Below are 50,769 nucleotides of genomic sequence, written 5' to 3'. Positions count from 1 at the left end.
AGGGGCGTCGCCAAGTGGTAAGGCACCGGGTTTTGATCTCGGCATCCGTTGGTTCGAATCCAGCCGCCCCTGCCATCATTTTCATCTGTAGATGTTTGTTTCACCTAAGTAATAGGGGCGTCGCCAAGTGGTAAGGCACCGGGTTTTGATCTCGGCATCCGTTGGTTCGAATCCAGCCGCCCCTGCCATCTATCTTCAAAAAAGACAGAGCAAACTTTTCAATTACATTTCAATTTACCTTGACATGTAGTCGTCAAAATAGTAAAGTTCTGCCGCATTAGGGGCGTCGCCAAGTGGTAAGGCACCGGGTTTTGATCTCGGCATCCGTTGGTTCGAATCCAGCCGCCCCTGCCATCTATCTTCAAAAAAGACAGAGCAAACTTTTCAATTACATTTCAATTTACCTTGACATGTAGTCGTCAAAATAGTAAAGTTCTGCCGCATTAGGGGCGTCGCCAAGTGGTAAGGCACCGGGTTTTGATCTCGGCATCCGTTGGTTCGAATCCAGCCGCCCCTGCCATCTATTTTTAAAATCTGCCAACCGCCAAGGGTGCTTCATGCCCAATCTTGTCGTTTTTAGTGGGTCTGCGCATCCACAATTCGCCCAAAAAGTCGTTAGCCACTTGCACATCCCTTTGGGAGCTGCTGCTGTAGGTAAATTTTCTGATGGTGAAATCACTGTCGAAATTACTGAAAATGTGCGTGGTAAAGACGTATTCATCGTTCAGCCAACTTGTGCCCCTACCAATGACAACCTAATGGAAGTTTTGGTAATGGCTGATGCATTGCGTCGTGCAAGTGCTGGTCGTATTACTGCTGTGATTCCTTACTTCGGTTATGCGCGTCAAGACCGCCGTCCTCGTTCAACTCGTGTACCTATTACCGCTAAAGTTGTTGCAGATATGCTAACAACGGTGGGAATTGACCGTGTTGTGATGATCGACTTGCACGCTGACCAAATCCAAGGTTTCTTCGATATTCCTGTAGATAACATCTACGGTACACCTGCTTTGCTTGCTGACTTACGTCAACAACAACATCACAACTTGATGGTGGTTTCACCTGACGTTGGCGGTGTTGTTCGTGCACGTGCTGTTGCAAAACAAATGGGTGACATCGATCTTGCAATCATCGATAAACGCCGTCAAAAAGCAAATGAATCACAAGTGATGCATTTGATTGGTGATGTACGTGACCGTGATTGTGTGATTGTCGATGATATGGTCGATACCGCAGGTACGTTGTGTAAAGCTGCTGATGCATTGAAAACTTTCGGTGCTCGTAAAGTAGTTGCCTATGCAACTCACCCAGTACTTTCAGGCAAAGCCCTTGAAAATCTGAAAAATTCTGTGATTGATGAATTGGTTGTAACAGACACCATTCCTCTTTCAGAAGAAGCTCTTAAACTTGGTAAGATTCGCCAAGTTTCAGTTGCCAGCATGGTTGCTGAAACAATTCGTCGTATTAACAACGAAGAATCTATTAGCGCAATGTTCGATTCTTATCTATAATTAGCGCGAAATTTTCGAAGCCCTATCTTGAAGATAGGGCTTTCTATCACTGGACTGGTCGAGAGTTCAGTCAATTAACTTAAATTAGGATGTCTATCATGGCAAACTTCGTATTAAATGCAGTAGCACGTGAAGAAGCAGTTCAAGGGAAAGGTTCGAGCCGCCGCCTTCGTCTTCAAGAACAAGTTCCAGCAATCATCTATGGTGGTGCTGCTGAACCTGTAGCTGTGACTCTAACACTTCGTCAACTTGTTAAAGCACTTGAAAGCAAAGAATTTTTTGAAGAAGTAATCGAAATCAACATCGATGGTAAAGTTGAAAGCGTTAAAATCCAAGCTTTACAACGTCACCCTGCTAAAAACACACCTATGCACGCTGACTTTAAACGCGCATAAGTGTTCAATGGTGTAAATGAGTGAGTAAAATTTCACTAATTGTTGGTCTGGGTAATCCGGGTTCGGAATATGCCCAGACTCGCCATAATGCAGGCTTCTGGTTCGTAGAACGCCTTGCAGAACAATATGGCATCAACCTAAAAACTGATTCAAAATATAAAGGAATCAGTGGTCGTGGTAATATCGAAGGTCAAGACGTTCGTCTACTGTTACCTACAACATTTATGAACCTTGTTGGTCAAAGTGTTGTCCCCTTCGCAAAATTCTATCAAATCAAGCCTGAAGAAATTCTCATCGCACATGATGAACTCGATATGAATCCAGGAATCATTCGCCTTAAAACAGGTGGTGGTCATGGCGGTCATAACGGTCTGCGTGACATCGTTCCTCATATTGGTTCTAATTTTCATCGTTTGCGTATTGGAATCGGTCATCCTGGTTCTAAAGAGAAAGTATCTGGGCATGTGCTTGGACGTGCACCATCATCAGAACAAAAACTTATGGATGATGCGATTCATCATACATTGGGTTGTACTAAACTTCTGGTTAATGGTGAGATTCAACAAGCAATGAATAAAATCAATGCATACAAACCATAATTGATTCTATTTAATCATGTTGTTAAACAATTTTTCTTGCAGAGTAACTTTTTTAAGAGCAAAATGCGCTTTCAAATGCACCCCCCTGTTAAAAATTGTTAATTAACTACAAAATAACAATCGTAAGGGCTTATCTGGAGACGCAAATCATGCTATCTCGTTTATTAAAAGCAAAAATCCACCGTTGTGTTGTGACACAAGCTGAATTGCATTATGAAGGTTCTTGTGCAATTGATGGCATTTTGCTTGATTTAGCTGGTATTCGTGAATACGAAGAAATTCACATGTGGAACGTAACCAATGGTAAGCGTTTTACAACTTATGCCATCCGTGGTGAAGAAGGTTCAGGCATTATTTCTGTAAACGGTGGCGCTGCATTGCAAGCTGACGTAGGTGATCTAATGATCATTGCAACTTTTGGTGATTTTACCAATGCAGAAGCTGATGCGCATAAACCACGTCTTGTTTATGCTAATCCAGATAATACTGTAAATCACACAGCGAACTGTATTCCTGTTCAAGTGGCTTAATTCAGTACCCAAGATTTAAAAAACCCGCTTAATGCGGGTTTTTTTACAATTAAGACCTAGCCTTTTCGCCACTCCACCACTTCTTATGATTCTCACAACCTAAAGTATTTAAGTCCCCACCACGTAAAGATGCAAGAATAGCATTACCCTGCTGATCCACTTTAAACTCAGCATATTGAGCTGCCTCATAGCATTCAGCTAAACCTTCAGCAAACAAAAAACTGTTCGATGCAGGATAGAGCCTATCTAGACGGTTATCTGGATTTTTAAGCACAATACGATGGCTAGTTGATGGATACATTTCCAATAATCGTGGATCAAAACTGGTTTTCACCACACGGCGATGTGCATCCAATGCAACATAAGCTACAACCGAAGACTTATTTTTAATCACCGTATCATTCAATGGTATATCTGTCTGATTATTTTGCTCAGGAAGTCCCCAGAAGCCCAAATCATAATTAAGCGCCATATAATCTCCTTGAATCAGAGAACGTGGATCTACAGGTGCAAGTCGTATATAAATACTGTCACTTTGTTTTAAATGCTGCTCATTTTTCAGAATCAGTCCCACAAAAAATGCAACACTCAAAATGGCGATGACTAAAGGAATGATTCTTTTCATTTTTCAATCCCCGCCTGATTTTTAAAAGTCATTAAACACAAGCTGAGCAATAACAGCATGATACCTGAAATAAAAATACTCAAACTTTTCACCAAAAAGGTTACTTCCAGTGAATAATATAAGCACCATAAAATAGCTGTTAAGGTCAATAATGCGCAAGCAGAGATGAATTTATCATTTTTCATTAAAGCCCAAGACAGTACAGCCAGAACAATAAATATTTCAAAATAGCCATAATAAATCAGGACTGCGCCAAAGACCGCTAGAATGCATTGCGCTAAAAGATTGAACTGATTTCGAATATGTAAAAATAAAAAGAATACATACCACAAAATAGGAAGACCAAATGTTAGTATAGAAATAAGCTGAATATCAGCGAATTCACTTTTACCTAAAACAGCATAAAAAACGGCGGCAAAAATAGTGATAGCTAGATTAGTAAGCATCAAACTTCTTTGATATTGTTGCGGTTGAATCTTTTGAATCCACAACAGACTCATATAGAAAACATAATTAAGCAGAATCAAATAAGCAAAATTTTCAATCTGTCCCATCCAGAAATGGGCTGAATTATCCTGCCAGATCATGGCAACACCTACAGCATAGAGCGCAGATAACTGAATGACAATAAAAAACCAGTGGGTTCTGACCCAATATGAAATGATTAATCCAATGATTTGAATCAATAACAGCGGATAGACTTTCTCAGTTAAATCATAAGTATGAAATAGGATAGCGACCTGCCCTGCGATAAATAAACAGTAAGCAAGCTGTCTTAAAAATAAATTTTGCTTTGCTTTAAGCATATAGGCTGCAAACGCCACAAAAACAATGCCCATAATTAAGGAAAAACTTCCCCAAAATGTCAACATCAATGAAGCCAGTACAACCCCAGAAATCCATGCGCCAACAGCCAAAGGAATGTTATTGAAACGGCTGTGTGGAATAAATTTAATCAGTAAAAAAGTAATCAGTGCAAACCATGCGAAAATAATCATAGCAATAATCAACAATCCCATCACTTCTGATTGTCTAAATAAATCACCAAGCCATTCCACAATCATTAAAGTGAATGTAACACCTAAAGCGACAGCAACCAGTACACTACATAATTGATCATTTTTTTTATAAAAATAAATAAATGCGATGCTCAATAAAGCAAATGAACAAATAAAATAGATTAATTCTTTATCCACATATAAGTACATCACCATAGACCACACCGAAAGCATGGCGAACCCAACGATGAATAAATATCTTATTTTTGGGTAATATTTAAGACAGAATAAAAACTGTAACAGAGCTAAAAAATGGATAGACAGTAAAAAAATTTGAGGAGATTCATCACCCCAAAAGGTTTGAATAAAGAATAAGAATAAAGCGATCTGACTCACAATGCACAACAAGAAAAAGATGCCGATATTGGAACGATACAACCAAGGCAATAGCAGCACAGACCAGCTTAAAAACAGCAAATAACTATCTGCACCTGTTTGATAAATCTGTCCAATGACTGCCATACTCAGCCCGATCATCAAGCCACAAATAGCATGTAAACACTGGATTAAAGAATCATTTTTTACCAGAAAAACACTAGTCATCGCACTTAATAGCAATAGAATTTGTGGAACCGCTAACTGCACAAATTGAGGCAACATAAACCAATTTGCAGCCACAAGATATAAAACACTGACCGCGATTAAAATAAAACCAAAGATCTGTAAATGCTGTACAAATTTATGATTTTGCCATGAAAATACACTCTGCTGAGTCCTGATCAATACCGATACCTCGTCTTTATTATTCAATATTTTTATAAACTGCGCTTTAGCACAGTTTGTTCTATCTATATTACTGATCATTCTAAATTAAAAACATTTATAGACTGTAAAACGGTCTATAATGATTGTACATCGCTTCAGGGCGGGGTGTAATTCCCCACCGGTGGTAAGTTATCTGACAGTTTTTTTGTAATAACAAGCCCACGAGCAATAACCTCAATATTGAAGTTATTGCAGATCTGGTTAAACTCCAGAGCCGACGGTATAGTCCGGATGAAAGAAGACGACGTCACATTCAACACATTATACTTGTAGTATAATGCTGTTTCGTAACGCCACTATTTCTCATGTCCTGAAATGTTCAACCGTATCTATTTTTTACGAGAGCGTTTCAATGTCTAGTTTAATTCAACCCGAAATTTTCTTTTCAGCACTACCTCCTGCTGAGCAACGTATTCGACAAGCTTTAGAAGACATGCGCCAAGGCAAACCTGTCTTGGTCATGGATGATTTTGACCGTGAAAATGAAGCTGACCTCATTGTTGCAGCTGAAACAATGAATGTCGAAACCATGGCACGTATGATTCGTGATGGATCAGGTATTGTTTGTTTAACTTTGACTGACGAATTGGCAAATCATCTTGAACTTCCACCTATGGTTGAAGACAACTCAAGTCAATTCAAAACCGCATTTACCATTACTATTGAAGCTGCCCAAGGTGTAACGACAGGTGTGTCTGCCAAAGACCGTACAACAACCATTCGTGCCGCAATTAAAGATGGTGCGATTGCAAGTGATCTCAACCGTCCTGGGCATGTTTTTCCTTTACGTGGGCGTGATGGTGGTGTGCTTACTCGTCGTGGGCATACAGAAGGTTCAATTGACCTTGCACGCTTAGCAGGCTTAAAGCCCGCAGGTGTGTTATGTGAAGTGACCAACCCTGATGGCAGCATGGCTTCAGGTATTCAAGTGTTGTCTTATGCCCAAACACATGATTTAACCCTCATTACCATTGAGGAACTTGTGCAGTATCGCGTACAGCACAATGTTTAAATACTACAATAACTCAAAATAGTCTCTGTATGATTTATACAGAGACCAGCAAAAAGCCACCGAATCATTCAGTGGCTTTTTGTATCAATCATATTTAAGTGATAAAAATTAAATTGACTTAAGATTTGTTGGGAACAACAAAAGATTGAAAAATCGTGAGCAATGGCTGTGGCGGAATAATAAATCCTGAATCATCTGGCTTTTTGAAAATAGAAACCATCAAATTTCCCGATTCTAATTGTGCTGCTAACTCATCTATAAACTGTTGAGTAGTAAATGACTTTGGTGCAAAACCCTCCCATTCACCTACCGCACATTGTTGTGCAAAAACTTCATCTGACCATAGAGGAAATAAAGTATACCCCTGCTCATCATCTTGAAATGTTGGCCAACCTTGTGTTTCATGACAAAGCGCCCACAGGATGCCATTTTCAGATACTTGGTCGAGGAAAAATTCGTAACGATCTTCGGCTGTTAAAAGTAAAACCGTTTCTATTTCTTTAGGATCAATGCTCATTACACACCTTTATTTTATATTGGACTTTTTAATATCCAATCTGTTCTGTTTGTTATTGTTGCAGTTTAAAAAATACGGGGTAGATATTCTATTTTTCAACACTCGAATTTCAAATCATTCTACGTTAAATTATAAACTTATCTTAATTCAAAAATACCGAAAAAACTGTAGATATTCCATATATTGCAATTAAAACTAAAATCAAACCACAACATCCTAAGATTTTAGAATAAATCTTTGAACCTGATAAACGCTTAAATGATAGATATACCAATGAAAGTGTTAAGAAATCAAGGATGATCCAACTTAAGGTTAAAATACTCAAACTTAAATTTAAATTTGATGTAATACCTACAAATTGTGGGAAAAATGCAGCAAAGAAAATAATATCTTTCGGGTTTGATATTCCCACTAAGAAACCTTGTTTAAACCCACCAGTGAGCGATGAGTTTGTATTGAGTGCTACTGGTTGCTCAAGCATCACCTCACGAATAATTTGTATACCTAAATACAAAATATACAAGCACCCTAAAGCTTTTACTAAGGCGAACCATTGCTCCCCAATCTGTAAAAACCCTTTCAAGATCAAAATTGAAAGACCAATCAAAACTAAAGAGGCAAAGTTAGTCCCAAAAATTGTCTGTAAAGCTTTAGAAAAACCACTCTTTAAACCTGCACTTGCCACCAATAACATCACAGGGCCAGGTGTTGCAATCATCACCACAACAGCAAGACAGTACAGTGCATATTCTGAAATATTCATTAACTCAAAACATCCATATCATTCATCATCAATTATTTGCAACAAGTTTTGACTAATTCCATCTGCACGTAACCATGCAAAATCATAACTTGCTGTCGCTAATGCGAGTACACGGCGCTCAAACTCTGTCCAAAGTGGTTTAACTTGATCACTATGGATCCCCAAACCGCTATCATGAGCAAGATTTTTATTTTTTTCACAAAGTTTCAAAGCATGATAAAACTTACGTCCACGACTTGCATTATCAAGTACACGAATGCGCTTACTACGGATAAATCCTTCAATATGCTGTACATTTGCATGTGGTAACATCGGCACTAAAATCTGATCAAGCTGTGCATCTAAACGCTTCCACACCGCTAAGCGCTGTGCTTCGTTGTAAGTATTCCACTGAATCACTTCATGGTTAAAACGTCGGCAACCCCGACAAACAGCATCACCAAATACAGTTGAACAACGTCCTGCACATGGGGTTAAAGAAGGAATCCTTCTATCTTGACTCAAAGTAACATCCTCAATAAAACCATATTTAAGTTATGGAATTCTCGCTTATTTCAAAAATACGCGCTAAAATATGCGCCTGAAATTTTAACTTATCTTAATACATTTGGAGTATCCATGAACGCTACTGTAGAACAGCTTGCACCTGTAGAACAGCAAGCGACCTCTGGTTGGGTTGTTGCAGCACTTTATCAATTCAAAGAAGTTCAAGATCCTGCAGATCTTCAACAACGTCTTTTAGACTTGGTAAAAACCATCAACCTATGCGGTACTCTTATTGTAGCAGGAGAAGGAATTAACGGCACGGTTGCAGGCGACCGTAAAGCAATCGATGAGATTCATCAGTTTTTACTTGATGAAGGCTTCGTTGCAATGGAATATAAAGAATCTGAAAGTGTTGAAAAACCTTTCCGTAAAATGAAAATTAAATTGAAGTCAGAAATTGTAACTTTAGGCGTTGAAGTTAAACCACGCGATCTTGTTGGACATTATCTTGATCCAAAAGAGTGGAATGATCTGATTGCACGTGATGACGTGATTCTAGTCGATACACGTAACGATTATGAGTTTAAAGCAGGTACATTCAAAGGTGCGCTCGATCCTCAAACTGAAACTTTCCGTGAATTTCCTGATTATGTAAAGAACCAACTTGAACAGCATAAAGATAAAAAAATTGCGATGTTCTGTACAGGTGGTATTCGCTGTGAAAAATCTACATCACTACTTCTTCAAGAAGGCTTCAATGAGGTTTACCACCTCAAAGGCGGAATTTTGAAGTACTTAGAAGAAACTCCTGCTGATGAGAGTATGTGGGAAGGTGAATGCTTCGTTTTTGATGGTCGTACTGCAGTCACGCACGGTATGGAAGAAGGCGCAAATATTAAATGTCACGCATGTGGATGGCCTTTACTCCCAGAAGAAGTTGATCAACTAAGCTATGAGCATGGCGTATCTTGCAAATACTGCATCGATAAAACAACTGAAAAACAAAAAGACGGTTTCCGTATGCGCCAATCACAAATTTTAGCGGCAAAACGTAAACGTTTATAATTTTATTTCATTAATCAATATAAAGCCAAACTTAAAGTTTGGCTTTTTTATTCTGCTTTTTTACCACGGATACTGGCTTAGAATGATGTAATATTTTTTGAAACTTTGCACAATTTAATGGATTTTCAAACGAACAATTTACAACATGACGTAATCCCTGCCTGAGTGTTTCTAAATGTTCAATATGCTGATCAATCTCACATGCACGTTGCTCAAGTCTATCTTTATCGATAGGCATAAGCTTATTTTGCAACATTATTTGAATATCAGTTAAACAAAAACCTGCCTGTTTCCCAAGTGAAATTAACAACAATTGATCAATCACTTGCTCATTAAAAATTCGTTGTAACCCGTTTCGACCAATCGAATGTATTAACCCAATTCTTTCATAATAACGAATTGTTGAACTCGGAATTTTCGTCTGCCGTACAACTTGAGAAATACTTAGTTCTTTCATATTGACTTGAAGTTAACTTCAACTATTAAACTCACTCACACTATAATCCAGGTTGATTAAATTATGAAAGAGTATCTTCTTCATGTACTTTTTATCGGAATGAGTGCAACCATTTTTATCGATTTCTATGCTTTTATCTTACAACGCTATTTCAATATAACCTCTTTAAACTATAAATTTATTGGACGTTGGCTAGTCGGTATTTCACATGGACAATTTGTACATCATAAAATCATGCAAAGTCCGAATGTTCGTTTTGAAAAATATATCGGCTGGTTCAGTCATTATGTTATTGGGATGATGTTTAGTGCGCTATTTATCATGATTGTCGGCAAAAATTGGTTGATATCACCTGAACTATTTCCTGCATTATTTTTTGGGACTTCCACAGTCATATTCCCATTTTTTTTAATGCAACCTTGTTTAGGTTTCGGAATAGCAGCAAGCCAAACACCGTTTCCAAGGTCTGCACGGTTAAAAAGTATAAGTACACATTTCATGTTTGGTTTAGGGCTTTATTTCTCAACTATTTTGCTCCATTTATTCGACCTTATATAAAGTTTAAAACATATTGAGTTTGTGCAATATTTTAACTATTTTCTTACTTATCTAAAAGATACAAAATCATACTGTAAGTATCTGTAATTCAAAACTACGATAGTTTAAATATTTGAGAAATAAATTACATGACTCAATGGATAATTGCCATTATGGAACAATTGGGCTATTTCGGTATTGCCCTACTGATGTTTCTCGATAATGTTTTCCCTCCCATTCCATCTGAAATTATTATGCCCTCTGCGGGATTTACAGCATCACAGGGAAAGTTATTACTCAGTGGTGTCATTATTGCTGGTTGTCTAGGTTCCCTGATTGCAGCAGCGGTTTTATATGGTATTGGACGCATAATCCCACATGATCGACTCTTTCATTGGGTTGATCGATATGGTAAATATTTATTTATCAAACGCCAAGATGTACAAACTGCACTCGATTGGTTTGAAAAATATGGACATCGGATTGTTTTTTTTGGACGAATGATTCCAGCTGTACGTTCACTCATCAGTATTCCAGCAGGCATGAGCCGTATGCCCTTTTGGAAATTTATGTTGTATAGCGCATTGGGTACCATTATTTGGACGACTTTTTTAGCATGTGTTGGTTTTTACTTTGGTAATAATCCTGAGTTGATGCATCTTATTTTTAGTCGAGTCGGTCATGTGATTATTATCATTTTGCTTATCATCGCACTTTGGTTTTTCCACAAAAAATGGCAAAAGAAAAATAAATACTGAGCAATAAAATTCACATTTTTTACATAGAAAAGATTCCAATCTTAATAAAATGATGTTTTATATTGAAATAAATAATTCGCATATATTTGGGGAAATGATGCAATGAAATATTATTTACTTGTCTTTACTGGAATTTATATTGTTTCCACTTTTCTCATCGGTTTACTTACCGCTGCGCTTAGTTCAGGAAGCTCTAGTATTGTATCTACACTCATTCTTAGTGGTTTTTTCACTGCATGGCATTTTGTCAATCGTGAAAAACGCCTCCCTTCTGACGATGAAAGAATACAACTCATTTGGGGCTCTATTGCTTGTACTTTTATCGTCTTTGCTGTTTTCTTCTTATTAATGAATATTGAGACAGGAACAACGAAGGTTTTTATTGATATTGCCAAACAAGTTCCAATGTGGATTTGGTTGATTGCGATTGCATTTATTACATTAATTGAATTTGCAGTATTTTATTTTAGTTATGGATGGTTCGCCCGAAAATGCTTAGATGGACTTAATAAAAAACACCTCAAATGAGGTGTTTTTTATTACACAATATTCATATAGACGTGAAAATTTTATCAATCATAAAATTATGCAGGCGTATGGAACATTAAATAAATTTCATTGAGGTTTTCTGGAATTTCTTCAGCAATTTCATCCATCAACTGACCATTACGGCGGAAAGATTCCATTTGTGGATCTTCATCATCCACACCACTGAAAACCATCATTGGTAAAGTTAAATCAACCACTTGTTCTTCATGTTCTGGTGAAAACCAAGCATCTTCATTTAAGAACATGGCATCAACAAAACCAACGCTCCAATCACCAAGGCTTGATTCAACATCAGCTTCTTCAATTTCAAAAGGAAATGCGATGCCTTCTTCATTGGCTAAATTTTGACGAAGTGCTTCTAACCATGCTTTCACTTGTACAATGATTTCTGCTGGAACTTTCTTTTGATTATTGTCAAATAGCTCATCAAGCCATTTTTCAAAATGAGGACCAACAGCAGTAGCACTTAAAAAACCATGTGTCGCTGCGAAATCTAGACCAAACTCATTTTGGTCGCCATCTAAATAGTCGCGTAGTAGGTCTAAATCTAAAGCACTCATTTTGTTTCCAATAAATTTGTATCGAGTTTAAGCATAGCATTTTCCGACACTATGCCCAATGTATTTTTAATCTTCGTCATCGAAATCGTCATCATCATCTAGATCATAGTCATAATCTTTCAGTTCACGATCTAAACGGCGTTGTGTAAGCAAATCGTCTATTAAACGACGCTTTTCAAGAGATTCTTTCGCTGTGATTTTACTTGATGTTTCTTCAAAGCCAGCATCATCATCTCCACCGTAGTTATCATCTAGTTCAAAATCTGTAGAAGACACTAAAACTACCTCATAAGGAAAAAATTTGAATGGGTCTAGGCGCTATTTATCTTTGTTCTGAAAACTTGTCAAGTTTTATTTGTTTTTTTACATTTAAATTGATTTTTTAGGCTTTTAAAAAGCCTTATTTTATGCAATGATATAATCCACCCTGCGTTTTTCTGTTTTGTTGTGAATTCTCACGCTACAGATTAAAAAACACGCATGGGCTGATCTTGAAAATAACAACATCACTCCCCATTATTTATTACAGAATTTGAATATCCTAATTTTATCAAAACAAGTTGCGTACTTTTTGATGAAATGGTGGTTTATTCACATTTGATTCGTCATGCGTACAACAAATGTACGTTTACCGCCATAAATTCAACGAGAAGAGAGCAAAGATGAGCGATATGCAATCCCCTACTTCACAAGTAGCGGCGCTGATTAGCCGAGGCAAAGAACAAGGTTACTTAACCTACGCTGAGGTTAACGATCATCTGCCGGACTCAATCACTGAAAGCGAACAGATTGAAGACATCATTCAGATGATTCAAGACGTGGGTATTCCGGTTCATGAACGTGCACCTGAAACTGACGATACAATGTTTGAAGGTGGCAGCGAAGCAACCGATGAAGTTGCTGAAGAAGAAGCTGCTGCAGTATTGGCTTCAGTAGAAAGTGAACCAGGTCGTACTACTGACCCTGTCCGTATGTATATGCGTGAAATGGGTACAGTTGAACTGTTAACCCGTGAAGGCGAAATTAGCATTGCAAAACGCATTGAAGAAGGAATTCGTGACGTTCTTCATTCAATTTCATATTGGCCAAATGCGGTTGAAGTCGTTTTAAATGAATATAAAGAATATGAAGCGGGTGAACGCCGTCTTGCCGACATTCTTTCAGGTTATTTAGATCCAGAATCAGATGAAGTTATTCCAGAAGTATTGGAAGAAGAGTCTGAAGAAGTCGATGAAGAAGAAGATGCTGCGAAAAAGCCAACTAAAGATGTAAAACTAGATGACGATGAAGAAGAAGAAGAGTCTGAAAGTGATGACGAATCTGAAGGTGAATCTGGTCCTGATCCTGAAATTGCAAAAGCACGTTTTGATGAATTAACGTCTGTTTGGCAAACATCAAAAGAAACGATTGCAAAACACGGTCGTAACAGCGAAGAAGGCAAAGTTGCAATGGAAGCATTGGCAACTGTGTTCATGATGTTTAAATTCACCCCACGTCTTTTTGACATCATTTCAGAAATGATTCGTGGTACACATGAACAAATTCGTACCTCTGAACGTGAAGTAATGCGCTATGCTGTACGTCGTGGTCGTATGGATCGTACGCAATTCCGTACATCATTCCCAGGTCAAGAATCAAATTTTGCATGGTTAGATGAGCAAATTGCGAAAGCACCAACAGAAATGCGTGGTTATTTAGAAAAAGTTCGTCCAGATATCACTGCATTCCAACAGCAAATTGCCGATATTGAAAAAGAGCTTTCTTTAAACGTTCGAGATATCAAAGACATTTCTAAACGTATGGCGATTGGTGAAGCCAAAGCTCGCCGTGCAAAAAAAGAAATGGTTGAAGCTAACTTACGTCTTGTAATTTCGATTGCGAAAAAATACACCAACCGTGGCTTACAATTCCTCGATTTAATTCAGGAAGGCAACATCGGCTTAATGAAAGCTGTAGATAAGTTTGAATACCGTCGTGGTTATAAATTCTCGACTTATGCGACATGGTGGATTCGTCAGGCGATTACACGTTCAATTGCCGATCAAGCACGTACGATTCGTATTCCGGTACACATGATTGAAACAATCAATAAAATCAACCGTGTGTCACGTCAACTTCTTCAAGAAATGGGTCGTGAACCAACACCTGAAGAATTAGGCGAACGTCTAGAAATGGACGAAGTGAAAGTTCGTAAAGTATTAAAAATTGCCAAAGAACCGATTTCGATGGAAACGCCAATTGGTGATGATGAAGATTCGCATCTGGGTGACTTCATTGAAGATGGTAATATTACCTCTCCAATTGATGCAGCAACATCAGAAGGCTTAAAAGAAGCAACACGTGAAGTTTTAGAAAACTTAACTGAACGTGAAGCGAAAGTCTTAAAAATGCGTTTTGGTATTGATATGCCAACGGATCACACATTGGAAGAAGTCGGTAAGCAGTTTGATGTAACACGTGAGCGTATTCGTCAGATCGAAGCGAAAGCCTTACGTAAATTACGCCATCCTTCACGTTCAGAACATTTACGTTCATTCCTTGAGAATGACTAAATCATTCTTAGCACAGTGAAAGCTTGAATATGGAGTGTCATACCCCATATTATAAGCATGTAGCAAATAACTCAAAATACCTGCACTTAGCAGGTATTTTTAATAAAGAGGTTTCCCATGACTGATATGACTAATCGTGCACCGTCTCGTGAACTCCAAGAACATCTTTGGGTGTTCCCTATGGACTATCCAATTAAACTCATTGGTGATGCAGGTGAGCAACTTCGTGTCTCAGTCATCGAAATTTTGGTTAAACACTTCCCTGATTTTGATGCTGAAACTTTGAAAGTTCAGGCATCTCGCACAGGTAAATATGACTCTATTACTGCACAATTACGCTTTATAGAGCTTGAGCAAGTTCATCAACTTTATGCAGACCTTGCAGCATGTGAGCATATTAAAACTGCTTTATAATAATTATTAATCTTGCTGATAGGATTATATTTCTCATCAGCATACTGATGGGGGCTTGAAGTTAAATACTCAGTCCCCATTTTATATGGTATGAAATAATAAACATCAGCCTCTGGGCTCATGTTAAATAGAAAGGCTGTCACTCATGACTATGTTAGACCGTACACCATCTCGTGAACTTCGTGAAGATCTTTGGGTGTTCCCTATGGACTATCCAATTAAACTCATTGGTGATGCAGGCGAGCAACTGCGTGTCTCAGTCATCGAAATTTTGGTTAAACACTTCCCTGATTTTGATGCTGAAACTTTGAAAGTTCAAGCATCTCGCACAGGTAAATATGACTCTATTACTGCACAATTACGCTTTATAGAGCTTGAGCAAGTTCATCAACTTTATGCAGATCTTGCAGCATGTGAGCATATTAAAACTGCTTTATAATTTAGAAATAAAAAACACGCTATATAGCGTGTTTTTTACGTTTATAAATAGATTTGAAAGTTAAGAAAATTAAAACAGCAACTGAATCCCATTCCTATATTTAAGTAATGCATATAGCATCGAAAAAAGACTTATTGGCAAATTTACCAGATCAGCGCAATGCCTAACTGTTACAAATCTGATAAACATATAAAAGATATTTTTCACTGTACTTGCCAATCCCCTATTTGACGTAAATTTATTTATAATAAAAACTATTCTTCCATTTTAGAGATGTCGATCTGTGAATGATGTTGTTATAAAACCACAGTTAATTATTCGTCATTATCACGACTTAACCCCTTATAGCGAACGCTTTCAGGAAATGAAAAGCTATACTGAACAGCGTGATGAAAAATCTCCTGATCAATTATGGATCTTACAACATCACGAGGTACTCACACAGGGGCAAGCAGGAAAGCCTGAACATATTTTGATACCAAGCGATATTCCTGTGGTACAAAGCGATCGTGGTGGGCAAGTCACGTGGCATGGTCCAGGGCAAATGGTCGTATATTTCATGTTTGATTTGAACCGTCTGAAATGGAACGTACGCACACTTGTCAGCTATGCTGAACAATTGATGATTGATTTGCTGAAAAAATATAGCATTGAAGCCTATGCCAAACCCGATGCACCAGGCGTTTATGTCAATGAACGTAAAATTGGTTCACTTGGTTTCAAAATTCGTAAAGGTCGTAGTTATCACGGTTTGGCATTAAATATCGATTGTGATTTGCATGGTTTTCATACCATTAACCCTTGTGGTTATGCAGGACTTGAAATGGTCAGAATACAAGATTTAATTGAGAATCACCCTGACTTCAATGAGTTATGTGCAGATATCATTGAATATTTTCAGCAGAGTGGTTACTTTAATGACGTCCAAGTCATTTCTCATTAAAAGACTTTCTTTTTCAAGAAAAATAAAATAGAGTAATTACTCTAAAAACATAAATACAATTTGCAGAAGGGATACGCGAGTGATTTCAACCAAATCTGTAAAGCCTGCTTTGGAACAAAATTATGTCAAACTCATGATGGACGTGATTGGCAGAGGCTTGGTGATGGCAAGCCAAGTCGATGATGAAATTAAACATGAAGTTTCAAAATTTCCAATCGGCTTAACCTTGTCTATGAAAGTTTATCCAAACGGGTCAAAATTTATTGCCCGTGTCAATGAACAACACCAATTAGAATTGGTTAAAAACTTAGATGAAAAACCTGATTTAACCATCACGTTTAAGCATTTACATCATGCATTTTTGGTGTTTTCATTCCAAGAAAGTACCTCTCAAGCATTTGCCAATGACCGTATGATTGCCGATGGTGATCTCTCTTATGCCATTCGTTTAGTACGTTGCCTCAATAAAATGGAAGCACTAATTTTGCCAAAATTGGTTGCAGAGTTAGCAGTTAAAGAATATCCACGTGAATTATCGTTAAAAGAAAAACTGTCAGGTGCTGCAAATATTTATCTTAAAGTTGCACAGTCATATATTAAAGGGAGTGCTTAACACATGGCTAAACCATATTACGAATTTTTTTGCCCCGTCAAAGTGATTGCAGGCCATGCTGCACTTGAACACATTCCTTTTGAATTATCTTCACTTGGCGCAAAACGCCCAATGATTATTACAGACAAAGGTGTGCGTATAAATAACCTACTAGTGCCACTTGAAGCCGCATTTGAATCAACCGATGTTGAGGTTGGTTTTGTCTTTGATGATGTACCACCTGACTCAAGTTTAGAAACCGTTCGTGCTGCGGCGCAAGCGTACCGTACAAATAACTGCGATGCGATTATAGCTGTGGGTGGTGGTTCAGTCATTGATACGGCCAAAGCAACCAATATTTTGGTGACTGAAGGTGGTGATGATCTGACAAAATATTCAGGTGCACACAACTTACCTCATCCGCTTAAACCATTCTTTGTTATTCCAACTACTTCGGGCACAGGCTCAGAAGTCACCATGGTGGCTGTCGTTTCAGATAATCAGAAACATGTGAAATTGGCATTTGCATCGAACTATTTAATGCCAAATGCAGCCATCTTAGATCCACGTATGACACAAACCTTGCCACCACATTTAACGGCAATGACTGCGATGGATGCAATGACGCATGCTGTTGAAGCCTATACCTGTATGGCAGCCAATCCAATTTCAGATGCTTATGCAACGGCGGCTGTGAAAAAAGTCAGCAATAGCCTATTCAATGTTTTAGACAATCCAACCGATGCACATGGTCGTTTAGAACTTGCTCAAGCATCTACAATGGCAGGTATTGCATTTTCAAACTCAATGGTCGGTATTGTACATTCACTAGGACACGCTTTAGGTTCAGTTGCCCATTTACCCCATGGCCTATGCATGAATCTATTCTTACCTTACGTACTTGAATACAATAAAGATGTGAAAGGCGATAAAATTGCAGAATTATTATTGCCACTTGCTGGTCCCGATATTTACGCACAAACACCTGCGAACCAACGTGCCGATAAAGTGATTGCAACACTCAATACTATGCGTGATCGTTTATATGCACTCACTAAATTGCCACGTACACTCAGTGAAACAGGTAAAATTTCAAAAGAACAACTTGATGAAGTTGCAGATAAAGCCCTCAACGATGGCTCTATTATTTACAATCCAAAAGAAGCAACATTCAAAGATTTAAAATCAATCTTGGAAAAAGCTTGGTAATTGCTTAAAAATAATCCAATATAGTTTTAAAGGAGCCTGATATTTACATAAATATCGGGCTTTTATCATGCAGAATAGTTGGTCACTCACTTTTCAATCAAAGTGGCACAATTTCTGCTAAAAAAACCAACAAAGTTACTGACAAGGGTGGCTTTTTGAAGTAGATTGGCGCACTTTTGTTTTATTCGTAGGGGGGATCGTTCGTCTCAAACGATCCTTAAAAATGACTGATCCTTGATCAACGATTAAGAGGACAACGCCGTTGACAATTAACACTGGGACTCAATCGACAGCTAAATTGCAAAAAACACTTGGCTTCTGGCACATCATTATTATTGGTTTGGCATATATCCAACCAATGACGCTATTTGACACTTTTGGTCTTGTATCAGAAGAGAGTCACTTTCACGTTCCAACGTCTTATATTATTGCTTTAGTGGCAATTTTACTTACATCTATCAGTTATGGACACATGATTCGTCGATATCCATCGTCGGGTTCATCATACACGTATGCACAAAAATCCATCCATCCAAACGTCGGTTTCATGGTGGGTTGGTCTTCGTGGTTAGACTATTTACTGTCTCCAATGGTAAATATCATCTTGGCAGTGATCTATCTAGAAGCACTCTTTCCTGAAGTAAATCATTGGGTTTGGGTTATTGCACTCACTGCAATCATGACTGCTGTAAACTTACGTGGTGCGCGTTTTGTTGCTAACTTTAACAGTTTAATCGTCTTTGTTCAGTTGGCTGTTATCGCCTACTTTGTTTGGATGGTTTATCAACTGCTTTCAAGTGGTGTCAATGCGGATGGTTCATTGGTCGATGCTAAGTATCAATTGTGGAGTCTTGAACCATTTTGGAATGAAATGACATCTATTGGTGCACTCGTTACAGGTGCAACATTATTATGCTTCTCATTTACAGGATTTGACTCACTGAGTTCGCTTGCTGAAGAAACCAAAGATACTGAGAAAACGCTGCCACGTGCCATTTTTATGACGGCATTACTTGCAGGTGTAATCTTCATTATCAGCACATACTTCATGCAGATTTACTTCCCGAATGATCCAAAAACTTACTTTGAAGATATTGCTGCAACACAACCCGATATTCTTCTTGCAGTGGGTGGCGCAGCATTTAAGACAGTCGTTCTGTATTTTGCAATTGTGACGGTGATGGCTTCTGGTATTTCTGCACATGCGGGTGTATCACGTTTAATGTATGTGATGGGTCGTGATGGCGTAATCAATAAAAAGATCTTCGGTCATATCAGTCCTAAAAACTTTACTCCTTCTTACAATATTTTGATTGTGGGTGCCGTTGCTTTAACTGCGGGCTTCATGGATCTTGATATTGTGATTTCAATGATCAGTTTTGGTGCTTTAACTGCGTTTACATTCGTAAACTTGTCGGTGATTTCTCGTTATGCATTGCGTGATGGGCGTACCAAAAATATCAAAGACATCATTAACTTCATTATTATTCCATTACTTGGCTTCTTTAGTATCTTTGCAATGTGGCTTGAGATTGAAGAAACTGCCTTGAAATGGGGTCTATGGTGGGCAATGTTCGGTATTATGTATTTGGGTTATAAAACCAAAGGTTTCCGTTATCCTGCTCCACAACATAATGAACATGAATAAGATTTAAACTGAATCTAATTCATTCAAAAAAGGCGCATAAAGCGCCTTTTTTGATTTTACTAATCCATCAAAAAGCTTATGCCACGTTTTGACGTAAACGGCGCTCATGTAATACGTGTAAATACATTTCTAAAATTTGTATCTCATCTTGATTAAAATCCAAATACAGCTTACTTCGGCGTTTTAAAATATCCTCACTTGTGATCGCCCACTCTTGATCCACTAAATAATCAACTTCTTGTGCAAATAGACCATGCCCAAAGTCTTGTCCTAATTCATGAATTGAATTGCTATGTTGCAAAAAATGCATCGTACGAGTGCCGTAAGCATGTGCCCAACGTTCTGCTGTCGCTTCACCAATACCTTTAATTTGCTGTTGAATTTGATCTTTCAGCTCATCTATAGAATTAAAATGCTCAGCACCAGGTAACAATGCCGTGGCTGTCCATTCCTTTTTCATACTGTTAAAAAATGGTTTGAGCTGATCCATAGCAGCTTCTGCCAATTTACGATAAGTCGTTAATTTCCCACCAAAGACCGACAATAATGGTGCATGCGCAGTACTTTCAGCACTCAATGCCAAAGTATAGTCACGGGTGACCGCAGATGGATTATCCGACTCATCATCACACAATGGACGCACACCAGAGAAAGTACTGACAATATCAGCTTCAGTCAGCTGCTGTTTAAAATGATCATTACAGACATCAAGTAAATAAGCCCGTTCCTCAGCACTGATCTCAACATGATTCGGATCACCTGTATATTCCCAATCTGTCGTGCCAATAAGGGTAAACCGTTGTAAATACGGAATAGTAAAAACAATTCTCTGATCATCATTTTGCAAAATAAAGGCTTTCTCACCCTCATATAATTTCGGTACGATAATATGACTACCTTGAATCAAACGGATACCATAAGGTGATTTCAAATTTAAATTCTTACGGATAAATTGTGCCACCCAAGGCCCAGCAGCATTGACTAGAACTTTGGCTTTAACCTGAAAAATACCATGTTCATTTTCAAGCGTCACATGCCATAAGCCCTCAATTTGCACTACAGAAATACATTGGGTTTGAGTCATGATTTTTGCACCATGCTCTCTTGCTTGTATAGCATTCAGTACGACTAAACGTGCATCATCTACTGCACAATCTGAATATTCAAAACCACGTTGAATATCGGGATGCAATGGACTATCTAAACCATCAAAAGTCACTAAATTTGAGCCTGCTAATTTTTCTCTTTTACCCAAATGATCATAAAAAAATAGCCCTGTTCGAATAAGCCATGCAGGACGTAAATGTGGACGATGAGGCATAATAAAACGTAGAGGACGAATGATGTGCGGTGCTTTATTTAACAGAACTTCTCTTTCTGCTAATGCTTCACGTACCAAACGAAATTCTTTATGTTCCAAATAGCGCAAACCGCCATGAATGAGCTTACTACTTGCCGATGAGGTATGTGAAGCAAGATCATCTTTTTCACAGACAAAAACTGATAATCCTCGCCCCGCAGCATCATTTGCAATACCAATGCCATTGATTCCTCCCCCAATCACGACAAGGTCATAACATTTTGAATATTCGTGAAGTTCTTGCATATTTTATTCCTCACCCGTTTGTTTTAATTTTTCTTGTTCTTTGCCCTTATATTTTGTTTGATATAGATAAATATTTCTGATTTTATCTAATCATTAAACAATTTAAAAACATGACCAACAACCAAATTAAAATATTCATTTTATATATTCAAAGTTTTATCAATACGTTGATAATTTTGAATTCCACCATAAAAACTTTAAATGACTTTTCCACAATACCGATACAGCTTCAAAATATTGATCTTTCGATCAATACTTAATCTAAAAACTATAAACCACTTCTAGCCATTCAACTATAAAAAGATCAAAGCACACATCAAATAATTTATGGCTACTCAAATCAACTTAGCACTTTCCCAACTATTGATGAGAAAATATGCTGTATTCATAACCAAGCCTCTATTGATATTGAAGTAAATGTCTTTATTTTAATCGCACTCAAAAATAGATGTATTTCAAAACTAAATATTATATTTATTCATTTTTTTATTTTTATTACAAATACTTATTTTCTATCAACAGGCATGCTGATATGTTATTAGACTCAAAATAAGATAAAAAAATATTTTTTGCACTTTTTTAATGCATAAAACAATATCAACTTACGACCAAAGTCTAATAAAAGCATACAAAACCCAAGCGTATAAGTACTTTGTAATGTTTTGTTTCTTTCAACTTCCTTTCTTCCACAGCACATGATCTCACATTTTTTCAATAGCATTTATTGAAATGTATGCATGCGTTTTGCCTAAATTATTTGGAGAACTGTGATGTCTAATGCATCTTCTAAAAATATATCCTCCGAAAGCCAAACCCCATCCCTTGATCGTAAAACTCGAGTTAAATCTATTTTGGGAGGTTCTGCAGGAAACCTCGTTGAATGGTACGATTGGTATGTGTATGCCGCATTTACCTTATATTTTGCCCCACGTTTTTTCCCTGATGGCGACAGCACAGTTAAATTATTACAAGCAGCAGCTGTCTTTGCACTAGGTTTTTTAATGCGCCCAATTGGCGCATGGGTAATGGGCATTTATGCTGATCGTAAAGGTCGTAAAGCGGGCTTAACCGTTTCCGTATCATTAATGTGCATCGGTTCATTGATGATCGCCTGCGCACCAACTTATGATTCTGTCGGTATGCTTGCCCCTGCAATTTTATTGTTCGCCCGACTAATTCAAGGTTTAAGTGTTGGCGGTGAATACGGCTCAAGTGCAACATATTTGACAGAAATGGCAGGAAAAAATCATCGTGGGTTCTTCTCAAGCTTCCAATATGTCACCCTCATTGCAGGTCAATTACTTGCGCTTTGCGTACTGATTATTTTACAACGCAACCTTTCCGAACAAGCTTTGGGTGAATGGGGATGGCGTATTCCTTTCTTCATCGGTGCATTATTGGCTATTGTAGTATTTTGGATTCGTCGTGGTTTAGTTGAAACACAATCTTCGAAAAAGGCACAAGAGCAAGCCAAAAATGGGGGTGAAAAATCTGGGGCTTTAGCGTTATTTACCAAATATCCTAAACAGGCATTTACGGTCATTATGCTGACTGCGGGTGGTACTTTAGCATTCAATACATTCACCACGTACTTACAAAAATACTTGGTCAATACCTCAGGTTTTGAAAAAACCACGGCGACTGAAATTACCACAGCCGCAATTTTTGTCTTTATGCTCATTCAACCTGCTGTTGGTGCATTGTCAGATAAGATTGGTCGTAAACCGATTATGATCACTTTTGGTGTCTTAGGTGTGCTATTTACCATTCCTATTTTCAATGGCTTAGGTTCTACAACCAATCCAACCACTGCGTTTATGTTGTGTATGAGTGGTATGGTCATTGTCACTGGTTATACTGCCATCAATGCCGTAGTAAAAGCTGAGTTATTCCCACCACATATTCGTGCATTAGGCGTTGCTTTGCCTTATGCACTTGCCAACACCGTGTTTGGTGGTACTGCAGAGTTGGTTGCTCTAAGCTTTAAAAATGCGGGTCATGAAAATTATTTCTTTTACTACATCACCTTTATGATTGGTCTTTCTTTAATCACCTATGTCTTTATGAAAGATACTAAAAAACATAGTCTTATTACAGATGACTAATCGTTGAACGATATTTTTAGATACAAAAACAGCGCTCAAATTAAGCGCTGTTTTTGTATCACTTTAAACATCAATTATATAAACACATGATTTACCTAATATTTAAAACTTATTTATATACAAAAAAGAACATAACAATGCTCATATCTTCATTTTTTATCTTTATAGCAAGTTTGTTCAACTCTATTTTATGCCATACTGCACATAGTACATTCCCTTAAGAGAACATCACAGATGAAAATAATTAAAGCAACAGCATTTGCAATGACTATTTTAATGCTAACAGCGTGTCAGACCGCACCGCGTTCATTTAATGGAACAACGGGTTATCAAATTGAAAGTAAAACCGAGAATCAAGCAACATTGGTCTATACATTGTCAGGTCGTGCAGATCGTGACTTAGATGTCGATAAATTACAACGTGCTTGTAAAAAAGTTCTTGGTGAAAATAAGACCTATAAACTTGCTGTTTTAAGCAGTACTGAAATTATTAACCCACAGATCAATTCAGATGATAAAACAGGTGTTCAATTGGGTCATAGTCGTACTTCTTTCGGACTTTCAAATACGCCAAGCTTAAACAACAGTGAAGATTATGCGACACGCCAAGCTTTAGAAACTCGTCCAAGTACTCTACATGTCGTTCGGTATACCTGTTCTTAAAATTTAAAAATTGATTATAAAAAATAAGACGCTTTAAAGCGTCTTATAAAAACTCACGTTACGAAATTCTTTTGATTCATCTAAGTCAGGCCAAGTCGTTGCACTACGCTCTTCCAACTTTTGATATTTTGGATGACTAAAATTTTTCACACGACTATCGGCAACCCAAACTTCGGGTGCAAATTTTAAAAATTCATCTAAGAAAAAACGATTACACTGATCATATAAAACATCGGCAGCCAATAACACATCAACTTGCTCTGCTGTTCGCTCTAAATGGTACAAATCATCCAAATATTCAAGCTCAACATCATTCAGCAATGCATTTTCACGACATGCATCTAAACTTACTTTGTCGATATCACAACAAATAACGCGTTTTGCCCCTGCCATTTTCGCTGCAATCGCCACAACACCTGACCCTGCACCAAAGTCCAAAACAACTTTATCTTTCACATGATGAGGTTCAGCAAGCAACCACTGTGCCATTGCTAGACCTGAAGCCCAACAAAAAATCCAATACGGTGTTTCATTCCAAATACGGCGAATCACTTCATCATCTAAGCGATCAGTCGGAAATACAGGCGGAATGAGCCATAAAGAAATTGGCGTTTCAGGCAATTGCTGTGCAAGCAATTCACAGTTTGGAATTACTTCATGCAATGCATTAAGTAGGTTTTTTGGGGCTTTAGGCAGTTGAAAAGTGCAGCTCATAGATTTCTTTTAATTCATAATAAATCATTTAATCTCCCCTAACCCCTCTTTAAAAAGAGGGGAACCCACTGCAAATTGAAAATATGCAACCCCTCCCTTTTCAAAGATGAGAAGTATTGCTTTGCAAGGGGAGGAATTCTATTAACCCAAAGCCTTTTCAGCAGCTTCCACAGTTTGACGAATCAAAGTCGTAATCGTCATTGGTCCCACACCACCTGGAACAGGCGTATAAGCAGAAGCAACTTCCTCAATACCGACAAGTTGAATATCACCTACACCACCACCATCACGTGGATGGAAACCTGCATCGACAACAACAGCGCCTTGTTTAATCCAATTTTTCTGAATGAGTTCAGCTTTACCGACTGCACCGACAATAATGTCTGCTTGTTTTACAAAATCAGCTAAGTTTTGCGTACGTGAATGGCAGATTGTTACGGTTGCATTGGCTTCCAATAACATTGCAGCCATTGGTTTACCTAAAATTGCAGAACGACCGACAACAACTGCATGTTTACCTGCAATTTCAATTTTGTTTTCTTTTAAAATGGTCATGATACCTGCAGGTGTTGCAGAACCATAAGCTGCTTCACCCATCGCCATACGACCAAAACCGAGGCATGTTACACCATCGACATCTTTTGCAAGTGAAATGGCATCAAAACATGCACGTTCATCAATTTGAGCAGGTACAGGATGCTGTAATAAAATACCGTGTACGTCAGGATTAGCATTTAATTTTTCAATTTCAGCCAACAATTGTTCAGTTGTGGTTTCAGCACCTAACTCAACCTTTATAGAATCCATACCAACACGACGGCATGCATTCCCTTTCATACGTACATAAGTGGCAGATGCACCATCATCACCGACTAAAATAGTCGCTAAAATTGGGGTACGACCTGTTTTCTCTTTTATCGCTTCAACACGGGTTAACAAGTCTGCTTCAATTTGTTTCGCTAATGCGCGACCATCTAAAACTAATGCCACGGCACATCTCCAAAGTAGATATGAATCAATTTTGCAAATAATACATGATTATTTGAACAATTTTATTCTATATGTTGGTTTTATGTGCATATGCATGAATTGTAGTATTGTTTTTTTTTCAAAGGTTGCTAATATACGCATCACCAAGAGATGGTGGGATGGCAGAATGGTGATGCAGCGGACTGCAACTCCGTAAATGCCGGTTCGATTCCGGCTCCTACCTCCATATCTTGTAAAGCCCGAGTGGTGAAATCGGTAGACACAGGGGATTTAAAATCCCCCGCCCACAAAGCGTGCCAGTTCGAGTCTGGCCTCGGGCACCATTTTAATACTTCTTAAAATGGTGCAATAAAACAACTAGCTTTATGCTAGTTTTTTTATACCTAAAATTTATAATATGAATAAAAATACAACTATTATCAGCGCTCTTTCCACCCTCAGCACAATAATACTCAGTGCATGTCAAAGCAATATTTCAAATCACCTGCAAAATCCACCACAACCAAACTTATCAGAAACCTCATCCACTTTATCGAGCAGTCAGAGCAGATTTAGCAAAAAACTTTCCAAATATGAATGGAATTACAGACTTAAAACCTTATCTCAACAAAAATCATTGGATCAATCTATTCTCAAGTGAGTCTCCCTCGCCAAATTCTGCCATTAATTTTAATTTCAATATGCAGGGTGAAAATATTCGCTTAAATTTAAATTGCGTAAATCCGAATGAAAAACCGTTCTTTTTAATTAAAGATGTTAATGATGTCGATGCATTTAGCTCAATGACTGACGATGATCAACGCATGGAATTTGTTTTAGACCAACAGGTTTTTACCAATCCCTTTAAAGACACCAAATCAAAAAAAATTGAAAAATTTAAACAAGCCTTTTATCAAGCCAAAAAACTCACCATTAAAAAATACAATTTGAGTAAAAATCCTCCCGAACAAAATACTCAATCCACTCCAGCAATGAAATATTTATTTAATAATCAACACGCAGAAGTATTAAAAGAACCCTCCAATCATTGTGATGCAATTGACTAGATCCATGCTTACCCTCTACATGATTTCAAATTTGCTTTACAATACTCACATTCAAGGAAAAGATACTGAACATTCAGCGTCTGCCGTTTTATTCTGTAAAGAGCCTTATGATCAAGACCCAGCAAGCAACACAATACCTGCAACAACTGGAACAACAGTACCCTCAGGCATTTAAAAGAAATTTTCTATTGTATGGTCAACTCAAAGCCAAAGGTCTACTCGATGAATTAAAAGAGTTTATTCCTTGGATTTTGGCAATGATGATTTTTGTCAGTACTGCTTTTGCATTAGGCAGCTTAGTTGAATCTTCATTTCCGCGTTTTGATCAGACACAAGCTTTTGGCATAGCTATCTTGTGCATTATGTTATTCCTTATGTTTACCGTTCCTCTAATCATTAAACAGATGAAACATAGCTCAACACACCTATACCAGCAACTCAGCAACACCCCAATGAAACTTGCCGTACTGATCGTACTACAAACGCTCAATATTGCTTATTTAGACAGTAGCCTCTTACAAGGTCTATTATTTTTCTTTGCCTTGAGTTTTGGCTTTATCAAATTTTATAAAGAAAATATGTTTCGTGAGTCTGCATCAAATATTGACTATTACAACTTACAACAAATACGCAGAGTCTGTTTTTGGTCATATAAACAAGTCATTAAAACCAAAATTCGCTTAACATTAAGCAAAAAAGATACAGATCAATATGAAGCCTTACAGCAAAAATTAGTCAAAGACTTAGATCTACACCTCGAACTGCTTAAATATGAAAATAAAATGTCGCAGTCTTACAAGTTTGTCGACCTTGATGAATATGTCGACCACATGCTTTAAATAAAGTAATTTTCATTAAAATGCTGATATTTTAAACTTTTAACGCATCATTTGATTGAAAATACAACAAATCGAAGCATTGCACCTTGCCAAGATAAAATCACTCCTTTATTATTGCGCTCATGCCCGAGTGGTGAAATCGGTAGACACAGGGGATTTAAAATCCCCCGCCCACAAAGCGTGCCAGTTCGAGTCTGGCCTCGGGCACCATTTTAATACTTCTTAAAATGGTGCAATAAAATAACTAGCTTTTTGCTAGTTTTTTTATGCCTAAAATTTAATAAAAATAATGAATCACTTAATTACAGGCAAAAAAATACCTTCAATCTTCACATTCAAAATTTTAAAATTAAAAAAATTTTCAGCTTAATCAAAGGCATTTATTTTTGAAACAACCCACATCTACAAAAAGCATTACCACTCTCTATTAGATACAAGTTCTTCCATTTCAATTTCCATATAACCCTGATCTTGTACCACCATCATCATTGCTTCAGCAATATAATCAGCAGCAGTATCATCGAGTGAAGAGTCAAGATCTTCAAACTGTGGTTTCATCTCATTAATTTCAACAACAGCCTGCCCCGCAAGAAGATAAACTTCTGTTTCAGAACATGATTTTTTTGCAAGTCGTTTTGCAAATTGCTCAATATGCTGCCTAACTTCAGCAACTAGAATATCTGGGTAATATTCATCATCAAACATTGGGAGGAGTAAATCACTAAACATAACAGTCCAGATAAAAATATCAGCACATGAATGGTGATTATATAACATAAAGTATACAAAACACCAAGTTCATCTGCACGATCTACATTTATTGGCTCTTATTTATAGTTTTCTGTATTGGCTGATTTGAGCTTAGTTTTTTAGCTTTCTTGATCAAATCAACAAACTCCGCTCGCAAACCAAAAGCATCTTGTTTTTGCGCCGATTGTGCCAAATCAATAATATCATTCCATTGCATTACAGCATTATACTCAGGACTACGTAACTGCTGTCCATAAGCAGCGACTGCAAGCGCAAAACGTGTATCTGCGCTGGCTTGATTCAACGCCTTCGAACCCACAGCAATTGGCTGACTGAGTAAAATACTCTGACTTTGCCCTGGCTGTTTATAACGTAAATTGACGAAAGCATATTCTTTAGCATTTTTACCCAATGCTGTAGCATTAGCATAACGAGAATCAGACAACCAACCTTTTTGCCCAACAGGAATAATTTCATATAGTGCAGTCACCGTATGCCCTGCACCAATATCACCAGCATCAACCTTATCATTATTGAAGTCTTCATTTTTCAACATGCGGTTTTCATATCCAATCAAGCGATATTCCTTCACCGTTGCAGGATTAAATTCCACCTGAATTTTGACATCTTGTGCCACCGTGGCAAGCGTAGAACTCAATTGACGCTGTAAGACTTTCTTAGCTTCTTTTTCACTATCGATATAGCTGTAGTTACCATCACCAGCATCCGCCAATTGCTCCATTAACTGTTCATCATAATTTCCTGAGCCATAACCAAAAGTACTCAAAGAAATTCCCGATTTACGCTTTTCAGCCACCATATTTTTCAAGGTGTCAAAATCGGTAACCCCCACATTAAAATCACCATCTGTTGCCAGTAAAATACGGTTAATGCCATTTTTCACAAATGATTTTTGTGCAGATTTATATGCCATTTGAATGGCTTGCTCACCCGCCGTTGCACCGCCCGCTTCTAAAGTATCAATTGCAGCAAGAATTTTTGATTTATTTGATCCAGATGTTGGCTCAAGAATCATTTTCTCACCATCGGCATAGGTGATAAGTGTGACTTGATCTTGTGAACGTAATTGCTCGGTTAAAAGCTTCAGAGTCTTTTTCACCAATGCCAGTTTATTGTTGTCACTCATACTGCCCGAAACATCAACCAAAAAAACCAAATTGGCAGGTGGTAATTGTTTTGAATCAATATCTTTTGCTTTAATACCAATACGAATGACTTTTGCATTGGCTTGCCAAGGAGAATCTACAGTTTCAATATTGACTGAAAATGGATGTATCCCTATTGGATTTGGATATTGGTAATCAAAATAATTTACCATTTCCTCAATACGCACAGCATCTTTAGGCGGTAAATTTCCTTCATTTAAGAAACGTCGCACATTTGTATAACTTCCAGTATCTACATCAATACTAAAAGTAGAAATAGGTGCTTGCCCTACACTTTTCACCGAATTTGTTTCAGTTTTTTGATACTTTTCAGTATTCCCCTCAGTCCCGTAGATACTCGGTGATGGAGCAGGCGAAACCATTTTAGCTGTCGAATTCACTGTAATAGCTTCTACACTTGCAACATTAGCAGAGCTTTCAGCCATATCACTTGATACCATTAGTTCTTTGCTACATGCAGTCAGCAATACTGCTGTAATTGACAATGCCAGTACCGCTTTACAGGATGGGGTATTTTTTAATTGTTGATTTTTCATTTTGACACCTATAGGTTACTATTAAGACTTTACACAGAAAAATGCATGAAAATTTAAATTATTAGATGCTTCGAGTGTGATTTCTCAGATGTAGATTTCAGATATATCCACGTTGAAGCACATTTTAGCATTTTGTTATATTATAACGATTAGAATAAAACACTTTATTTGGTTGACATAGATTTATGGTTTTTCTGTAATAAACCACATAGTTGTATATTATTCTCGTATCCATTCATCTCTGTGTATACAAAAAAACTACAGAGATGAATTTAAACTTTTGTTTTAAGCTTTTCCTAGATACTACTTACCCTTAGACTGCATTCTGCATAGCTTTCCAAACCAAAACGGCATCATGCATAGCTTTTACATCATGCGCTCGCACCATACACGCACCCTGCTGAATAGTCAGTAAATGTGCCGTAACAGAGCCCACAGCACGCTCTCCCGCATCAACCCCACCCAATGCTTCACCAATAAAACGTTTCCGTGACAATGCTGAAAGAATCGGATAGCCCAGTTCCGTTAAACGATAAAATTCATTTAACAACTGTAAATTTTGTTGTGCATTCTTCGCAAAACCAAAGCCCGGATCAATCATGATATTTTCTGAACGCACACCTGCGTGTAAAGCATCATTTACACGCTGCTGCAATTCAATTATTACATCTTGTGTAACGTTGTCATATTGATCCAAATTATTCATAGTGGTCGGCTCACCGCGCATATGCATAATTATCACAGGAATATCCAATTCTGCCGCTGTTTGCAGTGCATTAGGTCTAGACAATGCTCGAACATCATTCCAAATGTGGGCACCCGCTTGAACCGCTGCACGCATCACCTCAGGGGCTGAGGTATCAATCGAAATCACAACATTTAATTTTGCAACCTCCGCAACCACAGGTACAACACGGCGAATTTCTTCCTCAATAGCCACAGCGGATGCTCCTGGACGTGTAGACTCTCCCCCCACATCAATCACTGTTGCGCCATCTGCAATCATTTGCTTAGCATGAGCAATAGCTTGTGCCACCTCGTTATACTGCCCCCCATCACTAAATGAATCAGGAGTAACATTCAAAATCCCCATAATATGGGGTTGTGATAAATCAAGCGTAAGTTGCCCACATTTCAACTTTTTTTGAGCTAATGGCTTAAGTTGCATCATTCATCCAGCATTCATCAATTATCGTATTTTACCCAATTCTGCTTTTGACATATTAGATCTTTTTCAAAACAATAAATTTTTAGCAAAAAATTGGCAAAAAAAAAGAGCCCTTTACAGGACTCTTTTTACTTTATCTACTTTTTACTCATTAGCTTGCTGGTAATGGTGGTGGTGTAGATGGACCATCGGTAGGAATCACATCTGCCACTGGATTTTCAGCAATATAAACTTTTGGTGGTTGTGGTTCACGACCTTCCATAATGTCACGAATTTGATCACGATCAATCGTTTCCCATTCCATCAAGGCTTTCACCATGGTATGAGCAATATCTTTGTGACTTTCAAGAATATTCCAAGCGACTTTATACTGCTCATCTAAAATGCGACGCACTTCCTGATCAACTTGTTGTTGCGTTGCTTCAGAAATTGTACGGTTACCCATGTTACCAAAGAAACCATTTTGGTTTTCTTCTTCGTAAACCATGACGCCCATCTTTTCAGACATACCGTATTTTGTCACCATTGCACGAGCAAGTTTAGTCGCACGCTCAAAGTCGTTTGATGCACCTGTAGACATTTGCCCCATAAAGATTTCTTCAGCAATACGACCACCAAACAAGATTGAAATTTCATTCAACATTTTGTCACGATAGTTGCTGATCTGATCTTGTTCAGGTAGCTGCCAAGTCACACCCAATGCCCAACCACGTGGCATGATCGTTACTTTATGCACAGGGTCTGTACCCGGAAGCACTTCTGCAACAATCGCATGTCCAGACTCATGGTAAGCCGTATTACGACGCTCTTCTTCACGAATAACCATCGACTTACGCTCAGGCCCCATGTAAATTTTATCTTTCGCATCTTCAAAGTCATGCATATCGACAGTGTTCTTATTACGACGTGCAGCAAACAATGCCGCTTCGTTTACAAGATTTGCCAACTGCGCACCCGAGAAGCCAGGTGTACCACGTGCAAGCACTTTTACATCCACACCCGTTACCGAAGGTAACTTTTTAAGATGCACATTTAAAATTTGCTCACGGCCCTTAATATCAGGTAAACCCACCATCACTTGACGGTCAAAACGACCTGGACGAAGTAATGCTTTATCGAGTACATCTGCACGGTTTGTTGCAGCAATAACGATAATACCTTCATTACCCTCAAAACCATCCATCTCTACAAGCATTTGGTTTAGGGTTTGCTCACGCTCATCGTGACCACCACCTGTACCTGAACCACGGTGACGACCGACTGCATCAATCTCATCGATAAAAATGATACATGGCGCATGACGTTTCGCTTGCTCAAACATATCACGAACACGGGACGCACCCACACCCACAAACATTTCAACAAAGTCAGAACCAGAAATACTAAAGAACGGAACTTTCGCTTCGCCTGCAATGGCTTTAGCAAGCAACGTTTTACCCGTACCAGGAGGACCAACCATCAAGACACCACGAGGAATCGTTGCACCTAAACGTTTAAAGCGAGAAGGATCTTTCAAGAAATCGACAATTTCAACAACTTCTTGTTTCGCTTCGTCAGCACCAGCAACATCAGCAAAGGTAATTTTGATTTGATCATCAGAAAGCAATTTTGCTTTTGATTTACCAAAGCTCATTGGCCCATTTTTACCGCCTGCACCACCGCCCATGTTACGCATAAAGAACATGAACAATAAAATAATTAAAAGTACAGGGAAACTTGCAATTAATAATTGCATCAACACGCTTTGACGTTGAGGTGCTGTACCCTCAATAACCACATTATTTTTTTGTAGACTTGGCATAAGCTGAGGGTCTTCTACCGCAGGGCGAACACTTTCAAACTTAGTACCATTGGTTTTTTCACCGCTGATTTGCAGACCGTCAATTGTTACTTGCTTAACTTGACCCGCATTTACCTCTGCTACAAATTGTGAATAATTCATAGCATCAGGTTTGTTACGGTCGCTAATGTTGCTGAAAATTAATATCAGCACACCAAGAATAACAAGCCACAGTACGGCATTTTTGAAGAGATCGCTCAAAGCTTTATTCCCATATCAATCTAATTTGATCTTTCAGAAGCGAAAGATCCTTAACAAAAAGCGAGTAATGAATTTCGCAATAAAGTATAAAAAGGTACAAAATGCACAATTTTTAGCTACTTGGCAAGTAAACTTTATGGAGAAATCTTCTTACGGCCTTGTCCAATTAAAAAAACTTCTTTAGAACGTGCGCGTGAAGCTGCAGGTTTTGCTGTCTTCAACACAGTAAAACTATCGACAACCTGTTTTCGGAACTCATCAAAACCTGTGCCCTGAAAGACTTTAACGACAAACTGACCTTTTGGTGATAACACTTTATTTGCAAAATCGAGTGCTAGCTCACAAAGGTAGATCTGACGTGGTTGATCAACAGCCTTATTACCTGATGTATTGGGGGCCATATCTGAAATTACAACGTCTACAACCCGTCCATCTAAAATATTTAACAATTTTTCGAAGACTTCTTCTTCACGAAAATCACCTTGAAGGAAAGTTACATCGGGTAATGCATCCATCTCTAAAATATCAGAAGCAACCACTAAACCTTTATCACCGACCAATTTACCAGCAATTTGCGACCAACTTCCAGGTGCAGCACCCAAATCCACAACGGTCATTCCAGGCTTAATGATTTTATATTTTTCCTGCATTTCTAACAGTTTATAAGCTGCCCGAGCACGGTAACCTTCCTTTTGTGCTTTCTTTACAAAGTGGTCATCGAGGTGTTCTCTCATCCACACACGACTACTTTTGGATAACTTCTGGTTGGTAATGCGTGTAGCCATATCTCTCTAAAATATAATTGATGTCAACGCTTGATTGTACGTGAAAAATATACGCATTGCAGTATGCATATGTATATAAATGCATCCTAATCTATACGTTTTTCCAAATCATCTTAATCGATTATTTATACAGAATTTACAGCGCAGTGATATGGCTTTTGTTATACTAAGTCGTTTTTAAAATTAGGTTATCTTTAATATGGCGGCTCTATCTATACAAGAACGCAAACGTTTACGTCAAATTGGTCATGCGCTTAATCCTGTTGTAATGACAGGTGGACAAGGCTTGACTGAAAATGTCGTTGAAGAAATTAACCGTGCTCTTGCAGATCACGAACTGATTAAAGTTAAAATTTCAGCTGAAGATCGTGAAGCACGTACAGCAATGATTGCTGAGATTGCCAACAAAACAACGGCTGAAGTTGTGCAAACTATTGGTAAAATTGCATTGCTTTATAAAAAAGCAGCAAAACAAAATGCGAAATTGTCTAATCTTGTTCGTCACGCAAATCTTTCTAACTAATTGCTGAGTTGACGATCGATTATGGCAAGTTATGAACTCAATGCATTTGACCGCCGCTTTCAAAGCATTTCCTTAGTCGGTGCAATTGAGCAGGCAACCCCATTTACATTAAATGTCGGTTTTTGGTTACGCGATCCAAATCAATTTATGATTTATCCTGAAATGGTTGCGTCCAACCCTCGACAAGATTTTTTATGGGAACAAACCTGCTATGAAATCTTTATTGGTATTCAGGGCGATGACGCTTATCGGGAAGTTAATCTCTCCCCTTCCCAAGCATGGCAGGCTTATCAGTTTGAAGAGTATCGCTACCCTGAAGACATGCCGCCTAAACCTGCCTACGACATTGAGCTGAATCAACTAAAAAGAACACATTACGGTTTAAATGTCAGCGTAGATTTAACTGAGTTTATGCTGACACATAAGTTAAAATGGACTGATGTGTATATTGGTTTGTCTGCTGTGTTAAAAACCACACAAGGTGATCAATTTTATGCGATGCAGCATAGTGGTCAACAAGCCGATTTTCATAACAAGCGTGATTGGTTACATACCTTCTAATATACAATTTGTTTTGTGCATACTTAGAAATAAAAAAGTGAGGTCATTGACCCCACTTTTTTATTTTGTATTCGTCAATCATTATTTTGCAGTTACTTTATTCCAAACATCTAAGGTATTGGCTTTAGAACGCTTTAATGTTTCAACTAAATTTTCTTTATGTTTTAAAGAAATTTGTACAACATCTTCACGAATTTCTTGAGTCACTTCAGTCAATTCTTTGACCAACACACCACATTCTGCTTTCAAAAATTGAGCGAACTCAAACAAATCACTTTTTGATGTTGAAAATTGCTTTTTGATGATCTCTAAACGCTGTGATGCATCTCGTTTAATCTCTTGCACTGGCTCTTGAATCACTTCCTGAACCACATTTTGCACTTGTTCATTTAGTTGTTCTGCTTCAACTTTTAAATTCGCTTGAGTTTCGGTCACAACACCCACTACTTTTTGTTGTGTTTCTTTACCAAGTTTTTCTAAATTTTCCGCAGTTTCAAGCACAACTTCTTTGATTGCAGCAACGTCTTTTGTTACTTTTTCAGCCACGACTTCTTTTGCTTCGACAACAGCCTGACCGACCTTTTCTTTTGAGATGCTCATATTATTTCCCCTGTGATATGAGCCTTTAGCATATCCCGATTAGATAAATTTTAGATTTTGATTTGTCTAACAATTCTTAAATTCTTACATTTTATACACTTAGTTATAGAAAACAGTTAAAGATAAATAGCAAGGGTTTTATCTCGTATTTTCAATAGAAATACAATGGACTTATTAAGGTTTACTGCGTATAATGCCGTGTTAAGTTACAAGCGAGCAGACATGAGGAGGGTAGGATTTAATGAACCTTCCTTTTTTTTCGTCTACTCGCTTTTTTACAGCCCTATTTTTGTGGTTTTAGTTCAGGAGCTTTGGTTTGAGCACCCCAGCAATTTTAGCCCTAGCTGACGGTACCGTTTTTAAAGGTACATCGATCGGCGCTACGGGAAGTACGACTGGTGAAGTCGTTTTTAATACTGCCATGACTGGTTATCAAGAAATCTTGACTGATCCGAGTTATGCACAGCAACTTGTAACTTTAACTTATCCTCATATTGGTAATACTGGTTGTAATGACGAAGACGTTGAGTCTGGTCGCATTCATAAAGTATGGGCGAATGGTTTAATCATTCGTGACCTCCCCCTCCTTCATAGTAATTTCCGTGCCACGCAATCTTTAGGCGAATATTTACAACAACATAATGTCGTTGCGATTGCTGATATTGATACACGTAAATTAACGCGTATTTTACGTGATAAAGGTGCTCAAAATGGTTGCATCTTGGCAGGTGAAAATATCACTGAAGAAGAAGCAATTGCAAAAGCACGTGCATTCGGTGGCTTAAATGGTTTAGACCTTGCTAAAGAATGTTGTGATCCTGACGGTTTTGAATGGACTGAAGGCTCTTGGACTTTAGGTCAAGGTTTCTCCCAACCTGAAGTGAAGTTCCATGTTGTTGCATACGATTATGGTGTCAAAACCAACATCTTACGTATGCTTGCAGACCGCGGTTGTAAGTTGACTGTTGTACCTGCACAAACCCCTGCTGCTGATGTATTGGCACTCAATCCAGATGGCGTGTTCTTGTCTAATGGCCCTGGCGATCCAGCAGCATGTGACTATGCAATTGAAGCGGTGAAAACAATCGTTGAAGATGCTCGCAATGTACCTGTATTTGGTATTTGCTTGGGTCACCAAATTCTTGCCCTAGCATCTGGTGCTAAAACTGTGAAAATGCCTCACGGTCACCACGGTGCAAACCATCCTGTACAGAATATTGAAACTGGTACAGTGATGATTACTTCTCAAAACCATGGCTTCGCAGTGGATGCAGAAACATTACCTGCAAACTTGAAAGCTACGCACAAATCATTGTTCGATCAAACTCTTCAAGGGATTCATCGTACAGACAAACCTGCGTTCAGCTTCCAAGGTCACCCTGAAGCAAGCCCTGGTCCACATGACTGCGCACCGTTGTTCGATCATTTCATCGAACTTATCGAAGCATCTAAGAAGTAATTAAGGAAGCGATCATGGCTAAACGTACAGATATTAAAAGCATCTTAATTATTGGTGCAGGTCCGATTGTCATCGGTCAGGCATGTGAGTTCGATTACTCAGGTGCTCAAGCATGTAAAGCCCTTCGTGAAGAAGGCTATCGTGTTATTTTGGTGAACTCTAACCCAGCAACCATTATGACCGACCCTACAATGGCTGATGCAACGTATATCGAACCGATTACGTGGCAGACTGTTGCAGCCATCATTGAGAAAGAACGCCCTGATGCTGTTCTTCCAACAATGGGCGGTCAAACAGCATTGAACTGTGCGCTTGCACTTGATGCAAATGGCATTTTAGAAAAATTCAATGTTGAATTGATCGGTGCGAGCAAAGAAGCGATTGAAAAAGCTGAAGATCGCAAACTGTTCGATATCGCAATGCGTAAAATTGGTCTTGAATGTCCAAAAGCTGATATTGCAGAATCAATGGAAGAAGCTTTAGAAATTCAAGCACGTTTCGGCTTCCCTGTGATTATCCGTCCATCATTCACCATGGGTGGTTCAGGTGGCGGTATTGCTTACAATAAAGAAGAATTCATTGAAATCTGTGAACGTGGATTCGATCTTTCTCCGACTAAACAGTTATTGATTGATGAATCTTTAATTGGTTGGAAAGAGTACGAAATGGAAGTTGTTCGTGACAAAAACGACAACTGCATCATTGTATGTACCATTGAAAACTTTGACCCAATGGGCGTGCATACAGGTGATTCAATCACTGTTGCTCCTGCACAAACATTGACAGATAAAGAATTCCAATTACTTCGTAATGCATCTTTAGCAGTACTTCGTGAAATTGGTGTAGAAACAGGCGGTTCAAACGTACAGTTCGGTATTTGTCCAAATACAGGTCGTATGGTTGTGATCGAGATGAACCCACGTGTATCACGTTCATCTGCACTTGCATCTAAAGCAACGGGTTTCCCAATTGCGAAAATTGCTGCGAAATTGGCTGTTGGTTATACCCTTGATGAATTGAAAAATGACATCACTGGCGGTACAACACCTGCGTCATTCGAACCTGCAATTGACTATGTTGTAACGAAAATTCCTCGTTTTAACTTCGAGAAATTCCCGCAAGCTGACGCAACTTTGACGACTCAGATGAAATCTGTCGGTGAAGTAATGGCGATTGGTCGTAACTTCCAAGAATCTGTACAAAAAGCACTTCGTGGTCTTGAAGTCGGTGTATCTGGTTTTGACGAAAAGATCGCTGTGGGTACTGAAGGAGCACGCGAAAAAATTCTTCAAGAACTCCGTGTTCCGGGTGCTGAGCGTATTTGGTACGTTGCAGATGCATTCCGTCACGGTTTCACTCTAGATGAAGTGTTTACTGCAACAAACATTGACCGTTGGTTCTTGATTCAAATCGAAGACATCATTAAATCTGAAGAACAAATCAAAACTCTAGGTTTTGGTGATTTGAATGCGGACAACATCCGTTCGTTCAAACGTAAAGGTTTGTCTGATCTTCGTATTGCAGACTTGATGGGTATTTCACAAAAACAATTCCGTAAACATCGTTGGAACTTGGGTGTTACCCCTGTTTACAAACGTGTTGATACGTGTGCTGCTGAATTCGAATCTGACACAGCGTATATGTATTCAACTTACGATGATGAATGTGAAGCAAATCCATCGACTAAAGACAAGATCATGGTGATCGGTGGCGGTCCTAACCGTATTGGTCAAGGTATCGAGTTCGATTACTGTTGTGTACACGCGGCACTTGCAATGCGTGAAGACGGCTACGAAACAATCATGGTGAACTGTAACCCTGAAACTGTTTCTACCGATTATGACACTTCTGATCGTTTGTACTTCGAACCGATTACACTTGAAGATGTATTGGAAATTGTACGCATCGAGAAGCCTAAAGGCATTATCGTGCAGTACGGCGGTCAAACACCTTTAAAATTGGCTCGTGCTTTAGAAGAAGCTGGTGCTCCAATTATCGGTACATCACCTGATGCAATTGACCGCGCAGAAGACCGTGAACGTTTCCAACAAATGATTCAACGTCTGCAACTTCGTCAACCAAACAACAGCATTGTTAAATCTGCTGAAGAAGGTATGGCTGAAGCAGCGAAAGTTGGCTATCCACTTGTGGTACGTCCATCATACGTTCTTGGTGGTCGTGCGATGGAAATCGTATACAACGATGATGAACTTAAACGCTACTTACGTGATGCGGTTCAAGCATCAAATGAAGCACCTGTTCTTCTTGACCGTTTCTTAGATGATGCAATTGAAGTTGACGTAGACTGCGTATCTGACGGTAAAGACGTTGTGATCGGCGGCATCATGCAGCATATCGAACAAGCAGGCATTCACTCAGGTGACTCAGCATGTTCTATTCCTCCGTACTCTTTATCTCAAGAAGTACAGGATGATATGCGTCGTCAAACCATTGCTATGGCGAAAGAGCTTGGCGTAATTGGTTTGATGAACGTACAGTTTGCTGTAAAAGGCACTGACGTTTACATCTTAGAAGTGAATCCACGTGCATCACGTACTGTGCCGTTCGTTTCTAAATGTATCGGTGAATCATTAGCGAAAGTTGCTGCGCGTTGTATGGCGGGTCAATCTTTAGAATCTCAAGGATTCACGAAAGAAATTATCCCGACATATTTCTCAGTAAAAGAAGCAGTATTCCCTTTCAATAAGTTCCCTGGTGTTGACCCAATTCTTGGCCCTGAGATGAAATCTACAGGCGAAGTGATGGGTGTGGGTAAAACTTTTGGTGAAGCATTCTACAAAGCTGTTTTAGGTGCAAACGAGCGTTTACCAGGTCTTCCAACAGAAGGTGAAGTAAAACACGCATTTATTTCTGTTCGTGATTCAGATAAGCCTCGTGCTGTAGGTATTGCGAAACAACTTGCAGGTTTTGGCTTTAAAATTCTTGCGACTGGTGGTACTTTTGATATTATCCAAGAAGCTGGTATTGAATGTGAACGTGTAAATAAAGTCACTGAAGGTCGTCCAAACATCGTGGACCGCTTGAAAAATGGCGAAATTCACCTCATTATCAATACAACTGAAGGCAAACAAGCGCAACAGGATTCATTCTCAATCCGCCGTTCTGCACTTCAAGGCAAGGTTTACCATACAACGACTTTGAATGGTGCCGATGCAGTTTGCCAAGCTTTAGCGATTAAATTACCAATGGATGTTTATCGTTTGCAAGATTTACAAACTGTAGGTTAATTCGTTTACCGAGAAGTCCCGCTACCTCTCGGTGGCGGGCTTTTTTTCATTTATAAACCTGTATTTTTAAAATACCAAAACTTGAGGGACAACTATGAAACGTTATCCTATGACTCCTGAAGGCAAAATTGCCCTAGAGAAAGAATTACAGCAACTTAAAAGTGTTGATCGTCCACGTATTATTGCTGCCATTGCAGAAGCACGTGAACATGGGGATTTGAAAGAAAATGCTGAATACCATGCTGCTCGTGAGCAACAAGGTTTCTGTGAAGGTCGCATCCAAGACATTGAAGGCAAACTCGGTGCAGTTCAAGAAATTGATGTGAAAACACTTGAGCAAAATGGCCGTGTGGTTTTTGGTGTGACTGTGACGATCGAAAACTTAGACACCGAAGAACAAAAGACTTATAAGATTGTTGGTGATGATGAGGCAGATTTTAAAATCAATAAAATCTCAGTGAATTCACCCATTGCTCGTGGTCTTTTAAGCAAAAGTGAAGGCGATGAAGCAAAAATTCAAACACCAAATGGTGAAGTTGAATACGAAATTGTGAAAGTTGAATATCTTTAATATTTAAGCATAAAAATTCCAATTTCAGCCCCTCTTTTGAGGGGTTTTGTTTTTATATATGACCATAAAATGCATTTTTTTATATCATATCAGTCATTGTTAAATTTCTACATTGCATTAAAGTCTTCACCAATAACAACAATCTAGGACGAATATGAAAGCAGGACGAATCAGCCGCACAGCAGAAGCCGCAGCCGCATTACGTGCCAATCATCATCAAAATAGCTCAAATCCTGTTTTTTCAGACCCTTATGCTTTTGAAATGACCAATGCCCGTTGGCGCAAATTATTGTCTAATCCGATTTTTTGTAAATTTTTAAATTCTGCCCCACTTAATCAATCTCTAGGTAGACTCACGGCTCAGGTCGTTGGGCGCTCAATATATGCAGAAGATTGGCTATTGGAAGCATTGGATAGAAGAGAAATTTTACAATATATTTTAGTCGGCGCAGGATTGGATTCTTTTGTATTACGCATGGCTGAACAATATCCTGAATTAAAGATATTTGAAGTTGATCATCCTGACACACAAAAAATCAAAATTCATAAATTAAAAAAACTAGGCACAATTCCAAGTAATGTTGAATTTGTCAGTATTGATTTTGAAAAAGAAAAATTATCTGATGCCCTTCTTCGTAGTTCATATGACAGCAAAATGCCCGCCTTCTTCTCGTGGTTAGGCACCACCCACTATTTAAAACCCGAAACAACATTGGCAACTTTACAAAATATTGCCTCTATCGCACACTCAAACAGTGAAGTTGTGATGGATTATTCGATTGATTATAAGCAGTTGCAAGGGATTGAACGAATCGGTAGTTTTGCAATTGCACAATTTACACGTTTTTTAAAAGAGCCTTTAATCGGTACTTTTACATCGGAACATTTACACCAAACCGTTGAAAAAATGGGTTATGTCGTTTTGGAAGATTTATCTGGGACAGAGATTACTAAACGTTATTTTCATCAACGTGCTGATCAGATTCGTCATACGCAAGCAACTCATTTAATTCATTTACAGATTGTTTAGACTTTTGAGCACAGTCATATAAAATAAGCATACTCTCCTCCTATCGCGCTTTATATGACTGATTCAATTAATTCACCAGTGAAACATTGGTGTGAATTTGAGTTTATTTCCAAAACAGTGAAAAATCCAAATATTCACATTAAAGGAAATTATTCTTATTATTCTGCTTATTGGGATCAAGGATTTGAGCGTTGTGTTGTGCGCTATCTGCATGATAAACCTGCAACCACAGAGAAACCGATTGATCAGCTTTATATTGGAAATTTTGTCTGTTTCGGTGCTGAATGTGTAATTATGATGGGCGGTAATCAGTTACATCGCCCAGACTGGATTTCTACTTTTCCTTTTGATACGCGTAGTTTTGTCCCCGCAGGCGATACAATCATTGCTGATGGCTGTTGGATTGGCAGCCGCGCCATGATCATGCAAGGTGTAACACTAGGTGAAGGTGCTGTAGTTGCTACAGGTGCAGTAGTCACACAAAATGTTCCGCCTTATGCTGTCGTTGGTGGCGTTCCTGCCAAAGTGATTAAGTATCGTTTTTCTGATGAAGATATAGAAAAACTGCTTTCTCTCAAACTTTATGAGATGGATGAAAAGCAGTTTTTGAAGATGCGGGATGTGTTGCAAACGGAGGATATAAATAATTTATTTATATATTTAAATACTCGTACCAATCTTCTAAAAAATTTAGATTAGAGCTTTTCGACTTTTCGAACCAACATACACGCCATATAATTTAACACATCATAAAAATGTATTACTCATCACAAATTGAATTAAAAATTTAAATAATCATTCTACAAATAAATTCAAGTAACTAATTTTATTTGTTATTTCTATTAATAAAATAAATAAATCCCGATAAATTTACGTGGTTTTATTCTTATCATATTCAAGTTATGATGAATGTATAAACAGTTTTAGAACAGAACTGTATAAAAATTATTTACATTCAAATTAGGAGAATATCCATGACTTATCAAACAATTCTTGTACCGATTGATGGCTCCGAAACTTCACTATCCGTTATTCCTCATGTTGTTGAATTTGCGAAAGCATTTAACAGTAAAGTGATTGTTGCAGAAGTCATGACACTTGATCCCTATATTGCTGCCGAGTACTTATCAGGTCAGCAAAGTAATATGCTGATTGAACGTGCACGTAAATTTATTGAAGATAATCTCAATACAGCCAAACAAAAATTTGTAGATGCTGGTGTGGATGTCCAGACACAGATTCTTGAAGGTGAAAGCATCCATAAAACTATTACTAAAGCCATTGATACACTCAATATTGATTTAGTGATTTTAAGCTCGAATGGTCGTTCAGGCTTTCAAAAGTTTATTTTAGGTAGTGTTGCACAAAAACTTGTAACAGAATTAACAGTGCCTGTCATGATCATCAAAAAATCAGCTTAATCAAAACGTGATCTTAAGTATTTTCATTCTATTTGGATCACGTATTATTTTTACTAAATTCTGAGGATAAATAAAAAGTATTTAAGGTAACCAAGCAAACTGCTTTAAATTTACTCGACCATTGAGTACAACAACACCCTCGCTGAGCAATAAGATCTGTTGAAGATGATCACCATGTTCAGTCAGTTGAGTTGTACTCATTTTCCCTTGTGAATTGATCACACGATGCCAAGGAATAGCTGTCCTATCCTCAATCTGTCCTAAAACTCGTCCAACCAATCGTGCATGTTTTGGCAAGCCTGCCAATTTTGCAATTTGTCCATAACTTGCAACTTTACCTTTTGGAATTTGGCTAACTACAGCTAAAATCATTTGTGCAAGTTCATTCGACATCTTTGAATCTCATCTGCATTGGCATAATATTTAGGTTAAAATTAAATTCAAGCGAATGCAATTAGAATCATTTTCTACTAACTTAATAAAACACATATAAAAAACAACAAGAGTAATTAGCATGAAACGGACATTCAAAAAACTTATTCTTTCCATTGCTTTAAGCATGGGAACTGTAGGTAGCATCAGCCTAATCAACCAAACACACGCAGCTTCTGCGACTATTGATATCCAAAGTGTTTTACAACAAGAGCGTACTTGGGCTGGTTTACAAAGTAAACGCTTAAAAGTAGCTGACATTGATTGGGCTTATAGTGAAGGTGGTCAAGTTGGTAAACCAACGCTTATGCTTGTACATGGTCTTGCTGGTAGTCGAGACAATTGGAATCGTTTAGCACGCTATTTAACGCCTTATTATCATGTCATTATTCCAGATTTACCTGGACAAGGTGACAGTAAAGTTACTTCAGACTTTGATTATTCTATTCCGAATATGACTGAAAAACTGCGCCGTTTTGCAGAAGCCGCTAAAATTGAAAATGGCTTACATGTTGCAGGTCATTCAATGGGCGGCTCAATTGCTCTTCTGTATGCCGCACAATACCCAGTTGATAGTAAGTCTTTGTTTTTAATCGATAGTGCTGGTGTTTTTAAATCAGCAAATACACCTTATTTAAAAGACCCAACGTCTTTACGTAATATGATTGTTTCAAAGCCAGGCGATTTAGATCGTTTACTTAAAATTGCCACCAATATACCTCCATTTATTCCTAAAGAATTGAAAGACTCTCAGGAAAAATTAATGATTTCTCAATCTGCCAATACCAGTAAATTGGTTGAACAATTAATTTTGATGTCAAAAGTCTATACGCCGGATACCTTTGCTTTAGCTGCACGTAGTATTGATCAACCTGTACTAATTGCATGGGGTGAAAAGGATCAAATTATTAACGTTGAAGCTGCTACAGAACTAAAAGGCTTACTCAAAAATGCAAAAGACCCAATTATCTTAAAAGGTGTAGGTCATATGCCATTATTGGAACAAGAACAATTGTTGGTTAAACCGTATTTAGATTTTTTGAGTACGGTTAAATAATATTATGAAAAATCCCGTTGATTTTTAGCCAACGGGATTTTGCTGGATTCTATCCATATGATAATAAAAGCTAGTAACTTGTAACGTTGCATTTTCCAAATAGACAATAAAATATGATCATTTTTTATCTTTTAGTAACGGTAATAATTTTTGAAACGTAAGTTTAAAATTTAATTCATCACGAATATTACCGCATATCACAGCCCATGATCTGCTCATAAGGACTTTTCATCTTTCAAATTAAGAGGAAGAAAATTATTCAAGAATGGTAATTTTGCATTAACAGCTAACCATTCATAGTATTTCACTTGAGCACAAGCCACCGGATAAGCCATAAAACCAATACCAGGGCCAGAATTCACTTCATAGATCATAACTTCACCATCTTGTGAAATCCCTAAATCTAAACCAAGCGAATCAAGACGCCATGCATAAAGTTTTTGAAATTGGTTAGTAAATACTTTGAATAAGTTTTTTAATTCTTCATTAATTTCCTTAAAACATTTAGGATAAAACTGCTCTAAAAAAAGTTGTTCTCTTGTCGTAATTAATGCACCTTGCATACCATTTGTAATATCTGATGCTTTGCTTAAATTAACATACGGAAATATTTTAATTAACTGCCATTGCCCATTTTGACCACGAGTTATATGCATTCTAAAGACTGTCCCATGTCCTAAATTTGTTTCACTTAAAAAATATGGACTAAAATTAAAACTTTTACCTTTTTTCAAGATATCATTAAAAAAACTCTCAATACCTTCATTTTTAATATTTTTTTCTTCAGACAAATGTTTAACTAAATACCCTTGTTCTTGTAATTCAATAGTATATATTCCTTTGCCCTGATTACTTGCTCCTGGCTTAGCAATAATTTTTTTATGTAATGTAATAAATTCAATAAAATGTTCTAATGTTGTGATATTAATTACTTGTAGTAAATATTTTTTAAAATTATCTACTCGTTTCATTCTGTCATAAACTTGCTGCTTTGTTCCTATACGGTGATTTGTAAATGGTATTATTTCAGAAAGTTTATTATATACAGATACATCTTCTTTTTTTACAGCAAGCCTATTTTGAATAACTACAGGAAAGTCAAAAAAACCTTTGATTATTTCATTTTTTTCTAAAGTAATACCTTTTATTTTTTTATTTTCAAAGTCAACATCAGCGGCCGTAAAAATATAAGCTTCATGTCCATGTTCATGTGCAACATTAATAAATATACGTTCAACTTCTGTTACAGCTCTATTCGGCTTTAAAATACCAAAAATCATTTTTATTTCCTTAATTAATTTTATTTTAAATATCAAAATAATTAATATACGCCACATAACCCGACAAGTTATGCTCTTGATCATCTATACGTGTACGTAAACGATCATGCCGAACATAAAAGCCATGTAATATATTTTTAGGTTTTTGCATATACATTGCAACTTCTGGATAGAAGAAACCATTTCTCTGAAATTCAACGCGTAATTGAATTAACTCTTTTAATTCTTCAAATTTTGCTGACTTCAATAACTCAGTAAAACCCTGCTCTTCCATACGTACTAGCATTTTATAAGCAGACATCATCATTTCTAAGAGTGTCGCATATACAGTTTGACGATTACGTATAAAATCCATATGTTTTAAATAATTGTTTAAACCAAATTGAAAATATTTTTCTTCAGGACATATTTTTGTCAGCTCATTGGTACAATAACTTAACCAATGATCATGATATTTATCATAATTTTTCAAAATAAAATGTTCAAACATCAATTTAACCGTATCCAATAAAACTGTATTCTTATTGATTTGATACAATCGTAACAATGCTAATGCTGCTTCACCATCGTAATACACGATTCGAAATTTATCTTTTATTTCTAATGATGGATAATTCAAAATATGAGTCGTTTCACCTTGCTCATCAATCATCGTCTGAATACCTTTTGCAAGTGATTCAGCATATTTTTGATAACGATTATCTTGTGTAATTTCTTGATATTTTGTCAGCATTAAAATAGCGGCAGCATTAGAACCCAACTTAATCTCAGGTTCATCATCTAACCCATCGATCATGTATGCTGTACCCAATTGTGGCTCTTTATAAAAATGCGTTAAAGCATAATCTATCGATTGATGAATTTTAAACCAGTATTGTTCTTGCTTATTTATCTCAAATGTCTCAATAAGTGCATATAAAGAAGTACAATGGCGTACTGTATTATAACTTTTAATTTCACGGTTATATGCAGGAAAGTACCCATAAATAAAGCGACCATTATCCTTAATTTGATCATGTAGAAATGCTGCATTTTTTCCAATCATTTGGATAATATGATCTTTATTATTATTTTCATCAATACAACGTACACCATTTTGGCAACCACCTGTTTGAAGCTCAATAAACTGCTGCTTTTCGTAAATAGCAGATTGAGTATCAAATAAGTAAACTTTTTTTATTTTTTTAAAATCAAATTTTTCAGTTAATTTTCCATATTTTTTATCTAGAGTCGCTTTTAAATTTTTTTCGTCAATAAAATTAGGCTCATTATAAACAACTCCACGAATTACGGATCTTCCATATATTTCTTGTTCAAGTAAGCAAATTCCAAACTGCGCATCAAAGCTAATCCCTTTACGAAAATGATTATTATGTACTTGAGTTTCAATTTCTGTAACAACATCCCCCCATTCCTTTTCTTTTATATTTTGAACAAGATCAAGTTTAATGTATTCAATACTCGCATTACTTTTTGAAAATGATTTATCAATATAAACCATTGCTCTTTTTATTACTTTGTTTAAATCCACATCAGTTGTTGACCAAACCTTGCAACGAGTTTCAGCATTGCCGAGTGAAATAAATAATGTTTTAAACGTATTATTGTTTGTGAATCTCTGTTCAATCCACTCAACTAATTTTCTTTTAAATTCAATTTGTTCTAAATATTTCAGTGTCATTGTTTTCGCCATTTCACATGGTTTTATTAAATAATGTTAAATATATCACATTTTTTCATTTATATATTTTTTCACATATAAAAATGATTTAACAAATCATATTCTCTTATATGTTTTTCATCATAAAAAACAATTTCTTATCGTTTAAAACTTTTTTAATGTTGCCTTCATCATTTCTGATATTAAAAAATTCGCAAAATTATACGTCTTACCTTTAAAACCTACGCCAGTACACTCATCCAATTTGCTCATTCGGCTTAACACAAGAATATCCTTACATCTTTAATTTTTATCGCTTTTCTTATTTCACATATATTTATGCAAATTCAATATATCCTTTGTTATTATTGAAAAATACTTTATTTTTGATGTTAATTCACTATAATTATTTTTCAAAGATGAACAATAAAAATCTAAAAAATTATGGGGATAAAGGGATGTCACAACAAATCACAAATCATGAAATTTTAACGTGTTTTAAAAATAAACTTATTCCACTTTCTAATAATTTAACAGAAATGCTCAACGAACACTTCAGTCATCAAACTGAAAGGCGCGGATGTGGTTTCACACAAGCAACTCGTGTGATTGCTGAATTTATCAATCAGGAACGTGAAGAAACTGATTTTAAAGATTTTCGTATGTTTCAAGATTATGATACTCGTGCACTAAGAACGATAACATCCTCAGCAAAATCATATGACTTAGAATTAAATGGTTGGCGCAATCTACATTTACAAGCCAATGTGATCAATTTTCTAAATACATATCCGAAGCAAGATTTTTTCACTGACGCTCTGCAAAAAGAGTTTAAGTTTCAACAAGATTTGAATAATATTCATCAATGTGTTGAGTTTGAAGAAAGCAAATTACTGTGTAACTTTTTAGAAGATATTATTTTAAGAAAAACACAAAAAGAAACTGGTTTACTTGAACTTAAGAATTTAAATGAAAAACCCAAAGTTGGTTCCTGCCCAATGGCGGAAAATTTTTTCTTAAAAATTGCACATGGTCGTCTATTACGTCAAGGGTTAATCAATATTTTTACTGATGATAATAATCGACCTATTTTGATGGAAAAACTCAAAATGGGTGATGATCATTCATGTATTAACCTCGTTCCTGTCATGATGAATGGGATTCGAATTCCATCTGGTAGCCTTTTTTCAGTACAATACAATGAGGAATTACTTCACAAAAATACAAATAAACATTATAAAGGTTATATTATACCCATTTCTGAAGTCGATGGTTTTTGGTTCTTAAGATTAACTACTCTGTCTATTTCTCCAGAAAATCGTGCAAGAGCATTCAATGCACATTTTAAACAGCAAGTTGATAATGGGCTTTTTAGCCCAGGTACAACTCTGCTAAAACAGTTAACGAAAATTGCTGAAGAACAAATTTAATGTAGGTGCCCTTTTATGCTGAAAGCATGTTATTCCTCACGATATTATGCGATTACGCACACAAATAGTATGGAAAAGCTCACTGCTGTTGCCGAAGTACTTGAACAAGATCAACTAGCTGATTTGGTCGACCCTGAAAGTATTGATCCACGTATTTTATACTCAATCCATGATCCAGCTTATGTTCGCGCATTTTTAACAGGAAAACGTCCTCTTGCGACTATGCAAGGTTTTAAAAATTGGTCACCACAATTTCGGGAAGCCATTTTATCCATTCAAGCAGGTCAATTATTGGCAACGAGTTTGGCACTCAAAAATGGTATTTCAGCGAATATCGCTCAAGGATTTCATCATGCCGTCTATGCCCATGGCAATGCCTATTGTACGTTTAATGGTTTAGCTTTAATCGCCAAACAATTCCCGCATAAAAAAATCTTTATTCTCGATTGCGATCAACATGGCGGTAATGGTACAGCCGAATATTCACTGACCATGAAAAACCTCTATAATTTTAGTATTTATGGTTTAGCTTTTGGTTGTACGACCAATGAACGTAGCACAACCCGTCCGATTCACAATCAAAAAGGCAATTTCGATCAATACTCAGAAGCGATTGTGGAAGGTTTTGAACATGCCATTGATTGGCAAGCTGATCTCATTATTTACCAAGCAGGAATGGATTGTCATCAAAATGACCGTTGTGGCTCTAAATGGTTTACAACTGAAATGCTCTATGAACGAGATTTAATGGTGTTTAAACTTGCGAAAAAATACAATATTCCCATTATGTTTGTGCTTGCTGGTGGTTATCAAAAATTGGAAACGCTCGTACCTTTACACGTCAACACTTTCAAAGCTGCTAACGAAGTTTATTTCAATACATTATCTTAAATGAAATATAATTATAATTATTTATAAAAAAGCCAAATTAAAATCTGGTTACAATTTGGCTTTTTTATCTTTCAAGGATTTTAATTCTTAGAAATTATTTGGATTTTCCAAACGCTTCACTTCTTGCGCTTTACTTGGATGATGTACGGTTGCCACACCATCATCAGTTTTTTGATCAACAATGGCTTCTGG

52 protein-coding genes, 7 tRNA genes and 1 riboswitch are annotated in these 50,769 nt (G+C 37.3%); of the genes, 38 read left to right on the top strand and 21 right to left on the bottom strand.

Features of this window, described 5'->3' with window-relative positions:
• The 8 genes from ACK2M2_RS12570 (at position 1) to panD (ending at position 3,035) form a co-directional block, all read left to right on the top strand.
• Positions 1-75, top strand: a tRNA-Gln gene (locus ACK2M2_RS12570).
• Positions 76-113: 38 nt separating this feature from the next.
• Positions 114-188, top strand: a tRNA-Gln gene (locus ACK2M2_RS12565).
• Between the two features lie 91 nt (positions 189-279).
• Positions 280-354, top strand: a tRNA-Gln gene (locus ACK2M2_RS12560).
• 91 nt (positions 355-445) lie between these two features.
• A tRNA-Gln gene (locus tag ACK2M2_RS12555) sits at positions 446-520 on the top strand.
• A 37-nt stretch (positions 521-557) separates the two neighbouring features.
• Positions 558-1,511 carry a ribose-phosphate pyrophosphokinase gene (locus tag ACK2M2_RS12550; RefSeq protein WP_409512423.1) on the top strand — a complete coding sequence of 318 codons (954 nt, stop codon included), beginning with the start codon at positions 558-560 and terminating at the stop codon, positions 1,509-1,511.
• Positions 1,512-1,609: 98 nt separating this feature from the next.
• A complete protein-coding gene (gene rplY, locus ACK2M2_RS12545) occupies positions 1,610-1,906 on the top strand; it encodes a 50S ribosomal protein L25 (RefSeq protein WP_409512419.1) in 297 nt (98 codons plus the stop codon).
• A gap of 20 nt (positions 1,907-1,926) precedes the next feature.
• On the top strand, positions 1,927-2,505 hold the full coding sequence (gene pth, locus ACK2M2_RS12540) for an aminoacyl-tRNA hydrolase (protein ID WP_409512418.1): 579 nt from the start codon (positions 1,927-1,929) through the stop codon (positions 2,503-2,505).
• Positions 2,506-2,654: 149 nt separating this feature from the next.
• Positions 2,655-3,035 carry an aspartate 1-decarboxylase gene (gene panD / locus ACK2M2_RS12535; RefSeq protein WP_004722504.1) on the top strand — a complete coding sequence of 127 codons (381 nt, stop codon included), beginning with the start codon at positions 2,655-2,657 and terminating at the stop codon, positions 3,033-3,035.
• Between the two features lie 49 nt (positions 3,036-3,084).
• On the opposite strand, the gene ACK2M2_RS12530 is transcribed toward panD, so the two are convergent.
• Both ACK2M2_RS12530 and ACK2M2_RS12525 read right to left on the bottom strand, forming a co-directional pair.
• Positions 3,085-3,660 (bottom strand): GDYXXLXY domain-containing protein, encoded by a 576-nt coding sequence (locus ACK2M2_RS12530; protein WP_419348956.1) that lies wholly within the window; start codon positions 3,658-3,660, stop codon positions 3,085-3,087.
• Positions 3,657-5,441, bottom strand: coding sequence for a DUF2157 domain-containing protein (locus ACK2M2_RS12525; protein ID WP_419348953.1), 1,785 nt, complete (start codon positions 5,439-5,441; stop codon positions 3,657-3,659). Before ACK2M2_RS12525 ends, ACK2M2_RS12530 begins: the two co-directional genes overlap by 4 nt.
• A 130-nt stretch (positions 5,442-5,571) precedes the next feature.
• Positions 5,572-5,730: riboswitch (FMN riboswitch) on the top strand.
• A 105-nt stretch (positions 5,731-5,835) separates the two neighbouring features.
• On the opposite strand from ACK2M2_RS12525, the gene ribB reads away from it, so the two are divergent.
• Positions 5,836-6,495, top strand: a complete 660-nt coding sequence (ribB, locus tag ACK2M2_RS12520) for a 3,4-dihydroxy-2-butanone-4-phosphate synthase (protein ID WP_419348950.1) — start codon at positions 5,836-5,838, stop codon at positions 6,493-6,495.
• Positions 6,496-6,613: 118 nt separating this feature from the next.
• Here ribB and ACK2M2_RS12515 read toward each other — a convergent pair whose 3' ends face one another.
• From ACK2M2_RS12515 to ACK2M2_RS12505, 3 genes are all read right to left on the bottom strand, one after another.
• Positions 6,614-7,012 carry a DUF2750 domain-containing protein gene (locus ACK2M2_RS12515; RefSeq protein WP_419348947.1) on the bottom strand — a complete coding sequence of 133 codons (399 nt, stop codon included), beginning with the start codon at positions 7,010-7,012 and terminating at the stop codon, positions 6,614-6,616.
• Between the two features lie 142 nt (positions 7,013-7,154).
• A complete protein-coding gene (locus ACK2M2_RS12510; protein ID WP_409512413.1) occupies positions 7,155-7,775 on the bottom strand; it encodes a LysE family translocator in 621 nt (206 codons plus the stop codon).
• Positions 7,776-7,793: 18 nt separating this feature from the next.
• The gene (locus tag ACK2M2_RS12505; protein WP_409512412.1) at positions 7,794-8,279 is read right to left on the bottom strand and encodes a DUF1289 domain-containing protein; all 486 of its coding nucleotides are present in this window, start codon (positions 8,277-8,279) and stop codon (positions 7,794-7,796) included.
• A 114-nt stretch (positions 8,280-8,393) separates the two neighbouring features.
• Here ACK2M2_RS12505 and ACK2M2_RS12500 point away from each other — a divergent pair, with 114 nt between their 5' ends.
• Positions 8,394-9,326, top strand: a complete 933-nt coding sequence (locus ACK2M2_RS12500) for a rhodanese-related sulfurtransferase (protein ID WP_419348942.1) — start codon at positions 8,394-8,396, stop codon at positions 9,324-9,326.
• 31 nt (positions 9,327-9,357) lie between these two features.
• On the opposite strand, the gene ACK2M2_RS12495 is transcribed toward ACK2M2_RS12500, so the two are convergent.
• Positions 9,358-9,783, bottom strand: coding sequence for a helix-turn-helix domain-containing protein (locus ACK2M2_RS12495; RefSeq protein ID WP_409512410.1), 426 nt, complete (start codon positions 9,781-9,783; stop codon positions 9,358-9,360).
• 63 nt (positions 9,784-9,846) lie between these two features.
• Between ACK2M2_RS12495 and ACK2M2_RS12490 the strand changes: the two genes are divergently transcribed.
• The 3 genes from ACK2M2_RS12490 (at position 9,847) to ACK2M2_RS12480 (ending at position 11,606) form a co-directional block, all read left to right on the top strand.
• Positions 9,847-10,341, top strand: a complete 495-nt coding sequence (locus ACK2M2_RS12490) for a DUF2938 domain-containing protein (RefSeq protein WP_419348939.1) — start codon at positions 9,847-9,849, stop codon at positions 10,339-10,341.
• 128 nt (positions 10,342-10,469) lie between these two features.
• Positions 10,470-11,078 carry a DedA family protein gene (locus ACK2M2_RS12485; RefSeq protein ID WP_409512408.1) on the top strand — a complete coding sequence of 203 codons (609 nt, stop codon included), beginning with the start codon at positions 10,470-10,472 and terminating at the stop codon, positions 11,076-11,078.
• A 102-nt stretch (positions 11,079-11,180) separates the two neighbouring features.
• Positions 11,181-11,606 (top strand): ABZJ_00895 family protein, encoded by a 426-nt coding sequence (locus tag ACK2M2_RS12480; RefSeq protein ID WP_419348936.1) that lies wholly within the window; start codon positions 11,181-11,183, stop codon positions 11,604-11,606.
• A gap of 56 nt (positions 11,607-11,662) precedes the next feature.
• Here the strand turns inward: ACK2M2_RS12480 and ACK2M2_RS12475 are convergent, their stop codons facing one another.
• Positions 11,663-12,187: a YecA family protein gene (locus ACK2M2_RS12475; protein WP_419348934.1), complete on the bottom strand. Its 525-nt coding sequence runs from the start codon at positions 12,185-12,187 to the stop codon at positions 11,663-11,665.
• Positions 12,188-12,253: 66 nt separating this feature from the next.
• Positions 12,254-12,463, bottom strand: coding sequence for a PA3496 family putative envelope integrity protein (locus tag ACK2M2_RS12470; protein ID WP_409512405.1), 210 nt, complete (start codon positions 12,461-12,463; stop codon positions 12,254-12,256).
• Between the two features lie 344 nt (positions 12,464-12,807).
• Here ACK2M2_RS12470 and rpoD point away from each other — a divergent pair, with 344 nt between their 5' ends.
• The 7 genes from rpoD to ACK2M2_RS12435 all read left to right on the top strand — a co-directional run bounded on the left by rpoD (position 12,808) and on the right by ACK2M2_RS12435 (position 19,984).
• Positions 12,808-14,739: an RNA polymerase sigma factor RpoD gene (gene rpoD, locus ACK2M2_RS12465; RefSeq protein WP_419348930.1), complete on the top strand. Its 1,932-nt coding sequence runs from the start codon at positions 12,808-12,810 to the stop codon at positions 14,737-14,739.
• 126 nt (positions 14,740-14,865) lie between these two features.
• Positions 14,866-15,153, top strand: a complete 288-nt coding sequence (locus ACK2M2_RS12460) for a YbeD family protein (RefSeq protein ID WP_409512422.1) — start codon at positions 14,866-14,868, stop codon at positions 15,151-15,153.
• Positions 15,154-15,304: 151 nt separating this feature from the next.
• Positions 15,305-15,592 carry a YbeD family protein gene (locus ACK2M2_RS12455; RefSeq protein WP_409512421.1) on the top strand — a complete coding sequence of 96 codons (288 nt, stop codon included), beginning with the start codon at positions 15,305-15,307 and terminating at the stop codon, positions 15,590-15,592.
• A gap of 283 nt (positions 15,593-15,875) precedes the next feature.
• Entirely contained in the window at positions 15,876-16,535 is a 660-nt protein-coding gene (gene lipB / locus ACK2M2_RS12450) for a lipoyl(octanoyl) transferase LipB (protein ID WP_419348927.1), read from the top strand.
• 79 nt (positions 16,536-16,614) lie between these two features.
• A complete protein-coding gene (locus ACK2M2_RS12445; RefSeq protein ID WP_409512402.1) occupies positions 16,615-17,148 on the top strand; it encodes a hypothetical protein in 534 nt (177 codons plus the stop codon).
• Between the two features lie 3 nt (positions 17,149-17,151).
• Positions 17,152-18,336: an iron-containing alcohol dehydrogenase gene (locus ACK2M2_RS12440; protein WP_419348924.1), complete on the top strand. Its 1,185-nt coding sequence runs from the start codon at positions 17,152-17,154 to the stop codon at positions 18,334-18,336.
• 262 nt (positions 18,337-18,598) lie between these two features.
• Entirely contained in the window at positions 18,599-19,984 is a 1,386-nt protein-coding gene (locus ACK2M2_RS12435; RefSeq protein WP_409512400.1) for an APC family permease, read from the top strand.
• 76 nt (positions 19,985-20,060) lie between these two features.
• On the opposite strand, the gene glpD is transcribed toward ACK2M2_RS12435, so the two are convergent.
• Complete coding sequence (gene glpD, locus ACK2M2_RS12430; RefSeq protein ID WP_419348921.1) at positions 20,061-21,590, bottom strand: glycerol-3-phosphate dehydrogenase; 1,530 nt, start codon at positions 21,588-21,590, stop codon at positions 20,061-20,063.
• 770 nt (positions 21,591-22,360) lie between these two features.
• Between glpD and ACK2M2_RS12425 the strand changes: the two genes are divergently transcribed.
• Both ACK2M2_RS12425 and ACK2M2_RS12420 read left to right on the top strand, forming a co-directional pair.
• Positions 22,361-23,695, top strand: coding sequence for an MFS transporter (locus ACK2M2_RS12425; RefSeq protein WP_419348918.1), 1,335 nt, complete (start codon positions 22,361-22,363; stop codon positions 23,693-23,695).
• 234 nt (positions 23,696-23,929) lie between these two features.
• The gene (locus tag ACK2M2_RS12420) at positions 23,930-24,358 is read left to right on the top strand and encodes a hypothetical protein (RefSeq protein ID WP_419348915.1); all 429 of its coding nucleotides are present in this window, start codon (positions 23,930-23,932) and stop codon (positions 24,356-24,358) included.
• A gap of 33 nt (positions 24,359-24,391) precedes the next feature.
• Here ACK2M2_RS12420 and ACK2M2_RS12415 read toward each other — a convergent pair whose 3' ends face one another.
• Entirely contained in the window at positions 24,392-25,072 is a 681-nt protein-coding gene (locus tag ACK2M2_RS12415) for a class I SAM-dependent methyltransferase (protein ID WP_419348912.1), read from the bottom strand.
• A gap of 141 nt (positions 25,073-25,213) precedes the next feature.
• On the bottom strand, positions 25,214-26,062 hold the full coding sequence (gene folD / locus ACK2M2_RS12410; RefSeq protein WP_419348910.1) for a bifunctional methylenetetrahydrofolate dehydrogenase/methenyltetrahydrofolate cyclohydrolase FolD: 849 nt from the start codon (positions 26,060-26,062) through the stop codon (positions 25,214-25,216).
• 152 nt (positions 26,063-26,214) lie between these two features.
• Here folD and ACK2M2_RS12405 point away from each other — a divergent pair.
• From ACK2M2_RS12405 to ACK2M2_RS12385, 5 genes are all read left to right on the top strand, one after another.
• Positions 26,215-26,288: transfer RNA gene (locus ACK2M2_RS12405), tRNA-Cys, on the top strand.
• 11 nt (positions 26,289-26,299) lie between these two features.
• Positions 26,300-26,385, top strand: a tRNA-Leu gene (locus tag ACK2M2_RS12400).
• 249 nt (positions 26,386-26,634) lie between these two features.
• On the top strand, positions 26,635-27,108 hold the full coding sequence (locus tag ACK2M2_RS12395) for a hypothetical protein (protein WP_419348907.1): 474 nt from the start codon (positions 26,635-26,637) through the stop codon (positions 27,106-27,108).
• Positions 27,109-27,215: 107 nt separating this feature from the next.
• Positions 27,216-27,947, top strand: a complete 732-nt coding sequence (locus ACK2M2_RS12390; RefSeq protein WP_419348904.1) for a hypothetical protein — start codon at positions 27,216-27,218, stop codon at positions 27,945-27,947.
• A gap of 124 nt (positions 27,948-28,071) precedes the next feature.
• Positions 28,072-28,157: transfer RNA gene (locus ACK2M2_RS12385), tRNA-Leu, on the top strand.
• Between the two features lie 204 nt (positions 28,158-28,361).
• Here the strand turns inward: ACK2M2_RS12385 and ACK2M2_RS12380 are convergent.
• The 5 genes from ACK2M2_RS12380 to rlmE form a co-directional block, all read right to left on the bottom strand.
• Positions 28,362-28,676, bottom strand: a complete 315-nt coding sequence (locus ACK2M2_RS12380; RefSeq protein WP_409512392.1) for a DUF5713 family protein — start codon at positions 28,674-28,676, stop codon at positions 28,362-28,364.
• A gap of 88 nt (positions 28,677-28,764) precedes the next feature.
• Positions 28,765-30,420 carry a vWA domain-containing protein gene (locus ACK2M2_RS12375; RefSeq protein WP_419348901.1) on the bottom strand — a complete coding sequence of 552 codons (1,656 nt, stop codon included), beginning with the start codon at positions 30,418-30,420 and terminating at the stop codon, positions 28,765-28,767.
• A 313-nt stretch (positions 30,421-30,733) separates the two neighbouring features.
• The gene (gene folP / locus ACK2M2_RS12370) at positions 30,734-31,588 is read right to left on the bottom strand and encodes a dihydropteroate synthase (RefSeq protein ID WP_419348899.1); all 855 of its coding nucleotides are present in this window, start codon (positions 31,586-31,588) and stop codon (positions 30,734-30,736) included.
• A gap of 151 nt (positions 31,589-31,739) precedes the next feature.
• On the bottom strand, positions 31,740-33,629 hold the full coding sequence (gene ftsH, locus ACK2M2_RS12365; protein WP_409512389.1) for an ATP-dependent zinc metalloprotease FtsH: 1,890 nt from the start codon (positions 33,627-33,629) through the stop codon (positions 31,740-31,742).
• Between the two features lie 134 nt (positions 33,630-33,763).
• Entirely contained in the window at positions 33,764-34,414 is a 651-nt protein-coding gene (gene rlmE / locus ACK2M2_RS12360; protein WP_419348894.1) for a 23S rRNA (uridine(2552)-2'-O)-methyltransferase RlmE, read from the bottom strand.
• Positions 34,415-34,613: 199 nt separating this feature from the next.
• Between rlmE and yhbY the strand changes: the two genes are divergently transcribed.
• Together yhbY and ACK2M2_RS12350 are read left to right on the top strand one after the other, a co-directional pair.
• Positions 34,614-34,937, top strand: a complete 324-nt coding sequence (yhbY, locus tag ACK2M2_RS12355; protein WP_409512387.1) for a ribosome assembly RNA-binding protein YhbY — start codon at positions 34,614-34,616, stop codon at positions 34,935-34,937.
• Between the two features lie 21 nt (positions 34,938-34,958).
• The gene (locus ACK2M2_RS12350; protein WP_409512386.1) at positions 34,959-35,498 is read left to right on the top strand and encodes a DOMON-like domain-containing protein; all 540 of its coding nucleotides are present in this window, start codon (positions 34,959-34,961) and stop codon (positions 35,496-35,498) included.
• An 81-nt stretch (positions 35,499-35,579) separates the two neighbouring features.
• Here ACK2M2_RS12350 and ACK2M2_RS12345 read toward each other — a convergent pair whose 3' ends face one another.
• The gene (locus ACK2M2_RS12345; RefSeq protein ID WP_419348890.1) at positions 35,580-36,098 is read right to left on the bottom strand and encodes a hypothetical protein; all 519 of its coding nucleotides are present in this window, start codon (positions 36,096-36,098) and stop codon (positions 35,580-35,582) included.
• Positions 36,099-36,414: 316 nt separating this feature from the next.
• Here ACK2M2_RS12345 and carA point away from each other — a divergent pair, with 316 nt between their 5' ends.
• The 6 genes from carA to ACK2M2_RS12315 all read left to right on the top strand — a co-directional run bounded on the left by carA (position 36,415) and on the right by ACK2M2_RS12315 (position 43,827).
• Positions 36,415-37,557 (top strand): glutamine-hydrolyzing carbamoyl-phosphate synthase small subunit, encoded by a 1,143-nt coding sequence (gene carA, locus ACK2M2_RS12340; RefSeq protein ID WP_409512384.1) that lies wholly within the window; start codon positions 36,415-36,417, stop codon positions 37,555-37,557.
• Between the two features lie 14 nt (positions 37,558-37,571).
• Positions 37,572-40,805: a carbamoyl-phosphate synthase large subunit gene (carB, locus tag ACK2M2_RS12335; protein WP_409512383.1), complete on the top strand. Its 3,234-nt coding sequence runs from the start codon at positions 37,572-37,574 to the stop codon at positions 40,803-40,805.
• Between the two features lie 94 nt (positions 40,806-40,899).
• On the top strand, positions 40,900-41,376 hold the full coding sequence (gene greA / locus ACK2M2_RS12330) for a transcription elongation factor GreA (protein WP_409512382.1): 477 nt from the start codon (positions 40,900-40,902) through the stop codon (positions 41,374-41,376).
• A gap of 154 nt (positions 41,377-41,530) precedes the next feature.
• Positions 41,531-42,406: a class I SAM-dependent methyltransferase gene (locus tag ACK2M2_RS12325; protein WP_419348885.1), complete on the top strand. Its 876-nt coding sequence runs from the start codon at positions 41,531-41,533 to the stop codon at positions 42,404-42,406.
• Between the two features lie 54 nt (positions 42,407-42,460).
• On the top strand, positions 42,461-43,105 hold the full coding sequence (locus tag ACK2M2_RS12320) for a CatB-related O-acetyltransferase (RefSeq protein ID WP_409512380.1): 645 nt from the start codon (positions 42,461-42,463) through the stop codon (positions 43,103-43,105).
• A gap of 275 nt (positions 43,106-43,380) precedes the next feature.
• Entirely contained in the window at positions 43,381-43,827 is a 447-nt protein-coding gene (locus ACK2M2_RS12315) for a universal stress protein (RefSeq protein ID WP_409512379.1), read from the top strand.
• 81 nt (positions 43,828-43,908) lie between these two features.
• Here ACK2M2_RS12315 and ACK2M2_RS12310 read toward each other — a convergent pair whose 3' ends face one another.
• The gene (locus ACK2M2_RS12310; protein ID WP_419348880.1) at positions 43,909-44,220 is read right to left on the bottom strand and encodes an MGMT family protein; all 312 of its coding nucleotides are present in this window, start codon (positions 44,218-44,220) and stop codon (positions 43,909-43,911) included.
• 121 nt (positions 44,221-44,341) lie between these two features.
• Here ACK2M2_RS12310 and ACK2M2_RS12305 point away from each other — a divergent pair, with 121 nt between their 5' ends.
• A complete protein-coding gene (locus ACK2M2_RS12305; protein ID WP_419348877.1) occupies positions 44,342-45,316 on the top strand; it encodes an alpha/beta fold hydrolase in 975 nt (324 codons plus the stop codon).
• Between the two features lie 215 nt (positions 45,317-45,531).
• Here ACK2M2_RS12305 and ACK2M2_RS12300 read toward each other — a convergent pair whose 3' ends face one another.
• Both ACK2M2_RS12300 and ACK2M2_RS12295 read right to left on the bottom strand, forming a co-directional pair.
• Positions 45,532-46,596 carry a YheC/YheD family protein gene (locus ACK2M2_RS12300; protein ID WP_419348875.1) on the bottom strand — a complete coding sequence of 355 codons (1,065 nt, stop codon included), beginning with the start codon at positions 46,594-46,596 and terminating at the stop codon, positions 45,532-45,534.
• Positions 46,597-46,621: 25 nt separating this feature from the next.
• On the bottom strand, positions 46,622-48,277 hold the full coding sequence (locus tag ACK2M2_RS12295) for a poly alpha-glucosyltransferase (protein WP_419348872.1): 1,656 nt from the start codon (positions 48,275-48,277) through the stop codon (positions 46,622-46,624).
• Positions 48,278-48,714: 437 nt separating this feature from the next.
• Here ACK2M2_RS12295 and ACK2M2_RS12290 point away from each other — a divergent pair, with 437 nt between their 5' ends.
• Positions 48,715-49,686 (top strand): hypothetical protein, encoded by a 972-nt coding sequence (locus ACK2M2_RS12290; protein ID WP_419348963.1) that lies wholly within the window; start codon positions 48,715-48,717, stop codon positions 49,684-49,686.
• A gap of 15 nt (positions 49,687-49,701) precedes the next feature.
• On the top strand, positions 49,702-50,577 hold the full coding sequence (locus ACK2M2_RS12285) for a histone deacetylase (RefSeq protein ID WP_419348869.1): 876 nt from the start codon (positions 49,702-49,704) through the stop codon (positions 50,575-50,577).
• A gap of 87 nt (positions 50,578-50,664) precedes the next feature.
• Here ACK2M2_RS12285 and ACK2M2_RS12280 read toward each other — a convergent pair.
• On the bottom strand, positions 50,665-50,769 hold a 105-nt coding region (locus ACK2M2_RS12280), incomplete at its 5' end, for a hypothetical protein (RefSeq protein WP_409512420.1).

The organism is Acinetobacter sp. TY1 (genome assembly GCF_048551395.1).
Taxonomy (GTDB): domain Bacteria; phylum Pseudomonadota; class Gammaproteobacteria; order Pseudomonadales; family Moraxellaceae; genus Acinetobacter.
This window is presented reverse-complemented; position numbering and strand designations above follow the sequence as displayed.

Coding starts and splice junctions, on each gene's coding strand:
- ACK2M2_RS12380 (WP_409512392.1), bottom strand. CDS start 28,676: ATGTTTAGTGATTTACTCCTCCCAATGTTTGATGATGAATATTACCCA.
- ACK2M2_RS12440 (WP_419348924.1), top strand. CDS start 17,152: ATGGCTAAACCATATTACGAATTTTTTTGCCCCGTCAAAGTGATTGCA.
- greA (WP_409512382.1), top strand. CDS start 40,900: ATGAAACGTTATCCTATGACTCCTGAAGGCAAAATTGCCCTAGAGAAA.
- ACK2M2_RS12480 (WP_419348936.1), top strand. CDS start 11,181: ATGAAATATTATTTACTTGTCTTTACTGGAATTTATATTGTTTCCACT.
- ACK2M2_RS12345 (WP_419348890.1), bottom strand. CDS start 36,098: ATGAGCATCTCAAAAGAAAAGGTCGGTCAGGCTGTTGTCGAAGCAAAA.
- ribB (WP_419348950.1), top strand. CDS start 5,836: ATGTCTAGTTTAATTCAACCCGAAATTTTCTTTTCAGCACTACCTCCT.
- carB (WP_409512383.1), top strand. CDS start 37,572: ATGGCTAAACGTACAGATATTAAAAGCATCTTAATTATTGGTGCAGGT.
- ACK2M2_RS12285 (WP_419348869.1), top strand. CDS start 49,702: ATGCTGAAAGCATGTTATTCCTCACGATATTATGCGATTACGCACACA.
- yhbY (WP_409512387.1), top strand. CDS start 34,614: ATGGCGGCTCTATCTATACAAGAACGCAAACGTTTACGTCAAATTGGT.
- ACK2M2_RS12305 (WP_419348877.1), top strand. CDS start 44,342: ATGAAACGGACATTCAAAAAACTTATTCTTTCCATTGCTTTAAGCATG.
- ACK2M2_RS12350 (WP_409512386.1), top strand. CDS start 34,959: ATGGCAAGTTATGAACTCAATGCATTTGACCGCCGCTTTCAAAGCATT.
- rlmE (WP_419348894.1), bottom strand. CDS start 34,414: ATGGCTACACGCATTACCAACCAGAAGTTATCCAAAAGTAGTCGTGTG.
- ACK2M2_RS12510 (WP_409512413.1), bottom strand. CDS start 7,775: ATGAATATTTCAGAATATGCACTGTACTGTCTTGCTGTTGTGGTGATG.
- rpoD (WP_419348930.1), top strand. CDS start 12,808: ATGTACGTTTACCGCCATAAATTCAACGAGAAGAGAGCAAAGATGAGC.
- ACK2M2_RS12390 (WP_419348904.1), top strand. CDS start 27,216: ATGATCAAGACCCAGCAAGCAACACAATACCTGCAACAACTGGAACAA.
- ACK2M2_RS12485 (WP_409512408.1), top strand. CDS start 10,470: ATGACTCAATGGATAATTGCCATTATGGAACAATTGGGCTATTTCGGT.
- ACK2M2_RS12500 (WP_419348942.1), top strand. CDS start 8,394: ATGAACGCTACTGTAGAACAGCTTGCACCTGTAGAACAGCAAGCGACC.
- ACK2M2_RS12320 (WP_409512380.1), top strand. CDS start 42,461: ATGACTGATTCAATTAATTCACCAGTGAAACATTGGTGTGAATTTGAG.
- ACK2M2_RS12490 (WP_419348939.1), top strand. CDS start 9,847: ATGAAAGAGTATCTTCTTCATGTACTTTTTATCGGAATGAGTGCAACC.
- glpD (WP_419348921.1), bottom strand. CDS start 21,590: ATGCAAGAACTTCACGAATATTCAAAATGTTATGACCTTGTCGTGATT.
- ACK2M2_RS12515 (WP_419348947.1), bottom strand. CDS start 7,012: ATGAGCATTGATCCTAAAGAAATAGAAACGGTTTTACTTTTAACAGCC.
- ACK2M2_RS12310 (WP_419348880.1), bottom strand. CDS start 44,220: ATGTCGAATGAACTTGCACAAATGATTTTAGCTGTAGTTAGCCAAATT.
- folP (WP_419348899.1), bottom strand. CDS start 31,588: ATGCAACTTAAGCCATTAGCTCAAAAAAAGTTGAAATGTGGGCAACTT.
- ACK2M2_RS12300 (WP_419348875.1), bottom strand. CDS start 46,596: ATGATTTTTGGTATTTTAAAGCCGAATAGAGCTGTAACAGAAGTTGAA.
- ACK2M2_RS12530 (WP_419348956.1), bottom strand. CDS start 3,660: ATGAAAAGAATCATTCCTTTAGTCATCGCCATTTTGAGTGTTGCATTT.
- ACK2M2_RS12420 (WP_419348915.1), top strand. CDS start 23,930: ATGAAAATAATTAAAGCAACAGCATTTGCAATGACTATTTTAATGCTA.
- ACK2M2_RS12475 (WP_419348934.1), bottom strand. CDS start 12,187: ATGAGTGCTTTAGATTTAGACCTACTACGCGACTATTTAGATGGCGAC.
- ACK2M2_RS12325 (WP_419348885.1), top strand. CDS start 41,531: ATGAAAGCAGGACGAATCAGCCGCACAGCAGAAGCCGCAGCCGCATTA.
- ACK2M2_RS12315 (WP_409512379.1), top strand. CDS start 43,381: ATGACTTATCAAACAATTCTTGTACCGATTGATGGCTCCGAAACTTCA.
- ACK2M2_RS12375 (WP_419348901.1), bottom strand. CDS start 30,420: ATGAAAAATCAACAATTAAAAAATACCCCATCCTGTAAAGCGGTACTG.
- rplY (WP_409512419.1), top strand. CDS start 1,610: ATGGCAAACTTCGTATTAAATGCAGTAGCACGTGAAGAAGCAGTTCAA.
- ACK2M2_RS12295 (WP_419348872.1), bottom strand. CDS start 48,277: ATGACACTGAAATATTTAGAACAAATTGAATTTAAAAGAAAATTAGTT.
- ACK2M2_RS12290 (WP_419348963.1), top strand. CDS start 48,715: ATGTCACAACAAATCACAAATCATGAAATTTTAACGTGTTTTAAAAAT.
- ACK2M2_RS12425 (WP_419348918.1), top strand. CDS start 22,361: ATGTCTAATGCATCTTCTAAAAATATATCCTCCGAAAGCCAAACCCCA.
- ACK2M2_RS12415 (WP_419348912.1), bottom strand. CDS start 25,072: ATGAGCTGCACTTTTCAACTGCCTAAAGCCCCAAAAAACCTACTTAAT.
- ACK2M2_RS12550 (WP_409512423.1), top strand. CDS start 558: ATGCCCAATCTTGTCGTTTTTAGTGGGTCTGCGCATCCACAATTCGCC.
- ACK2M2_RS12455 (WP_409512421.1), top strand. CDS start 15,305: ATGTTAGACCGTACACCATCTCGTGAACTTCGTGAAGATCTTTGGGTG.
- ACK2M2_RS12395 (WP_419348907.1), top strand. CDS start 26,635: ATGAATGGAATTACAGACTTAAAACCTTATCTCAACAAAAATCATTGG.
- ACK2M2_RS12460 (WP_409512422.1), top strand. CDS start 14,866: ATGACTAATCGTGCACCGTCTCGTGAACTCCAAGAACATCTTTGGGTG.
- panD (WP_004722504.1), top strand. CDS start 2,655: ATGCTATCTCGTTTATTAAAAGCAAAAATCCACCGTTGTGTTGTGACA.
- ACK2M2_RS12495 (WP_409512410.1), bottom strand. CDS start 9,783: ATGAAAGAACTAAGTATTTCTCAAGTTGTACGGCAGACGAAAATTCCG.